This window comes from Stenotrophomonas sp. 57 (assembly GCF_030291075.1).
Lineage (GTDB): Bacteria > Pseudomonadota > Gammaproteobacteria > Xanthomonadales > Xanthomonadaceae > Stenotrophomonas.
In genome coordinates this window covers 227,136-284,081 of record NZ_CP127407.1, presented here as the reverse complement: position 1 = coordinate 284,081, position 56,946 = coordinate 227,136, and the positions used below count along the sequence as shown (strand labels likewise).

Genomic DNA, 56,946 nt, shown 5'->3' with positions numbered 1-56,946 from the left:
GGTTGATGTCACGACCATCGAATGGCACGCGCTCGGCGCCGAGGATGTGGCCGCCGGTAGTGCGCTGCACACGGCGCACGGCATCGGACAGCGAACGCTCGTCGCCACGGTTGCCGCGCTCGCCCCGCTCCAGCATTTCCGCCCGCCCCTGCTCGCCGCGCGGCGGCTGCTGCGCCAGCGCCGACGACAGCGGCACAGCCGACAGCGCCACGCAGGTGGCCAGGGCAATGCGGCGATGGAAGGGAGCGGAAGACATCGATGCGATCCTAGCCGAGCTCGGCGATTCGTTCAAAAGTCGTAAATCCGGGAACCGGGTTCGGGACCCGGCGCTTTACAATTCCTTTGCAAATTCTTGGTTTGGGGCAGTGAATCCGGTCTGAACTTTTCCGGCCTCAACCCTTCTCTGTTCAGCTAAGTGAACATTCGGGACGAATCGACGTCCCTTGTCAAGCCAGGAATGTGACTCAGGTCACGCTGCGGCACGATCCGCTTCGCGTTCGGTAACCGCGAGCGCCTGCTCGACCAGGGCCCAATCGGCGCCTGGGCGGTGTGCGCCCTCGCTAAGCACCTGGCGGAACGCACGGCCCCCCGGCTGGCCGTGGAACAGGCCGAGCAGATGGCGGGTGATGTGCTTCAGTGCCAGGCCTTCGCCCAGCCGCGCTTCCACATAGGGACGCAGCGCGCGCAGCAGGTCGCCGCGGGCCTGCAGCGGGGCGCCGGTGTGCAGCGCCTCCAGCTGATGCAGCAGGTAAGGGTCGTGGTAGGCCGCGCGGCCCAGCATCACGCCATCGACGTGCGCGGCCTGGGCCTGCACCGCCTCGATGCTGGCCAGGCCGCCGTTGATCACCACCGGCAGCGCCGGGCGCTCCTGCTTCAGGCGGTAGGCCCAGTCGTACTTCAGCGGCGGAACCTCGCGGTTCTCCTTCGGCGACAGGCCCTTCAGCCAGGCATTGCGCGCATGCACCACCACCATCGCCGCACCGGCGGCGACCTGGCGGTCGACGAAGGCGGCGAACACGTCGTAGTCGTTGTCCTCGTCCACGCCCAGGCGGCACTTCACCGTCACCGGGATGTCGACGGCGTCGACCATCGCTGCCACGCACTCGGCCACCAGCACCGGCTCGCGCATCAGGCAGGCGCCAAAACGCCCGGCCTGCACGCGGTCGGAGGGGCAGCCGCAGTTGAGGTTGACCTCGTCGTAGCCCCACTCGGCGGCAATGCGCGCGGCCTGCGCAAGCAAGGCCGGATCGCTGCCGCCCAGCTGCAGCGCCAGGGGCTGTTCGCTGGCATCGAAACCGAGCAGGCGCTCGCGATCGCCGTGGATGACCGCGTTGGCGTGCACCATTTCCGTGTACAGGCGTGCGCCCGGCGCCAGCACGCGATGGAACACGCGGCAATGGCGATCAGTCCAATCCATCATGGGGGCAACGGACAGGCGCAGGGAATCGGCGTAACGGGCGGTGGCGGACGTCATCGGGGCAGTAATCGCGGAGACTGGCATTGCCAGTGAGATCAATAGTTTACACCGGCCGGCTGAATGGCGGCGGGCGACCCGGGGCCGGTGCACCGGCCCTGCGGGGAACGCCGCCGGCCCGCCTTACTGCACGCGCCCCTTCACCTGTTCCTGCTGAGCCTCCTGCGCCTGGGCGTTGAACTGGGTCTCCAGTTCCGCGCTCTGCCGGGTACTGGCCTCCACCGACTGCGAGACCGCCTGCTGGCGATCGACGAAGATGCGCTGCGCCGCCGGATCGCCGGGCGTGCCCTGCAATGCGAACAGGCCGGTGCCATCCGGGCGTGCCACCACATGGTCGATCTGGCGCATGCCCGCCACCTTGCTCTCGTAGGCCAGCTGGCCGGCCGCACGTTCGGCTTCCTGCGGGTTGGCGAACAAGGGGGACAGCCCCGCCTGCACGCGCTGCTGTTCCAACCCCTGCAGCTTCTCCAATGCCTGGGTGAAACGCGGGTTTTCGGCATGCCCGGGGTCGCGCATGCTGGCCGGTGCTGCCGGCGCGGCCGGTTCGGTGCGTGCCGGCGCGCTGGCGGTCTGCGCACCGGCCTTCAGCGCAGCCGGATCTGCCAGGCGGGCCAGGGTGAGACGACCCGCCTTGCCGTCATCGTCCAGGCCGTTGTTGGCCTGGAACTGCTTCAGCGCCGCCAGCGTGTCCTTGCCGAAGATGCCATCGGTGCCCAGCGCGGTGCCGTCGGCAGCGGTATAGCCCAGCGCCGCCAGCTTGCCCTGCAGGGCCTTGACCTCATCGCCGCGCTCACCCTTCACCAGCATGCCGTCGGCCATCGGCGCCTGCTGCGCGCTGCGTGCGGCCTGCGCGGCTTCAGGGCCCTGTGCCTGCACCTTGCCGCCCAGGGTGATGCGGTCGTTGAGAATGTCCCCCAGATAGCGCCGATACTGGTCCGGCTCGACTTCGATGTGCGCATGTATCGCGCCCGGCGAACCCACATCCGACTGCCGCACCAGCGGTGCGCCGTATTCGACGAAATCCCCGGTCTTGTACGGAATGGACCCGCGTGCGCCGTGCAGCACCTGGCCCACCAGCTCGCGACGCGCATCGCCAACCGGATGACTGTAGATGCTGATGGAATTGGTGCCGTCGTTGTTGAGCTGGACGTAGCCGGCCACCGGGCTGGGAACCATCAGGCTGCGCCCGCCGGACCGATCAGTCAGGATCAGGTCCTTCTGAACCAGCGGAATGCCGTTGCGGTCATCGCGCCTGCGCACCGCCTCCAACTCACCCTCCACCTTTTCAGCGGTACGGTCGACCCTGCTGGCGTCGCCTGCGCGCACGGCGGCGGCATTGGTGTTGGGGTGGTGGATCTTCAGTTCGCGGAACGCCTCTTCACCGCTGATGCCGTGGCGCAGGGTGCGGTTGCTGCCGCCATTGCCGAAGGGCTCCACCACCGTGATGCGCTCGCCGCCGGGTGCAGCGGCGGCGGCAGGACCGCTGCGGCGCTCGGGCACAGGTGCCGCTGCGGGTGCGGCAGGTGCAGCCGGTGAGGGCGTTGCAGGGCGATGCTGCGCGGCTTCGGCATCGATCGCACGGCGCGTGGATGCGTCGGCCATGCCGGTGGCCGGCAGATGGTGCTGCTGCTGGAACGTGTTGATGGCGTGCTGGCTGCCCGCCCCCAGGTAACCGTCGGGGGTAATCGCCCTGCCCCGCGCATCGGTCAGCCCCAGTGCCGCCATGTCCGCTTGCAGCGCGCGTGCTTCGCGGTCGATCGCGCTCAGTGTGGCCGGCCCGGCCTTGCCATCCACCGGGGTCAGACCATGGTCACGCTGAAAGGCCTCGACGGCCTGGCGGGTAGTGGCATCGAACTGGCGGTCGGGATGGATGGCCTGCGCCCCCGTCCCGCCATAGCCCAGCGCGTGCAGGTTGTGCTCCAGCTTTTCCACCGCGCGGCCGCTGGAGCCTTCCTTCAGCACCTGCGGACCACCGCCACCGTGTCCGTGCGCTCGCGCCTGTTGCAGCGCCACCCGGATGTCCGGGTCGCTGCCTTCGGTGGCAGGTGCGAAATCACGGCGCCCCACCTTCAGGTGCGCCCGGTCCATTTCGGTGGCGTGCTGCGCGTAGGCGTCTTCATACCCGGCAGCGACGTCGGCGGCGGCCAGCCCGGCGTAGAACTTCCTGCTGTGGCGGATCGCGGCGGCCTGGTCGCGCAGGTCCTGGTAATCACCACCGCGCTTGAGCACGGCTTCCAGGTCATCCAGCCGGCCTGGCAGCTGGTTGGCCGTCTTGGCGATCAATGCAATGGCCTCGAAGCGTTTGTCTTCGGCAATGCCGCTGCCATGCTTTTCCAGCATGTTCATGGCGATATGCGTGGCGTTGCGTACCTGCGGGTAGTCGATGTGCGTGTGGATCCACTGCTTGCCTTCCGGCGAGCCGGCCCAGGCATTGATGCTGTCGCGGGTGGGCGCATCGATGAAACGGATGGAGGCCCGTTGCTCCCGTCCATCCCCATGGCTGAGCAGGTCCGCACGCAGATCGGCGCGATCATGGGTGAACGGCAAGCCATGTGCCTTGGCATACGCACTGGCCTGGTCGATCACGGCGTCGACATAGGTCTTCTCGCCCGGCTTCAGCGTGCGGCCCTCTGTCGCGCCCAGCGGCCACGTGCCGCGCTGGCCGAAGTCGACCTGGATGGTGCCCAGCGAATAGCCGCTGTTCTCGGCCACCGCGCCGACGGTGCCCCACTTCGGCTCGTGCAGGCCCTTGGTGATGCCGGCAATGGAAAGATGGTACGACGACCCACCGCCTTCGGTGCCGCGGCCCACGGCAAAGAACACTGCACCGGCGGTGGCATCCAGATTGCGGGTATCGATGTGGGTAGGCATGGCTCAGTTCCTTGTCCTTGGAGATTGACCGGGCGCCGATGGCGCTGGCTCAGCGGGCCAGCACGCGCCCCTGCAGTTCGAAGGCGCGGTTGGCGTACCGGTTGATGCGGCACGACTGCGCATCCAGCATCGCCCCCACGTGGTCGCTGGCAGGCGCGCAGCGCTTGTCGGTGTCTTCAACCCAGTTGGCCTGCTCGTCCATCCAGCGGTCCTTGGCCGGACTGTCCGGGCTCGCCATCAGACGCGCTACCTGCGCCTCCAGCTGTTGCTTGTGATAGGCGAACTCGGCGGCGTCGCAGGCTTCAAGCTGGTCGTCCATGCCACGGGCGTCCTGCACGCAGCGGGTGTATTCATCGCGCAACGGCGCCTTCGCATGCGAGGTGTCCGGCGGAGCGCTCTGTGCCAGCAACGCGTCGGCACGATTGGCCACGCGGAACAGGCGGCATTCCTGCGCCTTCTGCAGCGCATCCACGCCGGCATCGGCCGGTGCCACGCAATGATGGTCGGTGTCGCTGCGCCAGGCCGCCTCGCTGGCGCGGAAGGTAGATATGGCCGCCGCGTCGAGTCCGGCCACGGCCTTGGTGGTGGCCTCCTGCAGGCGCGCCTGCTGGTAGGCCAGTTCATCCTTGCCGCAGGCCTGCAACGTGCCTGCGTCCTCCACGCCATCCACGCACCAGCCGTAAGCGGGGCGCAGCCGGCCCTCGCTGTAGGAGCTGTCGGGGTAGGCGGAGGGCGCGTTGCCTGCCGGCGCCAGCGCGGCCGGCGCTGACGCTGCAGCGACGGATTCGGTCGATGCGGTGGAAGAAGGGGGCTGGCAGGCGACCAGTACCGCACACAGACCCAGCGCCGCCCAATGCCGGCGGCCGGCGATCTTCGTTACCTTGCCCTTGCGGGGTGCCATTGCTTCACTCACGTGCGTCTTCCTGGCGTGCAGCCGGCGAGTGCCGGCCCAGGCGGGGCCGTCCATCGGTCCCCATCACGCGAGCCATCCTAAGGCAGCCTTCTGCCCCGGTACCTGACTGGATTCATCTTGTGCTGATGCGGCGGCTGACGTCCTGGCTATAGGGCAACCGGTCACATTTGTCGTGAATCGTTGACGACGACGAAATACGGGCGCCGCTATAGTCCAGCGCTCGCAATGGATTGGACGTGTGGAGCAGATGATGCAGCACAAGCGTTTGAGCAGGATCCTGGCCACCGCGCTGGCCGTCACCGCCCTTGCCATCGGCACGGCAACCGCAGCACCGGCGGCCGGCGGGCTGAGCCCGACCTTTACTGCCTGCCGTGACAAAGCCCAGGGTGCAATCGAGCAGGCCGCCTGCCTGACCTCGGAAAGTGCCCGCCAGGACCAGCGCCTGAACCAGGCCTACCGCCAGCTGCAGGCCAGGCTGAGTGGCGCGAAGAAGACCAAGCTGGTCAATGCCCAGCGCGCGTGGCTACAGTCGCGCAGCCGCGATGGTGAACTGGATACCGCGCTGTACGACGATTCGCAGCCCGGCAACCTGCAGGGCGAGTTGAACGATGTGATGCGCCTGAGCGCGCGTGCCGACCAGCTGCAGAAGTATCTCCAGCTGCTGGACTGACCCCTGAGGGGCAGACCCTCTGACTGCACAAGGATGTAAGACATGCCAACCAACATCGATACCCACGATCTCGACGCCACCTCCGGCGCGGTGTACTTCGCCGTCGGTCGCGGCACCGAAGGTGGCCCTGCCTCCTACCACCTGGCCATCGCCGGCATCACCCAGGGCGTGACCGAGCCGCACTGGGGTACGGTGAACAAGGTCGCGCAGAACAGCGGTTACAGCCTGGGCGCGATCCAGGTCGATTTCGGCCAGCGTGGAGAGTGGGCGCTGGGCGCCATCGACGGCCGCGCCCTGAAACCAGGCGAGACGACCTATGTCGACGCCGTGATCGAGCAGGCCAGCAGCTATGCCAAGGCACACAACCTGCCCTTCCCCCAGGACCACGCCGACCTGCGCCGCGACCTGCTCAGCCACGGCAATGGCCTTAGCGGGCGCAGCTCGATCCGGTTCATCGATACCGATACGCGCGACAGCATCAACGCCTGGGCCGGTTCGGCCGAAGGCAAGCAGTGGATCCACGCCAACATCGACTACCCGCAGGTGCGCAACGCCACCCGGATCGGCATGGCGATGGTGGATACGCACGGCAGCAACATCGCCGAGGAAAACCGCTTCGAAGCGATCAGCCTGATCGCCAAGACCGCCAACCAGTTGCCCAGCCAGCTGCCCAAGCTGCAGAAGGTGCTGGAAGAAGGTGGTGACTACGAAGCACTGCGCGCGAAGGCCGGGCAGATCCGAGAGACCTACCAGTACTTCGATGCGCCCAAGGCCGGCGATATCGCCGTGCGCTACGAGGACGCGTATGCCAACAACAAGGACGCAATGGATCGCGCCCATGCCAAGGTCAGCAGCCGCGACTACTCGCCCGCCGGGGAGCGCAACGACGCCGATATCCAGGTGGCGTTGGGCCAGATAGGCGCACCGCGCCAGCAGGCCGGTTCGCAGACGTTGAAGGAAGGGTCCAGCGGCCGTGACGTGCTGAAGCTGGAAAGCAACCTGGTCACGCTGGGCTATGCCAGTGCTGACGGCCAGCAGACGCTGAATCCGGACCGGCGCTTCGATGCCACCACCCGCAAGGCGGTGGAAGACTTCCAGCGCGCGCACAATCTCGACCCGGTGGACGGCAAGGCCGGCCCCGCCACGCTGGCCGCCATCGACCGCGACGCGCGCGAACTGCAGGGCAACCTGGCCGCGCTGGGGCTGACCGATGCCAAGGGCCAGCCCATCGGCAGCGACGGCTATCTGGGCGGCGGCAGCCGCCACGCGATCAACACCTTCCAGCAGCAGCATGGCCTGCCTGCGACTGGCATCGCCGATGCGGAAACCCGCCAGGCGCTGGCCAATGAAGTGCAGCAGCGTGCGCAGGAACAGGGCAACACCCCGGAACAGCAGGCGGCGGCCGAGCCGGCGCGCGAGACGGTGTACCCGATGTCCGACCCGCGCAGCCCGCAGAACTGGCTGTACACCGAGACCCTGGTGCAGGTGAAGTTCGCCGAGGAAGCGCGTGGCCTGCCCTCCGGCGAGCACAGCGAGAAGCTGGCCGCTGCGCTTACCGTGGAAGCTGCGCGTGCCGGCCTGTACCGGGTGGATCGCGTTGAGCTGAACCAGGACGGCTCGATGGCGCGCGCGGTGCAGGCCAATGCACTGCACGACGAAAGCGCGTTGAACCGCAATAGCGCGCCGGTATCGACCGCTGACGCGATGCGCCAGAGCGTGCAGGAGAACAGCGAGCGGGCCCTGCAGGTGAGCGATCAGCAGCGCGAGCAGCAGAAGATCGACCAGCAGACCCAGCAGCACGGGCCGCGGGCCATGATGGCGTGAGTGCAGGCCAACGGGCATGCGATTGCCTTCTCGGCGCTTGGGTTGCACCTCATCGTGCAGGCCGGCAAGGCCTGACCGAGACCGCTTCATTCGCCCGGCGTGGCCCGGCGCTACCTGGCCACGTGGCCGCTTCAGTGCACGCTATCCGCGCCACCCACCTGCTCGACGAGCGTCTGGCTGGCCGCATTGAGTTCCACCACCGTCACCTCGGCACCGTGTGCGGCCAGCTTTTCCTGCGCCCGCTCCAGCGCGGCCACGGCAGTCAGATCCCATAGGTCGGCATCGCGCAGACCGATCTGCACCTTCGGCGCGCCACGTGCGGGTAGTCGAACGCCGCACCCACGAGCCATTGCTGGCGCAGGGGGTAGGGCGTTTGCATGGGAAAACTCCGCGCGCAGGCGGGCGTGGCCGCATGGCGCTGTCGATCGGGAGCGGTCACTCACGCGCAGTCGACTGACAGTCGACTCTACCGGCGGACGCCGGCACGTGGGAGGGGCGCAGTCCACGGGAAGCGGCTGCACGAGGGTAGCGCGGCCGGCCGCGAAAGGCCGCGGGGCATGGCTCCGCTCTACAATCGGGGCATGGCTACCGATCGCCCGCAGTTCTTCGACCCCGCCACCGAACAGGGCGTGCTGCGCCTGTCGATTGCCGCCTCGCTGCTGCTGGCCGCTGCGGCCGTGGTGTTCGGTCTGCTGGCCAATTCCTCGCTGATCATCTTCGACGGCATCTACGGCCTGATCGACGTGGTGATGACCTGGCTGTCACTGCTGGTGGCGCGGCTGATCGCGCTGTCCACGCAGACCGATGCACTGCAATCGCGGCTCAACCAGCGCTTCACCATGGGCTTCTGGCACCTGGAGCCGATCGTGCTGGGGGTCAGCGGCACGCTGATGATCGGTGCGGCACTGTATGCCCTGGTCAATGCGGTGGATGCACTGATGTCAGGGGGCCGCCACATTGCGCTGGGCCCGGCCATCGCCTTTGCCGGGCTGTCGATCGTAGGCGAAGGCGCACTGGCGTGGTTCATCCTGCGCGCCAACCGCCGCATCGGTTCGGAATTCATCGCGCTGGATGCGAAGAACTGGGTGATCGCAGCCAGCATGTCGGCCTGCTACCTGCTGGCATTCCTCGGCGGTGTGCTGGTGCAGGGCACGTCGTGGGCCTGGGTCGGGCCGTACATCGACCCGGCCATCCTCGCCTTCGTCTGCGTGCTGGTGATGATCGCCCCACTCGGCACCGTGCGCCGGGCGCTGGCCGGCATCCTGCTGGTGACCCCGCCGGAGCTGCAGGCGCATGTGGATGCGGTGGCGCGCGACATCGTCGCCAGGCATGGCTTCGTCGAACACCGCAGCTACGTGGCGCAGGTGGGGCGTGGCGAGCAGATCGAGCTGTTCTTCGTGGTGCGCGAGGACGACCCGCCGCGGCCGCTGGTGGAATGGGACCAGCTGCGTGATGAGATCGGCGATGCGCTGGGCGAGGCCTCGCCGGACCGCTGGCTGACGATCATGTTTACCACCGACCGCGAATGGACGATCTAGGCTGACAGGACGATCGATCAAGTTTTTCGTACGCAGTGCAACCCAACGTACGCGGAAACCGGGCAAAGTAGGCTCCAACGCAACACCCACCCACTGACCAGGAGCATCCCGATGTCCATCGAAAAGGTTCTGTACACCGCCCAGGCCACCTCCACCGGCGGCCGTGAAGGCCGTTCCGTGTCCTCCGACAACGTGCTGGACATCCAGCTGTCGACCCCGCGCGAGCTGGGCGGCGCTGGCGGTCCGGGCACCAACCCGGAGCAGCTGTTCGCCGCGGGCTACTCGGCCTGCTTCCTGGGCGCGCTGAAGTTCGTGGCCGGCCAGGCCAAGGTCGCGCTGCCGGCCGACACAACCGTCACCGGCAAGGTCGGCATCGGCCAGATCCCGACCGGTTTCGGCATCGAAGCCGAGCTGACCATCAACGTGCCGGGCGTGCCGCGCGAGCAGGTGGAAGAGCTGGTGCAGAAGGCCCACATCGTGTGCCCGTACTCGAATGCCACCCGCGGCAACATCGACGTGACGCTGGTCGTTGCCTGATGCGGCAGGGGTCGGATCCCTTTGCCAACGGCAAAGGGCTCTGACCCCACTGTGCGGGATCCGACCCCGGGCAAAAAAATGGGCGGATGCCGGCCGAAACCGGGCATCCGCCCATCCCACCTCGGGTGGGCCCCGGCGCGCGCCGGGGACGCATTCGCTTCTGTAGAGCCGACCCCATGCTCGGCTGATCCGTCCAGCGCTGGAACAGCCGGCGGAAAAGCAGCCGAGCATGGGCTCGGCGCTACATATCCAAGCTTTACTTCTCGCTCGTGATGAGCTGCACGACGCTGGAGAAATCCAGCTTGCCGCGGCCGGCCTGGTGGTTCATCGAGTACAGGTTGCGGGCCACTTCGCCCAGTGGGATCGAGGCGCCGACACTCATCGCCGCTTCCACCGCCAGGCCCATGTCCTTGAGCATCAGGTCGCTGCCGAAGCCGCCGCTGTAGCCGCGCGACGCCGGCGCGTTTTCCAGCACGCCCGGCCACGGGTTGCACACCTCGGTGGCCCAGCTGCGGCCGGTGCTGACCGCCATCATCTGCGACAGCACCTTCGGGTCCAGCCCGTGCGCCACGCCCAGCGCGATGGCTTCACCAGTCACCGCCATGATCACGCCCAGCGCCATGTTGTTGCACAGCTTGGCAACCTGGCCGGCACCACTGGCGCCGACGTGGAAGATGTTCTTCCCCATCGCCTGCAGCACCGGGCGCGCGCGTTCCAGCGCGTCCTCTTCGCCACCGACGATAAAGGTCAGGGTACCGGCCTGGGCACCGGCGGTACCGCCGGACACCGGTGCGTCGAGCATCTGCAGTCCGCGCGCGGCGGCGGCTTCAGAAACCTTGCGCGCGCTGGCCGGGGCAATGGTGCTGCAGTCGATGACCAGTGCACCGGCCGGAATCGCGGCGAGGATGCCGTCGTCGCCCAGGTACACGCCTTCGACGTGGCGGCTGGCCGGCAGCATCGAGATCACCACTTCGGCGTCGGCCAGGGTGTCGCGTGCCGACGACGCAGCGCTGGCACCGGCATCGACGGCAGCCTGCACCGCGGCCGGCACCAGGTCGAACACGCGCACGGTGTGGCCGTTCTTGACCAGATTGGCGGCCATCGGGCCACCCATGTTGCCCAACCCAATGAATGCAATGCGGCTCATGCCAGGCTCCTTTCAGCGACGGGGGTGCCCAGGTCGGCCAGCGGATGCGCAGCATCGGCCCAGGGCGAAGCGAAGAACGTATCGGCCCACGCAGTGGTGGCCTCGGCCAGGCGGGCCGGGTTCCACTGCGGGTTGCGGTCCTTGTCGATCAGCAGCGCGCGGATGCCTTCGGCGAAATCGCCGTGGGCGGCGCAGTGCAGCGCAGTGATGTACTCCAGACGATAGACACTGGCCAGATCCTGGCCAGCGCTGCGGCGCTGCAGCTCGAACGCCAGACGTGCCGAGCCGGGCGCGCCGGCGGCAAGGGTCTTCTGTGCCGCCTGCAGCCAGGTATCGTCGGTCTGCAGCGCGCTGATGCGGTTGATGATCGCGGGCAGGTCATCGCCTTCGCACAGCGCATCCACCTGCGCAGCATGGGCCAGCAGCGGTCCGGTGGCTGCATCGCTGGCGTGCGACTGCAGCAGATGGCTGAGACGTTCGTGGTTGTGTGCGGCATCGCTGGACCAGGCGACCTGCAGCAGCGCATCGAACACCGCGCTGCGGCGTTCTTCGGCCACGTGCACGTCGGCCAGGCCGGCGTAGATGGCATCGCCCGGGTTGAGCAGTGCGCCGGTCAGGGCAAGGAACAGGCCGCCCTTTCCCGGTACGCGCGGCAGCAGCCAGCTGCCACCGACATCGGGGAACAGGCCGACGGTGATTTCCGGGAAGGCCAGCTTGGAACGCTCGCTGACCACACGATGGCTGGCGCCGGACATCAGGCCGATGCCGCCGCCCATCACGATGCCGTGGCCCCAGCACAGGATCGGCTTGGCGTAGGTGTGGATGAGGTAATCGACGCGGTACTCCACGTCGAAGAACTCAGCGGCGTAGTCGTTTTCGCGGATATCGCTGCGGCCTTCTTCGCGGAAGGCGACCATGGCCTTGTACAGGCTGTGCAGGTCGCCGCCGGCGCAGAACGCCTTTTCACCGGCGCCCTGCAGCACCACCATGGCGATGCCGTTGTCATCGGCCCAGTCATTCAGCTGCTTCAGCAGCAGGTGCGCCATCGGCAGCGAGAAGCCATTGAGCGTGCGCGGCGCGTTGAGCGTGGCGATGCCGATGCGCGCGCCGTTGCCGGCCACGCGCTCTTCGAACAGCACCGGTGCGTTGTCGGCAGCGGTGTCGGTGCTCATGCGTTCTTCCACTGCGCGGCGCGCTTTTCCAGGAAGGCGGTCACGCCCTCGACCTGGTCGGCGGTGTCGAACAGGTCGACGAAGGCTTCGCGCTCGGCCACCAGCGCCGAGGCGTGGGTGCCGGTGCGGGTGGCCTGCACCAGGGTCTTGCAGGCGGCGATGCTGGTCGGGCTCTGCTTGCCGGCCTTCTTCGCCCATTCCAGCGCCAGTGCCTTGGCTTCGCCCTTGCCGACCTTTTCTTCGACCAGGCCAATGCGCAGTGCGGTCTCGGCATTGATGCGCTCGCCCAGCAGGATCATGCGCTTGGCCCAGCCCTCGCCCACCAGGCGCGGCAGGTTCTGGGTGCCACCGGCGCACGGCAGCAGGCCGACGGTGGCCTCCGGCAGCGCCACCTGGGCGTGGTCTTCGATGATGCGCAGGTCACAGGCCAGCGCGCATTCCAGGCCACCGCCCATGGCGTAGCCGTTGATCGCGGCGATCGACACGCCACGGAACCCGGACAGCGCTTCGAAGGCTTCGCCGAAGCGGCGCGCGGCCTCGCGTGCGGCGGCCTTGTCGCCTGAAGCGAACTGGTTGAGGTCGGCACCGGCGGAGAAGAACTTCTCGCCGTCACCGGTGATCACCAGTGCGTAGACGTCACGGTCTGCGTTGAGCGCGCCGACCAGGTCGCGCAGCGCCGACAGGCTGTGCACGGTCCAGGTGTGCGCCGGCGGGTTGTTCAGGGTGACCACGGCGGTGTGGCCGTCAGCCTCCACCTTCAGGCCCACGTGCTCCTGGGTACGCCAATCCTTCATCGCAGTTCCTCTTCGGTGTTGAGCAGGTGACGGGCAACGATCACCCGCATGATCTCGTTGGTGCCTTCCAGGATCTGGTGCACGCGGCAGTCACGCAGCAGGCGCTCGATCGGGTATTCGCGGATGTAGCCGTAGCCACCGTGGATCTGCAGCGCTTCATTGCAGACGTTGAAACCCGCATCGGTGGCAAAACGCTTGGCCATCGCGCACCACACATTGGCGTCGCTGGCACCGGCATCGAGCTTGCGCGCGGCGGTGTGTACCATCTGCCGCGCGGCCACCAGCTGCGTGACCATGTCGGCCAGCTTGAACTGCAGTGCCTGGAACTCGGCCAGCGCCTTGCCGAACTGGCGGCGCTCGCCCATGTAGCGGCGCGCGGCATCCAGTGCGCCCTGCGCAGCACCCAGCGAGCAGGCGGCGATGTTGATGCGGCCACCATCCAGCCCCTTCATCGCCAGCTTGAAGCCACCGCCTTCCTCTCCCAGAAGGTGGCTGACCGGCACGCGGACGTTTTCGAAGGTGATGCCCCGGGTGGGCTGGCTGTTCCAGCCCATCTTCTCTTCCTTGCGGCCGAAGCTGATGCCAGGCAGGTCCGACGGCACGGCAATGGCGCTGACGCCGCCGGCACCGGCACCGCCGGTACGCGCCATCACTACCAGCAGCTCGGTGGCACCGGCGCCGGAAATGAAGGCCTTGGAGCCGTTCAGTACATAGAAGTCACCGTCGCGCACGGCGGTCGTCTTCAGCGAGGCCGCATCGGAACCGGCGCCCGGCTCGGTCAGGCAGTACGAGGCCAGCTTGCTGCCCGAGGACAGATCAGTGCCCCACGCATCGCGCAGTTCGGTCTGGCCCCACGTGGACACCATCCACGAGGCCATGTTGTGGATGCTGATATACGCCGCAGTCGACGGATCGACGTTGGCGAGCTCCTCGATGACGACGGCGGCGTCCAGTCGGCTCAGGCCGCTGCCGCCCACTTCCGGGTCCATGTACAGACCGCAGAAGCCCAGTTCACCAGCCTTGGCGATCGCCTCGCGCGGAAAGATGCCCTCCGCATCCCATCGCGCGGCGTGCGGCGCCAGTTCAGCCTGTGCGAAGTCGCGCGCAGCCTCGCGGTACGCCTGCTGCGCTTCTTCCAGTTCCGTCGTCATCGAGTGGCTCATGGCTGCTCCTGCCGTTACTTCAGGCTGATCGTGGTGTTGACGCCGTGGCTCAGCGTTTCATCATCGAACCAGCGTGCGGTGACCGTCTTGGTCTGGGTGTAGAACAGCACCACCTGCTTGCCGTACGGGCCCAGGTCACCCAGCTTGGACGCGCGCGAACCGGTGAACGAGAACAGCGGCACCGGCACCGGGATCGGCACGTTGATGCCGACCTGGCCGACGTCGATGTCTTCCTGGAACTTGCGCGCGGCCGCGCCGGACTGGGTGAACAGTGCGGTGCCGTTGCCGTTCGGGTTGCTGTTGACCATCGCGATGGCGTCTTCCAGTGTTTCCGCTTCGAGGATGACCAGCACCGGCCCGAAGATTTCTTCCTGGTAGATGCGCATGTCGGTGGTGACACCGGCAAAGATGGTCGGGCCGACGAAGTTGCCCTTCTCGAAGCCATCGACCTGCGGGTTGCGGCCATCGAGCACCAGCTGGGCGCCCTGCTCCACGCCCGAGGCGATCAGGCCTTCGACGCGCTCGCGGGCGCTGCAGGAAATGACCGGGCCGACGTCGGTGCCGGACACGGTGCCGCCGCTGACCTTCAGGGTCTTGGCCTTGGTCACCAGGTCCTGCACCCAGTTGCGCGCTTCACCGACCAGCACCAGGGTGGAGGCCGCCATGCAGCGCTGGCCGGCCGCACCGAAGGCGGCGCCGACCATCGCATTGAGGGTCTGTTCCTTGTTGGCGTCCGGCAGCACCACGGCGTGGTTCTTGGCGCCCATCATGCACTGCACGCGCTTGCCGGCCAGCGAGGCGCGGTTGTAGACGTGGGTGCCGACGCGGGTGGAACCGACGAACGACACGGCCTTGATGTCCGGGTGGTCGCAGATCGCGTTGACCACTTCCTCGCCACCGTGGACGACGTTCAGCACGCCCTTCGGAATGCCGGCTTCCAGCGCCAGCTCGACCAGGCGCATGGTCACCATCGGGTCCTGCTCGGACGGCTTGAGGATGAAAGTGTTGCCGGTGGCGATGGCCATCGGGAACATCCACAGCGGAATCATCGCCGGGAAGTTGAACGGGGTGATGCCGGCGCACACGCCCAGCGGCTGCATGATGGTGTAGGTATCGACGCCATTGGCCACGTTGTTGGCCAGCTCGCCCAGCTGCAGGTTGCCGATGGCGGCGGCGTGCTCGACCACTTCCAGGCCGCGGAACACATCGCCTTCGGCGTCGGGCAGGGTCTTGCCCTGTTCGGCGGTGAGGATGTGGGCCAGCTCGCTCATGTTCTCGCGGATCAGCTGCTGGTACTTCAGGAAGATGCGCGCGCGGGTGCCGATCGGGGTCTTGCGCCAGGTCTTGAAGGCTTCCTTGGCGGCAGCGACGGCGGCATCCACTTCGCCGGTGGTGGCGAACGGCACCTGGGCCAGCACGTCCTGGGTGGCCGGATTGATCACGTCCTGCCAGTGGGAGGTGGCCGATTCGATGAACTGGCCATCGATCAGCATGCGGATACGGGGCGCTGCAACAGTCATGACGACAATCCCACGGGCTCGAAAGATGCTTGGCATTATTCACAGCACCCACCTCGATTTCCGGGCTGAATCCGCTTAATCTGGCCAACACGACAGACGATTCATGTTAATTCTGTGAATTATTCAGCCCCCCAGCGACAACTTGGCCTGCGCCTGCTCCGGCTGCGCGAGCAGCGCGGCTACAGCCAGGTGGACCTGGCCCGCGCCTTGGGCCTGTCGGCTAGTTACCTGAACCAGATCGAGCGCAACAAGCGCCCACTCACCCCGGCCGTGCAGAAGAAGCTGGGCGAGGTACTGGGCGATGTTTCCGCCCTGTTCGACGAAGATGAGCCCGCTGCGTTGCAGGAGTCGCTGGGCGAGACCTTGCGCGACCTGGGTCTGGCCGATGTCAGTGCCACCGAGCTGCGGGCGCTGGCCGGCAATCTGCCGCAGGTCAGCCGCGCCCTGCTGGATCTGCACCGCCGCCACCTGGCGCTGCGTGAGCATGCCGCCGCCCTGGAGTTCCAGCTGGGTGAACCCGGCGCCGGCAGCATCCTGCCCGCCGGTGACCAGGTGCGTGAGTTCTTCAACCGCATGCACAACCACATCCCCGAGCTGGATGAGCTGGCCGAACGCCTGTTCGCCGAGTGGGGGCTGTCGCCCGGCCACGTGGCGCCGCGGCTGCGCCAGCTGCTGGCCGACCGCCACGGCGTACTGGTGGAAGTGGCCGCGCTGCAGGCCGGGCGCGAGAAACGCCAGTACGATGCCGCTGCACGGCGGCTGTGGCTGCCGGACTACCTGGAGCCGGGCCAGCAGGCATTCCAGATGGCCGCCGAACTGGCCCTGCACGGCTACCTGCCGCAGATCGATGCGGTGGTGGCACGTGCTGGCTTCACCGATGACGCACGCATCGCTCAGGCCCGCATCGGTCTGTCGAACTATTTCGCTGGTGCCCTGGTGATGCCGTACATGCGCTTCCTGCGTGCGGCCGAGGCCAGCAGCTACGACATCGAACTGCTGGCGCACCAGTTCGGCGTCGGCTTCGAGGCGGTCTGCCACCGGCTGAGCACGCTGGCACGGCGCAGCGCGCCCGGGCTGCCGTTCTTCTTCATCCGCGTGGACCGCGCGGGCAATGTGTCCAAGCGCCATTCGGCCACCGACTTCCACTTCTCGCAGGTGGGTGGCTCATGCCCGCTGTGGATCGTCTATGAGGCATTCAACCAGCCCGGACGCATCCTCACCCAGACTGCGCGCATGCCCGATGGCCGCCGCCATTTCTGGCTGGCACGGCAGGTCAGCAGCGGCCCGGTCGGGCATGGCCAGCCGCGCAAGACCTTCGCGGTGGCGCTGGGCTGCGACCTGCAGCATGCCGAGCGGCTGGTGTATTCGCTGGGGTTGGACGTGCAGAGCCCGGGCAATTCGGTGTCGATCGGGCCGGGCTGCCGGGTGTGCCCGCGCGAGGACTGCATGCAGCGCGCGTTCGCGCAGTTGCCGGGGAGGTAGGGGGGGGCGGCAGGGCTGCGCCCTGCACCTGCTTCAATCCAAGGCAACAGCAAAAGCAACAGCGGGCTTTCTGTGGGATGGCGGGGTGGGTCCGGTAGCGGGGGACGCCGTAGACCCGTCCTTGGGGCTTGGCCGCGGCATCCATGCCGCGGACACCCCCGCCACCGGACCCACCCCGCCTTCGACAGATCTCCGCGAGCTGTCAACACGGCATCCTTTGCTGCTGTGGGTAGGTGTCGACCTTGGTCGACACGCTTGATCCACGCCACGCGTGGATCTGCTACCCGGTCAGTAGATCGGCGTGACCTTCATCTGCGGCAGCGGGCGCGGTGCGCCGTCGGTGAGGTCGGGGCCGAGGTCCTCCCAGCTGCGACCCTGTTCGACCATCAAGCCCCATAGCTGCTGCGAGGCCAGCCGCTTGTCTTCCGAGCCCAGCTTGTACGAGGGCGGAGACGGTTCACCGCGGGCAACCATCGAGTACGCCGCACGATAGGCCAGCACCTGCTGCGCCGGGTCATCGGTGCGCGATACCTCCAGCGTGTAACGCTGATAGGCCGACGCCAGGTTGCGCCAGCGGATCCAGTAGTGGTTCTCGAACGAGAACGAACAGAAGCGCGCACCAGCCAGGCTGCCCTTGTCAGCGATGCGGGTGAGCACCTCCTGTGGCATGTCCAGGTTCATGCCACCTTCGTCGCCCTGCAGGCTGACGTGCACGATGCGGTCGCGGTAGCCCGGCGCGCGTGCCTGCAGCAGATCGCGCCAGTTCTGCATGGTCGCCACCACCGCGAACAGGAAGCGCCCCAGCTCGGCGGCTGCCAGCGGTGTGGCGATCGACTGGTAGGTGCGCTGCCAGCCGTGGCGGTTCTCCGTGGGCAGGAACACCGCGTGTTCCAGCGACTGGCGGCCACCGCTGCCTTGGCTCACCGCTTCGGCGTGCTGCGGGTAGACCAGATTGATGGCGAAGGTCGGCCAGCGTGGCAGGGCGGCGTCGAACAGATGAATAGGGAAGTTGCTGCTGATGCCTCCATCGGAGAACCAGCAGATGCGGAACGCGGTGATTACCGGGCCGCAGGTCTGCCCGGCGCTGGTCAGCCCTTCCATGCTGTCGGCCACGTTGTGCTCGGGGTCGGCCGCAGGTGCGGTGGGTTCGCAGCGGCGCTCGCGGCGCGAGGGCTCGTGCAGTGGCACCGCGCTGATCAGCAGCGGGAAGCTCAGGCTCATGCGTGTGGCCACCAGCACCGGCAGCTGCGGGCCCGGCGGCAGGTGGTAGTACTGCCGCCCTTCCACCTCCAGCGGCGGCCCGGCCTGTGTCACCAGCCACTGCACCACGCTGGCCGGGAACAGCTGCTCGAATTCCTCGCGCAGGAACCAGAACTGCGCGCCGCCCAGCGGCAGCGTACGCGGCTCGTTGTGCGACACGCAGGTGGTGATCATCTGCAGGCTGATCGCATGCGGGCTGTCCGGCTCGCCGGCATAGCGCGGCGCGTCGTGCAGGTCGGCGAAAGTGAGCGGTGCATCCAGCGGCTTGCCGGACAATTGCTGCAGGCATTCGTGCAGCCACTCGGTCAGTGCCGGCGTGCGTGCATCGCGGCCGAGTCCACTGCACAGGCCCAGCAGATTGCGTCTCGCCACGCGTGCCACACGCAGCGCGGCACCGGCCACACCCGCACCATACGCACACAGCAGCGACGGCAGCAGCGTGGCGGCCACGCCGCTCCAACCACCGCCCCACCAGCCGAGGCCCAGCAGCAGCGCCAGCGACACCAGCACTTCCAGCGGCGCGATCTCGAACACGGCAACGGCCAGGCACAGCAATTTGTGCGGCAGGCTGGCATTGCCGGTCAGCACCACCAGCAGCCGATAGGCCGCGCGTGCGCCGCGTGCGGGCTGGAACAGGCTGTAGATGAAGCCGCGCCGCGACAGCTGCGCCGATACCGCCGACAACCCACCATAGCCGGCATCGCCAGGCAGATGTTCGCCGGCCTGCTGGCGGCGATCACCACACGCTGCCGCAGCCGCCACCGCCGCAGCGATGGCGCCGGCCGAAGTGCCGCCGATGCTCTTGAACCGATACTCGCGCGCCAGCGCCAGTACCGCATTGGGGTACACGATGCCGCTGGTGATGCCGCCTTTCATGACCAGATCGCAGTACTTGTCTGCCACTACCCTGCCCCCGCTGACTGTGCCTGAGATGCCACCCGACGCTACGGATGCAGTATGACGCGAAGGCTTCTCACAGCCTGAGAACCCACCCACGGAAGGGCCACTGGCCGCTCCCGCCGTGCCGGGGCACACTGCACCCAGGACACTCATGCAGGGATTGCCATGACCACCCGTCGCGCGTTCATCGCAGGCTGTGCCGCCGCCACTGCCGCCACTGCCTGTACCCGGCGCGGCACGGCCGTGGCCAACGACATCAGCCAGCTGGAGCCTACCGACGTGGCCGCGGTGCGGGCCGTTGCCGACACGGCCGACCTGCAGGCCGCCCTGCAGCAGCACCGGGGCATGGTCTGCGTGGCCGGCGGCCGCTACAGCATGGGCGGGCAGACCAGTGCGGCCGGCGCCCTGCAGCTGGACCTGACGCCGAGCCACCGCCTGCTGTGGCTGGACGTCGCGCGCAAGGCGGTGCGCGTGCAGGCCGGCATGCGCTGGCGCACGCTGCAGGAATGGCTGGACCCGCACAACCTGTCGGTGAAGGTGATGCAGAGCTTCAGCAATTTCACCGTCGGTGGTTCGGTGTCGGTGAACTGCCATGGCCGCTACGTCGGCAGCGGCAGCATCGCCTCCACCGTGCGTGCGCTGCAGGTGGTGCTGCGGTCCGGCGAGGTGGTCGAGACCTCGCGCACGCAGCACCCGGAGCTGTTCGCCGCCGTCATCGGTGGCTATGGCCTGATCGGCGTGGTCAGCGAAGTCGAGCTGGACCTGGCCGGCAACGACCGCATGGCGCGGCACATGGAGCGGGTGGCGCTGGCCGATTACCCGCAGTGGTTCCGCGAGAACGTGGCGTCGCGCAGCGATGCGTTGATGCACAACGCCGACCTCATTCCGCCGCGTTTCGATGCACCGGTGACCGTGACCTGGCGGCGCAGCACGGCAGCGCTGACCGACACCCGGCGCCTGATACCGGTGGGTGCGAGCTATGCCCACGAGCAGAACATGATCTGGGCCGTCACCGAACTGCCCGGCGGCCCGCAGCTGCGCGAGAGCTCAGTGGTGAAGCAGCAGATTGCCAAAGCGCGCGTGATCCATCGCAACCTGGAAGCGAGCCTGGACGTGGCCGCGCTGGAACCACGCACGCGCGCGATGTCGACCTACCTGCTGCAGGAATACTTCATCCCCGTGCGCAGCTTCCAGGCCTTCGCCACGCGCATGGCCGCGATCCTGCAGCACCATCGCGTGGATGCATTGAACGTATCGATCCGCCACGCGCCGGCGGATACGACCGCCTTGATGACGTGGGCAAACGAAGAAGTGTTCTGCTTCGTGCTGTACCACAAGCAGCGCCGTCACCCGTGGGGCGACACGATGTCCACGCGCTGGACCCGCGCATTGATCGACGCCGCAGTGGAAAGCGGCGGGCGGTACTACCTGCCCTACCGCCCGCACGCCACACGCGACCAGTTCCAGCGCGCGTACCCGCAGTGGAATGCGTTCGTTGAACGAAAGCGCCAGTACGACCCGGAGATGCAGCTGGTGAACCACCTCTGGCAGCGCTACCTCGCAGCGCCCTAGCAATGGGGTCAGAGCCGGTTGCGTTGCAACGGGATCCGACCCCGTGCCGTTCCGACAGACCGCAGAAATCTGTCGAAGGCGGGGTGGGGCCGGTTGAGGGGGCGTGAGCCGCATGGGCCCGAGGCATGCCTCTCTCGGGTTGGGCAGGACGCCCAACCCCGGTCTTGCGGTGCGCGCAGGACAGCGCACACAAGCAAGCGGCGACCGAGCTTACAGGGACGTACTTGCAGCGTCCCCCTCAACCGGACCCACCCCGCCAACCCGCGGAATCCCAGCTTCTGAAGTTGACGTTGACGTGCCTCGGCAGGTGCAGGGCGCAGCCCTGCCGGCAACCCACAACACTTGACCCCCACAACCATCGGCGTAGCATCAGCACCAAGCCAAGGGACAGACCCGCGGCTGCCACAACGACATGAGGGATTCTCATGGAATTCGACTATCTCGTATTCATCGGGCGTTTCGAGCCCTTCCACAACGGCCACGCCGCCGTTGCCCGCCTGGCCCTGAGCCGGACCCGCAAGCTGATCTTCCTGGTCGGTTCTGCCGATACCCCCCGCAGTCTGCGCAATCCCTGGACCGTGGCCGAACGTGCCGTGATGATCCAGGCCGCCCTCGATGGCCACACCGACCGCCTGCTGATCCGCCCGCTGCGCGACCACCTCTACAACGAGGCCCAGTGGATCGCCAACGTGCAGCGCCAGGTGGCCGAGGCCCTGCGCAACGACGGCGCCGCCGCCGATGCCAAGGTCGGCCTGATCGGCATGGACAAGGACGCCTCCAGCTACTACCTGCGCGAATTCCCGCAGTGGCCGCTGGTGGACGTGCAGCACACCGCCACCCTGTCGGCCACCGAGCTACGGCGCTACCTGTTCGAAGCCGGCGACGTCGACTTCCACGGTGCGCTGCTGATGCTGCGTGGCAATGTGCCGGCACCGGTGTACGACATGCTTGAGGCCTTCCGGAAGAGCGCGCCCGCGTATGGCCAGCTGGTGGCCGAGTACCGCTTCATCGAACAGTACAAGGCCGCCTGGAAGGACGCGCCCTACGCGCCCACCTTCGTCACTACCGATGCGGTGGTGGTGCATTCGGGCCACGTGCTGCTGGTGCGTCGCCGCTCGGAGCCCGGCAAGGGGCTGTGGGCGCTGCCCGGTGGCTTCGTCGGCCAGGACCAGAGCCTGCTCGACAGCTGCCTGCGCGAACTGCGCGAAGAGACCCGGCTGAAGATTCCGCTGCCGGTGCTGAAGGGCTCACTGAAGAGCCAGCAGGTGTTCGACCACCCCGACCGCAGCCAGCGCGGCCGCACCATCACCCACGGTTTCCACTTCGAATTCCCGGCCGGTGAACTGCCGGCGGTGCGCGGCGGCGACGACGCCGACAAGGCGCGCTGGATTCCGGTGAGTGAAGCACTGGAGATGGGCCCGCAGCTGTTCGAAGACCACCTGCACATCCTGGAGTATTTCCTCGGCCGCGGCTGACAGGCCCGGCCTCCCCACTGGCGGATAGACCGCTGGTGTCACTCGACGCGAAGGAGCTTCCGTCATGCACTACCTCGATAATCTTCTCCTCAACACCGACAGCTACAAGGCCAGCCACTGGCTGCAGTACCCGCCGGGTACCGATGCCACCTTCTTCTATGTTGAATCGCGTGGCGGCCTGCACGACCGCACGGTGTTCTTCGGCCTGCAGGCGATCCTCAAGGACGCCCTGGCACGGCCGGTCACCCACGCCGACATCGACGACGCCGCTGCGGTATTCGCCGCCCATGGCGAACCCTTCAACGAGGCCGGCTGGCGCGATATCGTCGACCGTCTCGGCGGCCATCTGCCGGTCCGCATCCGCGCCGTGCCCGAGGGCAGCGTGGTGCCTACCCACCAGGCATTGATGACCATTGAATCGACCGATCCCGCCGCGTTCTGGGTCCCGTCGTATCTGGAAACGCTGCTGCTGCGCGTGTGGTACCCGGTCACCGTGGCCACCATCAGCTGGCATGCACGGCAGACCATCGCCGGCTTCCTGCAGCAGACCAGCGACGACCCGCAGGGCCAGCTGCCGTTCAAGCTGCATGACTTCGGTGCGCGCGGTGTCTCGAGCCTGGAATCGGCCGCGCTGGGCGGTGCCGCGCACCTGGTCAACTTCCTCGGCACCGATACGGTCTCGGCGCTGTGCCTGGCGCGCGCGCACTATCACGCGCCGATGGCGGGCTATTCGATTCCCGCCGCCGAGCACAGCACCATCACCAGCTGGGGCCGCGAGCGCGAGGTGGACGCCTACCGCAACATGCTGCGCCAGTTCGGCAAGCCCGGTGCGATCGTCGCGGTGGTGTCGGACAGCTATGACATCTACCGCGCGATCAGCGAGCACTGGGGCACGACGCTGCGTGATGAAGTGATCGCCTCGGGCGCCACCCTGGTCATCCGCCCCGACTCGGGCGACCCGGTGGAGGTGGTTTCCGAAAGCCTGCGCCGGCTGGACGAGGCCTTTGGCCACACGATCAACGGCAAGGGCTACCGCGTGCTCAACCACGTGCGGCTGATCCAGGGCGATGGCATCAACCCGGATACGATCTGCGCCATCCTGCAACGCATCACCGACGACGGCTACGCCGCCGACAACATAGCCTTCGGCATGGGTGGCGCGCTGCTGCAGCGGCTGGACCGCGATACGCAGAAGTTCGCACTGAAGTGCTCGGCAGCGCGGGTCGAGGGTGAGTGGATTGACGTCTACAAGGACCCGGTCACCGACGCCGGCAAGACCAGCAAGCGTGGCCGCATGCGCCTGCTGCGGCGCCTGGATGATGGCAGCCTGCATACGGTGCCACTGCCGGCCAGCGGTGACGAAACGCTGCCGTCGGGATTCGAGGATGCGATGGTGACCGTGTGGGAGAACGGCCGCCTGCTGCACGACCAGCGGCTGGACGACATCCGCGCGCGTGCGGCGGCGGGACGTTGAAGGCATGTCCCGCCCGGGGTCAGAGCCCGCTGCGTGGCAGCGGGATCCGACCCCTTCCTTCCGCCGGGATCGGATCCCGTTGCAGCGCAACGGGCTCTGCCCCCCCTTGACCCTGGCCAGCAACCCGTCCACCGTGGGCGCGCCGAAGGTATCCCTCCAGGCGTTCACGCGCGGGGAGGGATTTAAACGGGAATCCGGTGAAGGCGCCTCACGCGCCCATTCCGGAGCTGCCCCGCAGCGGTGAATGGAAACGAATCCTGCCAACAGCACTGGGCTCGCGCCTGGGAAGCGGCAGGTAGTAGGTGGGCTTCGGCCCGTGTCCATCAGCCCGAATACCGGCCCCGGCCGGGGGACACGACCGTCCCCTGATTCGACCTGGACTCTCCGCGGGGAGGGTGCCGGGGCCGCCGCTGTCCTGCGCGTGCAGGCGAGGCGGCCGCGCGCGTCCTTTTCACGGTATCCGGCCAGACCCGTTTCCCCGCCCGATGCATGGGCCACCGCCGTTGCCGGCGGTCCATGCGGTACCCGACGATGACCGAGCTACAACGCCCCGCCCTCACACTGCCCGCCGACGGCAAGCGCCTGCTGCTGCATTCGTGCTGCGCACCCTGCTCCGGCGAAGTGATGGAGGCGATCACCGCCTCCGGGATCGACTACGCGATCTTCTTCTACAACCCCAACATCCACCCGGTGAAGGAATACGAGCTGCGCAAGCAGGAGAACATCCGCTTCGCCGAGCAGCACGGCATTCCGTTCATCGACTGCGACTACGACACCGACAACTGGTTCAGCCGTGCGCGCGGCATGGAGAACGAACCCGAGCGCGGCATCCGCTGCACGATGTGCTTCGACATGCGCTTCGAGCGCACCGCCCTGTACGCGCACGAACACGGTTACGACACCATCAGTTCTTCGCTGGGCATCTCGCGCTGGAAGAACATGGCGCAGATCAACGACTGCGGCATCCGTGCCGCGTCGCGCTATGAGGGCCTGCAGTACTGGGACTACAACTGGCGCAAGGGCGGCGGTGCCAGCCGCATGATCGAGATCAGCAAGCGCGAGCAGTTCTACCAGCAGGAGTACTGCGGCTGCGTGTATTCGCTGCGCGATGCCAACCGCCATCGCCGCGAGAACGGCCGGGAGCGGATCAAGATCGGCCTGCTGTACTACGGGCAGGACGCTGGGACGCCGCAGGGCGATTGACCTGTGCCGCCGGGGCGGCCACGCTGGTCGCCCCTTTGCGTTGTAGTGGACCTGCCATGACCGCCCTGCCCGCCGACGTCGCCCTGCTGGTGATCGACCTGCAGCCAGACTTCATGCCCGGTGGCGCGCTGGCCTGCGACCAGGGCGATGCCCTGGTGGCACCCATTGCAGGGCTGCTGGCGCAGCGCCGCTATCGCACGGTGGTGGCCACCCAGGACTGGCACCCCGCCGACCACGCCTCATTCGCCAGCCAGCACCCCGGCAAGCGTCCGTTTGAGACCATCCTGCTGCACGCACAGCCACAGACCCTGTGGCCCGACCATTGCGTGCAGGGCAGCGACGGCGCCGCGCTGCACCCGGGCGTGGACTGGACCGCCGCCGACCTGATCCTGCGCAAAGGCACGCGCCCGCAGGTGGATTCATACAGCGCCTTCCGCGAGAACCACGGTCCCGATGGCGAGCGCCCGGCGACCGGCCTGGCCGGCTGGCTGCACGAGCGCCGCATCCGCGAAGTGCACATGTGCGGCCTGGCCCGCGACTACTGCGTGCTGTGGAGCGCGCAGGACGCAGTGAAGTCCGGCTTCCGGGTGAAGTTCCTGTGGGAGCTGACCCGACCGGTGACCGACGCCAACGATGCGATGGTGCGCGAGGCGCTGGGCAAAGCAGGGATCGCGATCATCTGAGTTGCCCTGTAGAGCCGAGCCATGCTCGGCTCATCCGTCAGATGCACGGCCTTGGGCCGAAGTGCAGCCGAGCATGCCTCGGCTCTACAGAAGGGCTCCTACCGGAATACGACGGTGCGGTGCCCGTTGAGCAGGATGCGGTGCTCCACATGGCGGCGAACCGCGCGTGCCAGCACCAGCGATTCGGTATCACTTCCCAGCCGCACCAGTTCGCGCGGTGCCATCGCGTGGTCCACGCGGGCCACGTCCTGTTCGATGATCGGGCCTTCGTCCAGATCCTCGGTGACGTAGTGCGCGGTGGCACCGATGATCTTGACCCCGCGCGCGTGCGCCTGGTGATACGGCTGCGCGCCCTTGAAGCTGGGCAGGAAGCTGTGGTGGATGTTGATCGCACGTCCGGCCAGCGCGCGGCACAGCGTGGGTGACAGGATCTGCATGTAGCGCGCCAGCACCACCAGGTCGATGCGCTCGCGCTCGACGAGGTCGATGATCTGCTGTTCCTGCACCGCGCGCGTTTCGGCGGTCACCGGGAGGTGGTGGAACGGCACCTGGTAGGACGCGGCCAGCGGCGCGAAGTCGGCGTGGTTGGACGCCACTGCCGCGATATCCACCTTCAGCTGGCCGCTGTGGGCGCGGAACAGCAGATCGTTGAGGCAATGCCCCTGCTTGCTGACCAGCACCAGCAGGCGTGCGCGGCGGCGGCCGTCGTGCAGCTGCCAGTCCATGCCGAAGTCGGCCGCCAACGTGGCCATGGCGGTGTGCACCGTGTCCAGCGGCAGCCCGGCATCGCGGTCGAAGTGCACGCGCAGGAAGAAGCGGCCGCTTTCCTCGTCACCGAACTGCTGGGCGTCGAGGATGTTGCAGCCATGGTCGAACAGCAGGCCGGACACGCGGTAGACGATACCGGTACGGTCGGGGCAGGACAGGGTAAGGATGGAATCGGGGCGCATCGCCCCAGTGTAGGCCAGCGCCCTGCCCAGCGGCCGGATGATCACGGATGCAACCGACCTGCTTGGTTCAGTCCCAAGCGATACTTGGGTGTACCCGTGGCAAGCTGGTTGGTCATGAACCTGTTGCAACTGATCCGCAGCTTCACCCGCACCGCAGAGACCGGCAGCATTGCCGCCGCGGCCCGCATCCTTGGCATCAGCGCCACCGCTGTCGGCCAGAACATCAACCGGCTGGAGGCCCATCTGGGCGTGCGGTTGCTGAACCGAAGCACGCGGCAGCTGGCTCTCAGCGAGGCCGGCGCGCTGTACCTGGCCCAGGTGCGCCACATCGACGCCGACCTGGCGCGCGCGCAGGCGATGGTCACGTCCGGTGACATCGAACCGGCCGGGCCATTGCGCATCGCCAGCAGCAGCGCCTTCGGTCGCCACGTGCTTGCCCCTTTGCTGCCGTCGCTGCAGCAGCGCTACCCGCAACTGCAGCTGGAGCTGCGCCTGACCGACCGCGCCGTGCAACATGGGCCGGAAGCGGTGGATGCCAGCATCCGCATCGGTGCACAGCTGGAAGATGGCGTGGTCGCGCGGCAACTGGCGCGCGTACCGTTCGTGTTCTGTGCCTCGCCGGCCTATCTGAACGCGCACGGCACCCCGCGGCAACCCGCCGACCTGGGCGGTCATCGCGGGCTGCTGCACCGCTTCCCCACCGATGGCCGGCCATTGCGCTGGGGCCTGCTGAAGGACGGCCGACGCGTGGACGCCGCGCTGCCACCGAGCATGGTCTGCGATGACATCGATGCGCTGGCGACGCTGGCGGCGGCCGGTGCCGGCATCACTCGATTGGCTGCGTTCGTGGCCGATCCCTACCTGCGCGATGGCCGCCTGCAGGCGGTGTTCGGCGCCGACACCGCGTGGCGTCCGGAACCGATGGAGGTCTACTTCTGCGTCAGCGACCGCCGCGACTTCACCGCCAAGATCCGCGCGCTGTTCGAACACCTGCAGGCCGGCATGGCGCCGGCCTGGCGGGTGTGAGCTTCAGCGTGCCTTGAACACGCCACGCGCGTCGCGCGGCTCGCAGCGCATGTACTGCGGCGCCGGTACCACGCTCTCGCGCAGTGCAGCTGCGGCGTGCCAGGGCCAACGCGGGTCGTAGAGGATGCCGCGCGCCAGCGCCACGGCATCGGCGTGGCGATGGCGCAGGATCGATTCGGCCTGTTCCGGTTCGGTGATCATGCCCACCGCGATGACCGGCATGCGCACCTTGGCCTTGATCGCCGCCGCGAACGGCACCTGGTAACCCGGGCCGACGGTGATCTTCTGGCGCTCGTCCAGGCCGCCGCTGGAGACATGCAGGAAATCGCAGCCGCGCGCGTCCATCACCTGCGCCAGCGCCTCGCTCTGCACCAGATCCCAGCCGCCATCGACCCAGTCGCTGGCGGAAATGCGCACACCCACGGCGACCTTGTCGGACACTGCCGCACGCACCGCGTCGAACACTTCCACCAGCAGGCGCAGGCGGTTGGGCAGCGAGCCACCGTAGCCATCGGTGCGGCGGTTGCTCAGCGGCGACAGGAACTGGTGCAGCAGGTAACCGTGCGCGGCGTGCAGCTCGATCAGTTCGAAGCCCAGGCGCTCGGCACGCACCGCACTGGCGGCGAAGGCGGCGATGACGTCGGCAATACCGGTCTCGTCCAGTTCCTGCGGCGCTGGATCGGCGGCATGGAACGGCAGCGGCGACGGCGCCACCGTGGCCCAGCCACGGGCATCGTCGGCCGGCAGCTGGCCGCCGCCGTCCCAAGGCCGGTTCACCGAGGCCTTGCGGCCGGCGTGGCCGAGCTGGATGCCCAACGGCATCGGCGACCAGCGGCGGACGCTGGCCAGCACCTGTGCCAGCGCGGCTTCGGTGCCATCGTCCCACAGGCCCAGGTCGGCCCAGCTGATGCGGCCGCGCGGTTCGACGGCGGTGGCTTCCAGGATCAGCAGGCCGGCACCGGACTGCGCCAGGTTGCCCAGGTGCATGGCGTGCCAGTCGCTGGCGCGGCCGTCCTCGGCGGAGTACTGGCACATCGGCGAGATGACGATGCGGTTGGACAGGGTCAGGGGGCCGAACGAAATCGGCGAAAACAGCTGGGTCACGGCGATGCGGGGACAGGCGGATGGAGGGGGCGTATTGCACCGCCGCACGGCCTGCGAATCAACCGTCTGGATGGATCGCTGTTTCGCGCGGCCTGCCGAAGCCGAGCGTGGGCTCGGCTCTACAGAAACCAACAACCCCTTGCAGAGCCGAGCCCGCGCTCGGCTCAGCCCGCCACCCAACCGGCCAACGCCTCGGCGCAGTCCCGTTCATCCTTGAACTGCAGCAGGTCGTCGGCACGGGTGCGGCCCCGGTTCAGCGCGGCCACCGGCAACCCTGCCCTGGCCGCGGCCTGCACGAAGCGGAAGCCGGAATACACCATCAGCGAGGAACCCACCACCAGCACGGCGTCGGCCTGCTGCAGGTGGTCGTGCACCGCCGCCACGCGCTCGCGCGGCACGTTTTCGCCGAAGAACACCACGTCCGGCTTCAGCAGGCCGCCGCAGGACGGGCAATCGGGCACCACGAACGCGGAGAAGTCGGTCTCCAGGTCGGCGTCGCCATCGGGGGCGATGCCGGCCTCCAGCGCGTCCCAGCCCGGGTTGGCGTCCAGCAGGCGCTGCTGGAAGTCCTCGCGACCGCTGCGGCGTTCGCAGCCCATGCAGCGCACCTGATCCAGGCGGCCATGCAGGTCGATCACGTTGTGGCTGCCGGCGCGCTGGTGCAGGCCATCCACGTTCTGGGTCAGCAGCACCTGCAGCTTGCCGCGGCTTTCCAGGGCGGCCAGGGCCTGGTGGGTGCCGTTGGGCCGGGCCAGGCCGAAGCGCGGCCAGCCCAGCAGGCTGCGCGCCCAGTAGCGCTGGCGGGTAGCCGCCTCGCCCATGAACGCCTGGTAGGTCACCGGCGGCGTGCGTTTCCACTGGCCGTCGGCATCGCGGTAGTCGGGAATGCCCGAGGCGGTGCTGCAGCCGGCGCCGGTCAGCACGAACAGGCGCTGGGCGCGGTCGATGAAGTCGGTCAGCGGCGGAGTCATGGGTGCCAGATGGGGGCGCGTGGGCGCCCCCGCAAGCGGCGGCTCAGGCGGCCGGCAGCGACGGCACCGCGATCGGGTGGCCTTCCTCGTCCAGCGCGATCATCACGAAGTGGCCGCGGGTGCACAGCTTGCGCTCGCCGCTGTGCAGGTCTTCGGCGACCAGCTCCACCTCGACCTTCATCGAGCTGCGGCCGACTTCGACGATGCGGCCGATGGTCTCGACCATCTGGCCGATGCGGATCGGCAGCTTGAAGTCGACCTGGTCGCTGCGCGCGGTCACCACGGTGCGGCGTGAGTAGCGGGCGGCGGCCAGGAAGGCGGCCTTGTCCATCCACGCCAGCGCCTGGCCACCGAACAGGGTGCCGAGGTGGTTGGTGTGGTTGGGGAAGACGATTTCGGCCATGCGCACTTCGATGGGCGGCACGGTCTCGGGTATCGGGGTCATGGGGGTGCTTCGGTGTGGGGTACGGCAATTTTAAGCCAGGCCCCGTGCAGGCGGCGCTACACTGCGCCACGCCCCCTGCCAGGACCGCCCATGCCCGCGACCTCCGATCTGCTGGCCTTCGCCCTCATCTCGCTGGGCATGGTGCTCACGCCCGGGCCGAACATGATCTACCTGGTGTCGCGCTCGATCTGCCAGGGCCGCCGCGCCGGCCTGATCTCACTGGGCGGGGTGGCGCTGGGCTTCGTGTTCTACATGCTGTGCGCGGCACTGGGCATCACCGCCCTGCTGATGACCGTGCCGTTCGCCTACGACGCGCTGCGCATCGGTGGCGCGCTGTACCTGTTGTACCTGGCCTGGCAGGCAGTGAAGCCGGGCGGCCGCTCGCCGTTCGCGGTGCGCGACCTGCCGCCGGATGGCCCGCGCAGACTGTTCACGATGGGCTTCCTGACCAACCTGCTGAACCCGAAAATCGCGGTGATGTACCTGTCGCTGCTGCCGCAGTTCCTGCACCCGGAAGGGCATGGCAGCGTGCTGATGCAGTCGCTGGTGCTGGGCGTCACCCAGATTGCGGTCAGTGTCAGCGTCAACGCGGTGATCGCGGTGATGGCCGGCAGCATCGCCGGCTTCCTGGCCGCGCGCCCGACCTGGCAGGCGGTCCAGCGCTGGCTGATGGGCACGGTGCTGGCCGGGCTGGCGGTACGCATGGCGGTGGAAGCGCGGCGGTAGCACTTTGTAGAGTCGAGCCATGTTCGACTGATCTTCGCGAACCGCAGTCGCGCATGGATCCACTCCACAGAAACAAAAAACCCCGGCGATGACCGGGGTTTTTCGTTTCGACAGGCCTGACCGGTTCGATCAGAAGTTCATGTCGAAGGCGACTTCGCCCTGCACGCCGACCTGGTAGGCCGAGACGCGGCGTTCGAAGAAGTTGGTCAGCTCCTGCACGTCCTGCAGTTCCATGAACGGCAGCGGGTTGCGCACGTTGTACTTCTTTTCCATGCCCAGCTTGGCGAAGTGCTGGTCGGCGCAGTGCTGCAGGTACTGGCGCATGTCGCGGGTGGAAATGCCAGCCACGCCACCGGACAGCACGTCCTCGGCGAACTGCACTTCGCATTCGATCGCTTCGGCCAGCATGTCGTAGACCTGCTGCTTCATTTCATCGTCGAACAGGTCCGGCTCTTCCTCACGCACCACGCGCACCGACTCGAACGCGAACTCCATGTGCGCGCTCTCGTCGCGGAACACCCAGTTGGTGCCCGAGGCCAGGCCCGGCAGCAGGCCGCGCGAACGGAAGTAGTACACGTAGGCGAACGCAGCGAAGAAGAACAGGCCTTCGATGCAGGCAGCGAAGCAGATCTGGTTGAGCAGGAACTGGCGGCGCTGTTCGCGGGTCTCGATGCGGGTCAGGCTCTGGATCGAGTCGATCCACTTGAAGCAGAAATCGGCCTTCTTCTTGATCGAGTCGATGTTCTCCACCGCCGAGAACGCCTTGGCGCGCTCTTCCGGATCCGGCAGGTAGTTGTCGAGCAGGGTGAGGTAGAACTGCACGTGCAGCGCTTCTTCATACAGCTGGCGCGACAGGTACATGCGCGCTTCCGGCGCATTGAGGTGCTGGTACAGGTTCAGCACCAGGTTGTTGGACACGATCGAGTCGCCGGTGGCGAAGAACGCGACCAGGCGGTGGATCAGGTGGCGCTCACCCGGCGACATCTTGCTGTGCAGGTCGGTGATGTCGATCTGGAAGTTGATCTCTTCCACCGTCCAGGTGTTCTTGATCGCGTTCCGGTACATGTCATAGAACTGCGGGTAGCGCATCGGGCGCAGGGTCAGTTCAAAACCGGGATCGAGCAGCATCTGCTTGGGCTTGTCGGCCATGGGTGTTTCCTTGTCTTCTCGGGTCAAAACGCCGGGCATGGCCCGGCGCTACCTGGGTGTTTCCGTGCGGCAGCCGAGCATGGCTCGGCTCTACAGGTGCGAAGTGCCGGCAAGGCCGGCACGCCGCGTCTTACTGGCAGGCCTCGCAGGCTTCCGGGTTTTCCAGCGAGCAGGCGATGGCTTCGTCCGGGCTGAACACCTTGGCCGGTGCGGCGGCACTCACCGTGGTCTTGGCGATCTTGGTGGCCGGGCGCGAACGCAGGTAGTAGGTGGTCTTGATGCCCTGCTTCCAGGCGTACATGTACATGGAGGACATCGCGCCGATGTTCGGGCTTTCCATGAACAGGTTTAGCGAGGCCGACTGGTCGATGAAGGCGCCGCGCTCGGCGGCCATGTCGATCAGCGAACGCATCGGCAGTTCCCACGCGGTGCGGTAGACCTCGCGCAGCGTTTCCGGAATCTGCGCCACGCCGGCGATGGAACCTTCGGCCAGCTTGATGGCATCGCGCATTTCCGGCGTCCACAGGCCCAGCTTCTTCAGCTCGTTCACCAGGTAGCGGTTGACCTGCAGGAAGTCACCGGACAGGGTCTCGCGCTTGAACAGGTTGGACACCTGTGGCTCGACGCACTCGTAGCAGCCGGCGATCGAGGCGATGGTCGCGGTCGGAGCGATCGCGATCATCAGCGAGTTGCGCAGGCCGTGCTCCTTGATGCGCTCACGCAGGGCATCCCAGCGCGCGGTGTCTTCCGGCACCACGTTCCAGGCGTCGAACTGCAGTTCGCCGCTGGCGGCACGGGTGTCGTTGAACGACGGGTGCTTGCCGCGTTCCTGGGCCAGCTCGCAGGAGGTTTCCAGCGCGTGGAAGTAGATCGCTTCGGCAATCTTCTTCGACAGCGCGCGGGCTTCGGCGCTGTCGAACGGCAGGCGCTTGCGGAAGAACACGTCCTGCAGGCCCATGCAGCCCAGGCCGACCGGACGCCAGCGCAGGTTGGCACGGCGCGCGGTTTCGATCGGGTAGAAGTTCAGGTCGATGACGCGGTCGAGCTGGCGCACGGCCAGGCGCACGGTCTCGGCCAGCTTCTCGAAGTCGAACTCATTGTGCTCGTCGAAGTGGTTGCCCAGGTTGATCGAACCCAGGTTGCACACCGCGGTTTCATCGTTGGAAGTGACTTCCAGGATTTCGGTGCACAGGTTGGACAGGTGGATCACGTTGCCCGGACGCAGGGTCTGGTTGCTGGCGCGGTTGCACTTGTCCTTGAAGGTCATCCAGCCGTTACCGGTCTCGGCCAGCGTACGCATCATGCGGGCGTACAGCTTGCGGGCAGAGATGGTGCGGTTGGCCTTGCCCTGCGCTTCGGCCTGCAGGTAGGCGGCTTCGAAGGCTTCGCCGAACAGGTCGGTGAACTCCGGCACCACGCGCGGATCGAACAGCGACCATTCCTGGTCGGCTTCGACGCGCTTCATGAACAGGTCCGGCACCCAGTTGGCCAGGTTCAGGTTGTGCGCACGGCGGGCTTCGTCACCGGTGTTGTCACGCAGTTCGAGGAAGTCCTCGATATCGGCGTGCCAGGTTTCCAGGTAGACGCAGGCCGCGCCCTTGCGCTTGCCGCCCTGGTTCACCGCGGCCACGGACGAATCCATGGTCTTCAGCCACGGCACGATGCCGTTGGAATGGCCGTTGGTCGACTTGATGAGGGAACCACGCGAGCGCACGCGGGTGTAGCTGACGCCGATGCCGCCGGAGAACTTCGACAGCTGGGCGATGTCGCCGTACTTGGAATAGATCGACTCCAGCGAGTCCTGCGGCGAATCCAGCAGGAAGCACGAGGACAGCTGCTCGTGGGTGGTGCCGGAGTTGAACAGGGTCGGGCTGGACGGCAGGTAGTCCAGGTTGCCCATGCGCTTGTACAGCGCCAGGGTCTCGGACACGTCCTCGCTCAGCGCGCTGGCGATGCGCAGGAAGAACTGCTGCGGGGTCTCGATCACCTTGCGGGTGTGCGGGTGGCGCAGCAGGTAACGGTCGTACAGGGTACGCAGGCCGAAGTAATCGAAGTTCAGGTCCAGCGCGCCGTCGATGGCGTCGTTGAGCTTGCGTGCATTGGTCTGCACGAAGTTCAGCAGGCGGTCGTTGATCAGGCCGACTTCATGGCCACGGCTGACCGACTGCGAGAAGGCGTAGATTTCCTGGCCGGACACTTCCTTGGCGATGTAGTTGGCCAGCAGGCGCGCAGCAAGGCGACCGTACTCCGGCTCTTCACCGATCAGCAGGGCGGCGGTGCGGATGGACAGTTCGTCCAGCTCGCGGGTGGTGGCGCCGTTGTACAGGCCGGAAATGGTGCGGGTGGCCACGCGCATCGGATCAACGGCGTGCAGGCCTTCGGAGGAACGCTGCACCGCGCGCACGATCTTGTTCAGGTCCACCAGCTCGGTGGTCCCGTTGCGCTTGGTCACACTCATCGCGTTGGCCGTCGGCGGCGACGTCAACAGGAACTCGCTTTCCTTCTCGATGGTGGCGCTGGATTCGGTGCTCACGGCGTATGTCCTCTTGGCGTGATTGGGGGTGCTCGATGCATCGGGGTGACGCGGCCCGGGACATGACGGCCCAGGATGGCAGGACGGCGTCGCAGGGAATGAGACCCTGCGCCTGCCACTGCCGTTGACGATCGCGGATCGATGCTGCTGCCACCCCCAGACTTGGGGTTGCTGCGACCGACGGCCACAAGATAGTGGGGGTAATGGGGTCCGTCAACGCCAAATGTAGTGAAATTCGGCAATCCCTTGCGCCGCAAGGATCGTGCCATCGGCGCCCTGATCAGACGCTTCAGACCTGCCGGAACGGGCTGCGCAGTCAAGCCCGAAAGGCGTCATTGCGGTGGCACAACGCACCGCGGAAACGGAACAATGACAGCTTCACATGACAGTGATGAAGCTGGCTAGGGACAACCCTGTGGATAGGTGGTGGGCAGCCGGTGGGAATCCGGTGGACGGGTGACTTCCGGCCGGTGACGCCCGCGCGCGGGCAGCCGATGCTGGTCGTCCGGTTCCGGAGAAGGATGTTCCGATGCGCCTGCGCCTGCCCGCCCTGGCCCTGCTGCCTGCCCTGTTCATCCCCCCGTCGCTGGCCGCCGAGGGGCCGGACCTGCGTTCGGACCAGTGCGGCATCCATACCGACTACGACGTGCTGGTGGACAGCGGCGGCATCTGGCTGCGGCATGGCCCGCAGGCGCCGCATGAAGTGGTGTTCCACGATGGCGAGCTGAGCCTGGACGGCACCATGGTGCCGGTCAGCGCCGCCGACGCCGCCCGCCTTCGGCAGATGGAGGCGGGCGCCCGCCAGCTGATGCCCGCCGCCACCGCGCTGGCCCATGAGGTCTCCGGGGTCACCTTCGATGCGCTGGACGCCGCCTTCGAAGCCATCACTGGCAAGTCCCGCAACCGCCAGATGCGGGCGATGCGCGGCGAGATGCAGGACTGGATCGACGCCAGCCTCGGCCGTGGCTACTGGGAACAGGACAGCTTCGGCGATGGCTTCGACGCGCATATCGAGCAGATGGCCGAGACGATGGCCACGTCGATGACCCGCAGCGTGCTGTGGCAGGTGTTCACCGGCCGCGCCGGGGCCATGGAGCGCCGCGCCGACCGCCTCGATGCCGAGGTTGATCGCCGCATGGAAGCGCGCAGCCAGCAGCTGGAGGCCAAGGCGATGGCGCTATGCCCGCTGGTGCGGTCACTGGCAGAGGCACACGATGCGCTGGAAGTGCGGCACCAGGGCCAGCCGCTGCGGCTGCTGGAGCGCGGTGAGAGCGTGCGGGTGGAGCACGGCACCGGCTCGGGCCTGCATGTGTCGGCCGGGCCGGATGAGCGGCCGCGTGACGACGCCTTGGCGCCCTCCCGATAACCACGCGGCGCTGTTGTAGAGCCGAGCCCATGCTTGGCTGCTTTTCGGCACATCATGCAAAAGCAGCCGAGCGTGGGCTCGGCTCTACAAACGGCGGAATCCCTTACGCCCGGTGCGGGGTGCCCAGGTATTCGGCGCTCTGCATTTCAATCAGGCGCGAGGCGGTGCGCTCGAACGCACCCTGCAGGCGCTGGCCGGTATACAGCTCGATCGGCGAGGTGCTGGCGGTGCACACCAGGTTGACGTGGCGGTCGTACAGCTCGTCGATCAGGTTGACGAAGCGGCGCGCGGCATCTTCGTTCACGCGGTCGAAGGCGGGAATGCCGCCCAGCAGCACCGTGTTGAACTCGTGCGCGATCTCGATGTAATCCGACGGGCCGCGCGGGCCTTCGCACAGGGCGGCGAAATCGAACCAGGCGATGCTCTTGCCGCGGCCGCGGACCGGGATCTTGCGGCCCTCGATCTCGATGTTGCCGGCCTTGGCCGGTTGGCCGCCACTCAGTTCGTTCCAGCGCGTGGCCAGCCAGTCGTCGCTGTCGGCGGCCAACGGCGCGCGGTATACCGGCGAGCGGGTCAGTGCGCGCATGCGGTAATCCTCGGTGCCTTCGGCATACAGCTCGACGCAGAAGCGCTGCAGCAGGCCGATGGCCGGCAGGAAGCTCTCGCGCTGCAGCCCGTTGAGGTACAGGTTCTCCACCGCCGTGTTGGAGGTGGTGACCAGGGTCACGCCCTCGGCGAACAGGCGCTCCAGCAACCGCGCCAGCAGCATCGCATCACCAATGTCGGTGACGAAGAACTCATCCAGCACCAGCACGCGCAGGTTGCTGCGCCATTCCTGGGCGATCTTCGCCAGTGGGTCGCTCTGTCCCTGGTGCTCGCGCAGGCGCTCGTGCACGCTGCGCATGAAGCGGTGGAAGTGCGTGCGGTACTTCTGCTTGATCGGCAGGCCGTCATAGAACAGGTCGACCAGGAAGGTCTTGCCGCGGCCGACGCCGCCCCAGAAGTACAGGCCCTTCACCGGCTCGGGCTTCTTCCAGAACGAGGACAGGCGGTCCAGCCAACCGTCCTCGGCGCTGTCCAGCAGGCCCAGGTGGATGCGGTCCAGCTCGGCCAGCGCCGCATGCTGGGCCGGGTCGTTCTGCCAGTCGCCGCGGGCGACCCCTTCCGCGTACCGCTGCGACGGGGTCAACGCCTGCTCGCTCATGCCGCCGCACCCAGCCAGTGCTTGACGCCGTGGGTCAGCGCGCCGCGCAGGTCGATCAGCTTGCGGTGGAAGAAATGGCTGGTCTCGGGCATGCGCACCAGCTCATGCGGGACATCCAGCGTGTCCAGCCACTGATAGACCGCCTGCGGGTCGACGATCTCGTCCTGCTCGCCCTGGATCACCAGCCAGCGCGCCGGCGGTGCGATGCCATCGAAATCCCAGCGGCCGGCCGGCGGCGCGATCGAGATCAGCGCTTCGGGCTGCAGCGCGGCAGCGGCCTTCAACGAAACGAACGAACCAAAACTGAAACCGGCCAGCCACAGGCGGTCGTCGGGGCGCTGGCTCTGCACCCAGGCGGCGACGGCCTTCAGATCATCCTGCTCGCCCACGCCATGGTCGAACTGACCGGCCGAACCACCGACGCTGCGGAAGTTGAAGCGCACCGTGGCGATGCCCAGTTCGCGCAGGGTGGTGGCGGTCATGGTGACCACCTTGTTGTGCAGGGTGCCGCCTTCGGTGGACAACGGGTGGCAGATGATGGCCACGATCGGCTGCACCGGCACATCGGCCTTGGGCAGGTCGACGACCACTTCCAGCGGGCCGGCCGGGCCATCCAGTTCGAGGCAGGCGGTTTCGCCGGGGGCGACGGGGAACGAGGGCTTGTGCATGGCACCATGATACCGTCCCCCGCCCCTGCCCTGTGCCCGCCCGATGCTCTACCTGTCCTTGGCCGTGATCTGCAGTGTGCTGGTTTCGGTGTTGTTGAAGGTGGTCAACCGCCGCCGGTTGGATGTCGCGCAGATGGTCACCTGGAACTACCTGGTGGCCGCGACAATGACGGCGGTGGTGCTGCAGCCACCGCTGGATGCACTGCGCGCGCCGCATGCGCCGTGGCTGTCATTGCTGGCGCTGGCGGTGATGCTGCCCTCGATCTTCCTGGTGCTGGGCCGCGCAGTGGCGGTGGCCGGCATCGTCCGCAGCGATGTGGCACAGCGCCTGTCGCTGCTGTTGTCACTGACCGCGGCCTTCCTGTTCTTCGGCCAGACCGCCACGCCGTGGAAGCTGGCCGGTCTCGGCCTGGGCCTGCTGGCAATGGTGGCCATCAGCCTGCGCCCTCGAGGCCCGGCGTTGGCGTCCTCACCCGCTGGCTGGGGCTGGCTGCTGGGCGTGTGGGGCGGGTTCGCGGTGGTGGACGTGCTGCTCAAGCAGGTGGCGCTGTCCGGCACCCCGTCGATGGCGGCGGTGCTGGCCAGCTTCAGCGTGGCGTTCGTGCTGATGCTGGCGCTGCAGCTGTGGCGGCACGCCAGCGGCCGCACCCGGCTGGCCTGGCGCAATCTCGGCGCCGGTGCGCTGCTGGGCCTGCTCAACGGCGGCAACATTCTCTTCTACGTGCATGCGCACCAGTCGATGCCGGACAGCCCAGCGACCGTGTTTGCCGGCATGAACATCGGCGTGGTGGTGCTGGGTGCGCTGGTGGGCGTGTTCGCCTTCGGCGAGGCGACCACGAAGTGGAACCGCGCCGGCCTGGCGCTGGCGGTGCTGGCGATCGGGTTGATCGCCTGGGGGTGAGGTATCGGTGGTGCCGGGCCATCCCTGGCAAATTGTTTCCGCAACTCCGGAGAGGTGTCACTTTCTTTGCGCGCAAAGAAAGTAACCAAAGAAACGCTCCGCCAATCGCGAGCCGGTGCTGTGCACCGGTACCCTGCGCTTCTCGGTGAATCAGGGGGCGGCGCCGAACTCGCTACGCTCAGACATCGGCGCCTCTTCGCCCCTGATTCACCTGCGATGCTCGGCTCGCTTGAAGGCGGACTGGAAGATCAAAAGCAACAGCAGGATCAGTGGCGCCCCATGTGTGCGCCACACCCAAGCGGATGCCCAGCCGGTGGGTTATTTGTCGAAGCCCAGCAGCAGCGGGTCGTGGTCGGAACTGCGCCACGGGCCCTGCACGTTGCGGCCCTGGTAGCCGCTGGCGTCCTGCTCGTCGGCGTTGCTGTGCCACTCGGCGGCACCGCGCAGGCGCTTGGCCATGCCCGGGCTCAGCAGCGCGTGGTCAAGGCGGCCGGTGTAGCCGTTGTAGACGTAGCTGTAGGGATGCTCGACCTTGGCGACCTTGAACGCGTCCTGCCAGCCCAGGTCATGCAGGGCGCGGATCGGGTCTTCCATCGCGTAGGCGTTGAAATCACCCAGCAGCACCGCGTCCTTTGCACCGGTGTCGGTGGGGTCGGTCTGCAGCCAGGCATGCAGCTGCTGCGCCGAGGTCACGCGGGTGGCATTCCAGCAGCCCTGGTTGTCGTTGTGGTCGGCGTCGGCACCGGCCGCGTCGCGGCAGCCCTTCGACTTGAAGTGGTTGGCCACCACCACGAACGGCGCGCCCTGCTTGCCCTGGAAGGCCTGCGCCAGCGGCACGCGGCTGTGCTCGACGAACGGGCCGCCGGTCAGCGTTGCTGGCGTGCCCAGCGGCTGCAGGCGGCTGCTGCGGTAGATGATGCCGACCCGGATCGGATTCTCGCCGGGGCCGTTGCCGGCATCGACGAAGCGCCAGTCGCCCTGCGCACCACGGTCGCGATTGAGCGCATCGACCAGCTCGGCGATGGCCGACTGCGGGCCGTAGCCATCGTTTTCCAGCTCCATCAGCGCGGCGACGTCGGCGCCCAGCGCGTTGATCGTGGTGACCAGCTTGGCCACCTGGGCCTTGTGCTCGTCCAGGGTGCGCGCACCACGCAGGGTCGGGAAGCCACCGCCCTGGCCGTCGCCGTTGAAGAAGTTCTCCAGGTTGAAGGCGGCCACGTGCAGGCTGCCCGGCACCGTCGGCACCGCCGGGCGCTTCAGCTCCGGCAGCTTCAGCACACCTTCGACCTGCAGGCGCGGGCGCCCCTGCGCGTCCACGTGCACCACACCCTCCACGTTGCGCAGCTGCATGCCGGTGCGCAGCACCGGGGTGCCCGGCAGGTACGGCACGCTGGCCGGGTCACGGGCATCGCTGCCGTCGTCCAGCACCAGGCGGCGACGCTGGTTGTCGGCCATCACCTGCTCGTAGCCGGCAGTGCCCGGCGCGGCCACTTCGGTGGGCTGCCAGAGGCGGCCATCGAAGGCCACGGTGAGCTGGCCGAAACGCTCCAGGCCATCGGTACCGGCGAGGGTAAGCGGTGCGGCGATACGCACGCGCTGGCCGTCCAATGCGCGCCAGTCGGCCGGTGCGGCGGTCAGCACCACGGTGGCGCCGGTGCGCGCGGCAGGCGCTGCCGGGGCCGGTGCGGCCTGCGGCTGGGCCTGGGCGAAGGCGCTGGCCGGCAGCAGCAGGGACAAGGCAAGGGCAAGGGAACGGCGGCGCATCGACAGGCAATTCCAGGGAAGAGGCCGCACAGACTAACCCTGAAATGCGAAATCCCGCTTGCTGGCGGGGGCATATGAGCGATCAGGCCTTGGTGGGCAAAGCCGGGTAGTGCCGGCCGCTGGCCGGCACTACCTCTACTTCAGGTTGCCCAGCATCCAGTCCACGGTGGCGTGGATCTGCTCTTCGGTCAGCGCCGGGTTGCCGCCCTTGGGCGGCATGATGCCGCCGTCAGGGCCGGTATAGCCCTCGATGGCGTGCTTGTAGAGGGTGTCCTTGCCCTGCGCGATGCGCTTGTCCCAGTGCGCGTGGTCCAGCGTTGGTGCCATGCCCACACCCGTGGTGTGGCAGGCAGTACACAGGTTGTCGAAGATGACCTTGCCGTCCTTGGTGCCGCCGTAGGCGACCTGGGAAGCGGCCTTGGCCAGTGCGGCGGCCTTGGCCGCAGCCTGCGCGGCGGCGCCCGTGCTGCCGGCGTACACCGCGCCGGTGGGCGAAATGCGCTGTTCGGTGCGTTTGACCGCGGTCGGCGATACCTCGGGCGGAATCCGGGTGTGGATGTAGGCGGCAAGGAGGATCAGGCCGAGGGTGATGGTCGCCAGCAGCGCGATCACCATGGAGAAGCGTTTCAGGAACTCCAGATCGTAATTCCGCACTCTTCGTTACCCCTGGCTGATAGTCGTTGGACCACGGCTGAGCGACTGCGTGATGGGCCGAGTATAGAACGCGCTTCGCGTGCGACAACAGGCGTCGATGCTGGTGCGGCGCAGCATGCCGGGGCTGGGGGTCAGATTCCTTTTGCCGTGCAAAAGGGATCCGACCCCGGCAACAGTAGCCGGCCAGCGGCCGGCTCGACCGGATTACCGGGCGCCGATCGCGCGCAGGCAGAAGCTGCAGATCGCGTCGACCAGCGCGTCCTCGTCGCGGTGCGCTTCACGGCTGGGTGCGGTGGGGCCGACCATCGCCTCGGTAAAGGCACCGACCAGGCAGGCGGCGGCGACGTGCGCGTCCTGCGCCGGCAGCTCACCAGCCGCCACGCCCTCTTCCACCAGGCGCAGGAACACATCGCCGAACGCGCGACGACCGCGCATGCGCTCGGCCTCCACGTCCGGGTCGACCGGTTCAACGATGAAGGCATGGGCCAGCCCCGGCCCGGCCAGCGCGCGGCGGACGAAGGCGGTGATCGCCAGCCGCAACCGCTCGCTGGCGACCTCCGGGCCGCTGGCGATGCGCTCCATGATCGCCACTTCGTGGGCCACGGCGGCGTTGAGCACTTCCACGAACAGCTCGGCCTTGGACGGGAAGTGGCGGTAGATCAGGCCGGTGGACACCCCCGCCTGGGTCGCCACCGCGGTCACCGGGGCGTTGCGCCAGCCGCCGGCGGCGACCAGCTCACGGGTGGCCAGCAGGATCCGTTCCCGGGCCCCGGCCAGTCGTTCTTCCATCAGTGCAGAGCGTTTGTAGGCCATGTTTTGATTCTATTTTCAATTTTTGAATTTGTATTCACTTCTTTCCCGAACCCCGCTACGCTGGGGCCATCGCCCGTGTGGGTGGCGGTCCTGGAAACCGTCGCCCACTCCCCCGCCGGGTGCGTCCATTCCCTGCAGTCCCGCCGTGGAGCCACCGCAATGCACGTGCCATCCCTGAACTTCGATCTCGGTGAGGAGATCGACCTGCTGCGCCAGAGCGTGGCCCATTTTGCCGCCGCCGAGGTCGCACCGCTGGCCGCCGAGGCCGATGCCACCAACCAGTTCCCGCTGACCCTGTGGCCCAAGCTGGGCGAACAGGGCCTGCTCGGCCTCACCGTGGAGGAAGCATACGGCGGTACCGGCATGGGCTACCTGGCCCACGTGGTGGCGATGGAAGAAATCTCGCGCGCCTCCGGTGGCATCGGCCTGTCCTATGGCGCGCATTCCAACCTGTGCGTGAACCAGCTGCGCAAGAACGGCAACGAGGAACAGAAGCAGCGCTTCCTGCCCGACCTGTGCAGCGGTGCCAAGGTGGGCGCGCTGGCGATGAGCGAACCGGGCGCCGGTTCGGACGTGGTGTCGATGAAGCTGCGCGCGGACAAGCGCGGCGACCGCTACGTGCTCAACGGCAACAAGATGTGGATCACCAACGGCCCCGATGCCGACGTGCTGGTGGTCTATGCAAAGACCGACATGGACGCCGGTGCCAAGGGCATCACCGCCTTCCTGGTCGAGAAGGGCATGAAGGGCTTCACGACCGCGCAGAAGCTGGACAAGCTGGGCATGCGCTCCTCGCCCACCTGCGAGCTGGTGTTCCAGGACTGCGAAGTGCCCGAAGAGAACGTGCTGGGCCAGGTCGGCGGCGGCGTGCGCGTGCTGATGTCCGGCCTGGACTACGAGCGCGTGGTGCTGTCCGGTGGCCCGCTGGGCCTGATGGCCGCGGCCATGGACGTGGTGATGCCGTACGTGCATGAGCGCCACCAGTTCGGCGAGGCGATCGGCAGCTTCCAGCTGATCCAGGCCAAGATCGCCGACATGTACGTGGGCCTGGGTGCCTGCCGCGCTTATGTCTACGCCGTGGCGCGCGCCTGCGACCAGGGCCGCACCACCCGTCAGGATGCCGCCGGCGCCATCCTCTACGCTGCCGAGAAAGCCACCTGGCTGACCGGCCAGGCGATCCAGATCCTAGGCGGCAACGGCTACATCAACGAGTACCCGACCGGCCGCCTGTGGCGCGACGCCAAGCTGTATGAAATCGGCGCCGGCACCTCGGAGATCCGCCGCATGCTGATCGGCCGCGAACTGTTCCAGCGCACCCTGTAAGGCCACTGCGATGACCGTCCTCAACAGCCAGCTGCAACCGGGCAGCGACACCTTCGAAAGCAACCGCGCCGCCATGCAGGCCGTGGTCGATGACCTGCACGCCACGCTGGCGCGCACCGCGCTGGGCGGCAACGAGGCCGCCCGTGCCAAGCACACCGCGCGCGGCAAACTGCTGGTGCGCGACCGCATCGATGCCCTGCTCGACCCGGGCAGTGCGTTCCTGGAAATCGCGCCGCTGGCCGCGCACGGCATGTATGACGACGCGGTGCCCGCCGCGGGCGTAGTGGCCGGCATCGGCCGCGTGAGCGGCGTGGAGTGCGTGATCGTGGCCAACGATGCCACGGTCAAGGGCGGCACCTACTACCCGATGACGGTGAAGAAGCATCTGCGCGCGCAGGAGATCGCCGAGCAGAACCACCTGCCCTGCATCTACCTGGTCGATTCTGGCGGCGCGTTCCTGCCGCTGCAGGACGAAGTCTTCCCTGACCGCGATCATTTCGGCCGCATCTTCTACAACCAGGCCAACCTGTCGGCGCAGGGCATTCCGCAGATCGCCTGCGTGATGGGCAGCTGCACCGCCGGTGGCGCCTATGTGCCGGCGATGAGCGACGAGACCGTGATCGTGCGCGAACAGGGCACGATCTTCCTCGGCGGCCCGCCGCTGGTGAAGGCGGCCACCGGTGAAGTGGTGACCGCCGAGGAACTGGGGGGCGCCGACGTGCACACCCGCATCTCCGGCGTGGCCGACCACATGGCCGACAACGATCTGCAGGCGCTGGCACGGGTGCGCGCGATCATCGCCCAGCTCAACTGGCGCAAGCCGGAACCGGCGATGGCGGTGCAGGCGCCCGAGGAACCGCTGCTGCCGGCGCATGAACTGTATGGCGTGATTCCCGCCGACACGCGCAAGCCCTACGACGTGCGCGAAGTGATCGCGCGCCTGGTCGATGGCTCGCGTTTCGATGAGTTCAAGCCGCGCTACGGCGCCACGCTGGTCACCGGCTTCGCCCATCTGAACGGCTACCCGATCGGGATCATCGCCAACAACGGCATCCTGTTCTCCGAGTCGGCACTGAAGGGCGCGCACTTCATCGAGCTGTGCACCCAGCGCAACATTCCGCTGGTGTTCCTGCAGAACATCACCGGCTTCATGGTCGGCCGCAAGTACGAACAGGGCGGCATCGCCAAGGACGGCGCCAAGCTGGTGATGGCAGTGGCCTGCGCCAAGGTGCCCAAATTCACCGTGGTGATCGGTGGCTCGTTCGGGGCCGGCAACTACGGCATGTGCGGCCGCGCCTATTCGCCGAACTTCCTGTGGATGTGGCCGAACGCGCGCATCGGCGTGATGGGTGGCGAACAGGCGGCCAGCGTGCTGGCCACGGTCAAGCGCGATGGCATCGAGGCGAAGGGAGGGGAGTGGCCCGCGGCGGAAGAGGACGCCTTCAAGGCGCCGATCCGCGATCAGTTCGAACAGCAGGGCCACCCCTACTACGCCAGCGCGCGCCTGTGGGACGACGGCGTGATCGATCCGGCCGACACCCGCCGCGTGCTGGCCCTGGCCCTGTCAGCCAGCCTCAACGCCGCTCCGCAGCAGACGCGCTTCGGCGTGTTCCGCATGTAACCCGTGCCATGACCGAGCACGCTCCCATGAAGCCCGTTGCCATGTTCACCAAAGTCCTGATCGCCAACCGCGGCGAGATCGCCTGCCGCGTCATCGCCACCTGCCGTCGCCTCGGCATCGCCACCGTGGCGGTGTATTCCGATGCCGACCGCAACGCGCGCCACGTACGCCTTGCCGACGAAGCCATCCACATCGGCCCGGCCGCCGCGCGGGAAAGCTACCTGCGCGGCGATGCCCTGCTCGACGCCGCACGCGCCACCGGCGCGCAGGCCATCCACCCCGGCTACGGCTTCCTGTCCGAGAATGCCGACTTCGCCGACGCCTGCGCCGCCGCAGGCATCACCTTCATCGGGCCGCCGGCCAGCGCCATCCGCGCGATGGGTGACAAGAGCGCGGCCAAGGCATTGATGGCCAAGGCCGGCGTGCCGCTGACCCCGGGCTACCACGGCGACCAGCAGGCACCGGACTTCCTGCGCGCGCAGGCCGATGCCATCGGCTACCCAATGCTGATCAAGGCCAGCGCCGGTGGCGGTGGCAAGGGCATGCGCAAGGTCGAGCGCAGCGAGGACTTCGTCGATGCGCTGGCCAGCTGCCAGCGCGAGGCGGCCTCGGCGTTCGGCAACGATCACGTGCTGGTCGAGAAATACGTCGAGCGCCCGCGCCATATCGAGATCCAGGTGTTCGGCGACAGCCACGGCGAGGCGGTGTACCTGTTCGAGCGCGACTGCTCGGTGCAGCGCCGCCACCAGAAGGTGCTGGAAGAAGCACCTGCGCCGGGCATGAGTGCCGAGCGTCGTGCGGCGATGGGCAAGGCCGCGGTCGATGCCGCGCGCGCGGTGGGCTATGAGGGTGCGGGCACCGTGGAGTTCATCGCCGGCCCGGACGGCGATTTCTACTTCATGGAAATGAACACCCGCCTGCAGGTCGAACACCCGGTGACCGAGTACATCACCGGCACCGACCTGGTGGAGTGGCAGCTGCGCGTGGCTTCGGGCCAGCCGCTGCCGCTGCGCCAGGAGCAGTTGGCGATTCACGGTCATGCCATCGAGGCGCGTCTGTACGCCGAAGATGCCGACCGCGGCTTCCTGCCCTCCACCGGCACCCTGCGCCGTCTGCGCCTGCCCACGCCGTCGGCCCATGTGCGGGTGGATGCCGGCGTGGAGGAAGGCGACAGCATCACCCCGTTCTACGACCCGATGATCGCCAAGCTGATCGTCTGGGACGTGGACCGCGACGCCGCGCTGCGCCGCATGAGCCAGGCCCTGGCCGACTGCCAGGTGGTGGGCGTGACCACCAATGCCGGCTTCCTGCGCCGGCTGGTCAACACCGATTCGTTCGCCCACGCCAAGCTGGACACCGCGCTGATCGAACGCGAACAGGCGGCGTTGAGCGTAGTCGGCGACAGCGACGATGCACTGTGGCTGCTGGCGGCGGTGGCCGCCGTCACCAGCACTGCAGCAGCCACCACCGATGCCCGTGACCCGCATTCGCCATGGCAGTCCCAGGACGGCTGGCGCCTCGGCGCATCCGCGCCGCGCGTGCTGCCGCTGCAGCAGGGAGAGCGCCGGCACACGCTGAAGGTGTGGCCGCAGGCCGATAGCTGGCGCGTGCAGTGCGACGACGCAGCACCGGTGCAGGTGATCGGTACGGCCGATGCACAGCATCTGACCGTGCAGCTGGGCGAGCGCCGTTGGTCACTGCAACTGCTGCGCGGGGGCGACCAGCTGTATCTGTTCGGCGCCGATGGCCAGCACCGCTTCACCCTGCATGATCCGGTGGGCGAATCGGACCACGCCGTGGCCGATGCCGGCAGCCTGCTGGCGCCGATGCCCGGCAGGATCGTCGCCACGCTGGTCGCGGCCGGCACCGAGGTCAAGCGCGGCACGCCGCTGGTGGTGCTGGAAGCGATGAAGATGGAGCACACCCTGCAGGCGCCGGTCGACGGTACGGTGAAGGGCTACCGTGCCAAGGCCGGCGACCAGGTGGGTGATGGCGCGGTGCTGGTGGACTTCGAAGCGGCGTGATGCAGCACGGGCCGCGCGATTCAGACCGCGCGGTCTTCGGGATTCCAGATCACGCCTGCCGGGTCCAGCTCGGTCGTGGTCATGGTCGGGGCGCGCCAGCCGAAACCGCATACGGCAAGGACGCCCTCGGTGACCGGATCCAGCGAAAGGGCGCGCTCGATCGCTTTCTCGTTGATCGCCGCGGTGATGAACGCCCCCAGGCCATCGTCGGTCGCGGCCAGATACAGGGTCTGCGACAGATGCCCGGCCTCGAGGGCAATGACGCGGTAGCTTTTCGCGTGCTGGCGATACTTCCAGAACGTGCGGTCGAAGCGCGGCGCCAGGATCACCAGCACATGGGCGTCGGCGAACCAGTGCTGCTGGCCGACAGCATCCATCACGAAGTCGCGGTCCACCGTGCTTTCCGAGGGCACCGGCTCCAGCACATGGGTATCGCCGCGATAGTGATAGAGACCTGCCGGCAGGCCTTCGACGTTCTGCACGACCAGATAGGCCTCGATGGGATGCAGACCACCGCCGGAAGGCACGTTCTTCTTCAGGAACACCAGGTCCTCGCCGACACGGTGCTCGCCGGTGCTGCCGAAGGTTCGTTGCAGCATCCGCGCCAGCAGCGGCAGCGACAGCGGTCGCTGCCAGTCGAAATTGCGGCAGGTTGCGCGACGGGCCAGCAATGCGTCGAAGGCCGCAGGCTCGGCCCTGGGCAATGCAATGGCACCCTCGCTGCAACGTGACACCGTAGTCGCAGGCGGCGCTCCCAGCGTTTCGCGCATCTGCACGGCCGTCTCGGTCCTGGACGCGCGCATGTTGCCGACGGCATCCACCCCATCCCAGCGCGAGAATGCGTGCAGCACGGCAGCAAGCGGGTGCCAGTAGGTAGAGCGCAACGCCTCGTCGGCAATCGACGCTGCGTCCGTCGCGCTGCCCCGGACAAACACCAGTCCTGCCTGCTGCAACGCCGGGATCATTCCCGCCTCCTCACTGTCCACGGCGATGTCCTGCCATACGCTGGGGCTGAGCCTGCCCAGCCAGGCCTGGTGCGCGGCGCTGAGCTCGATCGGCTCAGGCAGGTGCGGTGCCAGCGCCAGCCAGACCTGGCTGCGACGGAGGCCATTTCCTCCCTGCACCAGGTCCTGAAGATCGAACGTCGTTGTCTCCCGCGGCTCCATCATCAGTACCGCACAGCGCCTGACCTGCATGCTCGTTCCTTTCAACATTCCTGCCACGTTATCGAGCGATGAGGCGATTCCTTGATGGCAACGCGATGACTACTCAAGAAGCGTCCCCCGGTGCCGACATCAAGGTTCCACACCGACTCTTCCGGACTCCACCATGCCCACCCTGCAGCTGGAACCTGCCGTCGCGCAGAATCTTGTCAACCTGCTCGCCACCGACGATGCCTTCCGTGGCCGCTTCACCCAGTCGCCGGAAGCAGCGCTGCTGGAAGCGGGTCACGTTCCGGAAGACCCGGCCGAACTGAGCCAGTTCGTCGCCATGTGCTGTGCTTCCATCGAGCTGGCCGACAAGGCCGTCATCGCGCAGGCACTGCCGCAGATCGTCGCCATGCTTACATCCGGCGCGGCCTTCAACGTACCGATGCTGGAGAACGGCCACACCGGCGACGCACCGCGTACGCTGCGCTGACCCGTTTCAGCCCGCGGTGCCGGGCATGACCGGAGCCTTCACCGGTCCGCGGGTATCCGTAGCGCCTTCCACGCTGCGGATATCGAGGATGTTCAATCCCTGCAGGCAGAACGCACACTCAAGTTCGGCGTAGGCCAGCCCTTGCCTGGATTGCAGCCAGCGCAACTGCTGGCCGGCGAGCGATTCGTCTCCCGCTGCGCGCGCCGCCTGCAGCGCTGCCACCCGGGTCTGGACGCGCGAGCGCTCCCCCAGGAACGGCTGCAGGATCTCCAGCGCCTCTGCGGGCCTGTTTTCGCCACGCAGGCGCTCGGCGCGGATCACCGCGTCGAATTCCTTGATCATCACGCTGTCAGGAAGCGACCTGATCGCTGCGATGCGCGCCTGAACCTGCGCGGCCACCTTCGTGTTTCCCAGCCGCAGCCCGACCAGCGCTGCTGCCTGCGCCGTCACCACGCGGTCGACGATATCCACTGCGGGTCTGCCCTCGATATCCACGAAGGCCACGCGACCGACCTCCTCCACCAGCGCGATCGCTGACTGGCCCTGGCCCGATTGGAGATGTGCAACGGCAAGCGGCAGGTAGTAGACATAGCGATCGATGCCTGACTTGCCAAGGCTACGCTGCATGCCACGCTCGGCACTGGCCAGTGCCACGTCGATCCTGCCGCTGTCCAGGGCGATGGCCGTGCGGAAGATATCGGCGTGGTAGTTGCCTGGATCAATACGCTGCAGCAACTGTTCGGCTTTGCGGTAGTCCGCGCGCGCAGCGGCGACCGTGGCCTGGCGCATCAATGCACCTTCCCAGCCCGTGGAGGCCGCCAGTGCCAAAGCGCGGTCCGCATCATCGTATCGCCCAAGGGCAAGCAGGATGCGGCCATACTGGTCCTGGCCAATGGCAAGCAGATCAACGCGGCTGCTTGCCACCCGCTGCGCCAAGGGCAGTGCTTCGGCAAATCGATTCTCGTTGTAGAGATTCATCGCAGCGTTGTTGGTCGCAGCCAGATAATCCGGATACATCTCGGCCATGCGCAACCAGCTGTCGGTCGCCTGGTCCGGATCGTCGATCTGCAGGGACCAGGCACGCACGTACAGCGCCTCGCGTGTTGGTAGATGCGCTGCCCACTCTCGCGCCTTGGCCAATGAGGTCGCGGCGGCGGCAAAATCCGTTCCGGCAAAGTGGCTGCGGGTCTGTCCCAACCATGCCAATGCGAACTCGGGATCGATCTCCGTGGCCTGCTGGTAGAACGCCAAGGCCCCCTTGTAGTCGCCGCGCACATAGCGCTTCTGGCCCAGCGCGAACGCACGCAGCGCATCCATGCTGCCCGTGGTCACCTCCGGCAGGGTCTGGCTGTCACGCTGGATGAGCGCTTGTTCTTCACCCAGGCGATCGCGCAACTGGTGGGAAACATCGTCCACCGCAGCCAGCACCGCTCCGGCCTTCGCATCGGCCGATACCACGGCCAGCGTGCGCAGCGTCGACGGCTCGACCACTTCCACGCTGAAGCGGGTACGGCCTCCCACATCGGTGGCCGAAGGCACGAACAGCAGGCGTGCACCCGTGCGCACCGCCACGGCGGCGGCATCACCACGTTCGCGGATGCCGCCATCCAGGGGTTTGCGCATCATTTCGAGGGTGCGGCCGACGCGGTCGTCACTGACGACGTTGACGTAGCGGGACTGCTCGAGGCTGATCCGGAACGCCTGGTCCAGTGCGTCATCCAGCAGGGGATTGCCGGTGAGGTTGTGCAGGCCACCGAGCACGACCCAGTCACGTTCGGCGAAGGCGATGGCCGGCTGTGGCCGGGTCAGCAACCAAACGCCAAGTACGGCAGCGAGCAGCACAGCCGCCTGTGCCGCCATGGCCAGCGGACGGCGCCACGTCGGCAGATCACGCCGTGCCTTGGCCGTGTGCCGCAACCGTCCAGGCGTGGGCATCCCCGCTGCCTGTACGCCGAAGACCTCGGCAGGTTGGCTGATGCCCTTGAATCGCCAGCGCCCGAACGACCGCCACTGCAGGCCGTCGGCTGTAGCACCCAGCGACGCGCTGGAACGACGCACGATGGATTCGGCCACCGCCGAAAGCAGGATCTGCCCCGGCCGTGCCAGCTGCATCAACCGCGCCGCCATCGGTTTGGCCAGCCCTTCGACCTCGATCGCCTTGGCACCGGCACGCACTGCCTCGGCACTGTTCTCCCAGGTGAGCACATCGCCCACATGCAGCCCCGCCCGCGCCTGCAGGCGGATGTCGCGCGCCTGCCCGAGCGGCTGCAGGCCACGCTGGTAGTCCAGGGCGAAGCCGAGCGCATCGATCGGACGCTCGAACAGCATGAACAGCCCGTCGGAGCGATCGATCAGCTGGCCGTTCCAGCGCTGCTGCAGCGCCAGCACCAGCCGGTCGTGTTCCTGGAACAGTTCGGCGGCGGCGACATCGCCGATGCGTTCGACCAGCAGCAGTGAGTCACACAGATCGGTGAACAGCAGGGCGCGCAGTTGCTGGTTGTGCGGCGCCGACGTTCCGTTGTCGCCATTCATCGCCTCTGTCTCCGGATCTAAGGTGAGTCCACTGCATCCACCCAACGCAGGCAGTTGCCGCCATCGCGCTTGGCCTGGTACAGCGCGCGGTCCGCATTGGCATACCACTCGCTCCAGCCTGCATCCGGGTCCAGCAGGCTGGCGCCGATGCTGACCAGGCTGACGTGCGGCGTACCGTGGCTGCGTTCCAGCAGGCCGTGTACCGCGCTGAGGATGAACTCGGCCGCATGCTGCACGATCTCGTGGTTGCCACGGCGCAGGATCAGGCAGAACTCGTCACCGCCGAGGCGGCAGGCCAGGTCCTGCTCGCCGGCCATCGAGCGCAGGATGTTGCCCATGCTCTGCAGTACGCGATCGCCCGCCTGGTGGCCATGGCGGTCATTGATCTGCTTGAAGCGGTCGCAGTCGATCAGCAGCAGCGCCTGCGGCAGCCCGCTGCCATCGGCACGGCATTCCTGCAGGTACAGGGTGAGGCCGCGGCGGTTGTGCAGTCCGGTCAGTTCATCGGTACGCACCAGCTCGCGGGTGTGGGTCAGCTGGTGGGTGGTGATGTACAGGTTGTCCAGCGCGGTTTCCAGGTCATGGTTGCGCCGGCGCAGCTGGCTGATCAGGGCCTGTTCGTTGGTCAGCACGCGCATGATCGTGCGGCGCAGGAAGTAGGCGACCAGGCCCGGATCGGATTCGACCAGGCGATGGAAGTCGGCAGGCCCCAGCTCAAGCACCTGGCAGTCGACCAGGGCACGGGCGCTGGCGCTGCGTGGGTGATCGCCCACCAGCAGCCCCAGCTCACCGAAGAACTCGTGCTGGCCAAGCGTCTTGATCACCAGGTCCTCGCCGAAGTCCAGTTCGATCTGGCCTTCCAGGATCACGTACATGCGCTCGCCACGATGTCCGCGCTGGAACAACCACTGTCCGGCATGAAGCTTGCATGGGCGGGCGAATCTGGCGAACAATGCGACCTCGGCATCGGACAGCAGCGCGTGCACGATCTCGGCCATCGCCACCCGGGCGATACCTGACGTCACATCACTGTTCTCGGCCGCACCCCTGCCGGTCATTCCCTGCACCCGCCGCCAGCGTCCCCTGGTGAGCCGCGGAGCATAGCACCGCTTTAAAATGTGCGCCCTATCTCATTTTGAGCCCTGTGGCCCGCTTTCCCGATATGAGGGCCCGCGGTGGCCGTTCTGCCCGCCACCGCCCGGGGGAAAATCGTTCCGGATCAATCTCATGGCCGCCTTCACAGGGTTTCGGCCAAGTTGTCGGGCAATGGGGTGCGCCGGATTGACGCTGCCTGCGTTCATCGCGTTTCCATCGATACAACAACGCCGGCAGGTCCCCCGACCGGCCGGCGTTGTCTGGCCCTTCCCTGGCCACCCTGATCGCTCCGAGGCCCGGTAGTGCCGGCCGCTGGCCGGGAACCACCTGGACCTCGGGAACATCGACGGGTTGCCGGCCAGAGGCCGGCGCTACCGCGTCACGCAGCGCGTTCGCTGCGGCCGCCGTGGAACTGCTCTTCCTCGGTGGAGCCGGTCAGTGCGGTGGTCGAGGACTGGCCCTGCTGGATCGCCTGGGTGACCGCATCGAAGTAGCCGGTGCCGACCTCGCGCTGGTGCTTGACCGCAGTGAAGCCACGCTCGGCCGCTTCGAACTCGGCTTCCTGCAGTTCCACGAACGCGCTCATCTGGCGGCGTGCATAGCCGTGGGCCAGGTTGAACATGCCGTAGTTCAGCGCATGGAAGCCGGCCAGGGTGATGAACTGGAACTTGTAGCCGTAGCTGCCCAGCTCGCGCTGGAACCTGGCGATGGTGGCGTCGTCCAGGTTCTTCTTCCAGTTGAAGCTGGGCGAACAGTTATAGGCCAGCAGCTTGCCCGGGAACTTCGCATGGATCGCCTCGGCGAACTTGCGCGCGAATTCCAGGTCCGGCTTGCCGGTCTCGCACCACACCAGGTCGGCGTAGGGCGCGTAGGCCAGGCCGCGGCTGATCGCCTGGTCCAGGCCATTGCGGGTCTTGTAGAAGCCTTCCACGGTGCGCTCGCCGGTGGCGAACGGCTTGTCGTTGCCGTCGATGTCGCTGGTCAGCAGGTCGGCCGCCTCGGCATCGGTGCGCGCCACCAGCAGGGTCGGCACGCCCAGCACGTCGGCGGCCAGGCGCGCGGCATTGAGCTTCTCGATCGCCTCGCGGGTCGGCACCAGCACCTTGCCGCCCATGTGGCCGCACTTCTTCACCGAGGCCAGCTGATCCTCGAAGTGCACGCCGGCGGCCCCGGCCTCGATCATCGCCTTCATCAGCTCGAACGCGTTGAGCACGCCGCCGAAACCGGCCTCGGCATCGGCCACGATCGGCTGCAGGAAGTCGATGTCATCCTTGCCTTCAGCGTGATGCAGCTGGTCGGCGCGCAGCAGCGTGTTGTTGATGCGCTTGACCACCGCCGGCACCGAATCGGCCGGGTACAGCGACTGGTCCGGATACATCTGGCCGGCCAGGTTGGCATCGGCCGCCACCTGCCAACCGGACAGGTAGATCGCCTTCAGCCCGGCCTTGACCTGCTGCATGGCCTGATTGCCGGTCAGCGCACCCAGCGCGTTGACGAACTCGCGCTCGTGCAGCGACGCCCACAGCTTCTCCGCACCCAGGCGGGCCAGCGAATGCTCGATGTGCACGGTGCCGCGCAGGCGCACCACGTCGGCGGCGCTGTAGTTGCGCTGGATGCCTTCCCAGCGCGGGTTGGTATCCCAGTCGTGCTGGATCTGTTCGGCAGTGGGCAGCTTGCTCATGTCTTTCTCCAGTTCGGTTCGTGCGTGCAGCGGGGAAGGAAGCGACGGCGTTACGCGAGCGGGCGGTCAGTCGATGCGTGCGTAGGCCGGCAAGGTCAGGAAATCGGTCAGTTCGTTGCTGCGGCTCAGTTCGCCCAGCAGGGCGATGGCTTCGCCGATACGGGCGCCACCGGGCAGTGCGCTGGTGTTGCCCAACCGCGCTGGCAGCTGCGCCAGCGTGGAATCCAGCAGGGCCAGGTCGATCGCGGTGCCGTCATCCAGCTGCTGGCCGGGCGTGTGCAGCCACTGCCACAGCTGGCTGCGGCTGATCTCGGCGGTGGCCGCGTCCTCCATCAGGTGGTGGATCGGCACGCAGCCATTGCCATCCAGCCAGGCGGCCAGGTAGCGCACGCAGACTTCCACGTTGCCGTCGAAGCCGGCGCGGGTGATGGTGCCCGGCGGCCGTGCGATCAGCTCGTCGCGACCGACGCGCACGTCCTGGCGCAGCACGCTGTGCTGGTTCGCGCTAGGCATGTGCTCATCGAAGATGGCCATCGCCACCGGAATCAGTGCCGGGTGCGCGACCCAGGTGCCGTCATGGCCGGCAGTGACTTCGCGCAGCTTGTCGGCGCGCACGCGGGCCATCGCCTGTTCGTTGGCGGCGGCGTCGTTGTTGATCGGGATCTGCGCGGCCATGCCCCCCATCGCATGCGCACCACGGCGATGGCAGGTCTGGATCAGCAGTTCCGAGTACGCCTTCAAGAACGGCTGGGTCATGGTCACTTGGCCGCGCTCGGGCAGCACGCGGTCGGCGTGGCGACGGAAGGTCTTCAGGTACGAGAAGATGTAGTCCCAGCGCCCGCAGTTAAGGCCGACGATGCGGTCACGCAGTGCGTACAGGATCTCGTCCATCTCGAACACTGCCGGCAGCGTTTCGATCAGCACGGTCACCTTGATCTGGCCGTGCGGCAGGCCGAGCATGCCTTCGATGTGCGACAGCGCGGTCTCCCACAGCGCGGCCTCTTCCATGCTCTGCAGCTTGGGCAGGTAGAAATACGGGCCGCGATCCTTGCCCTGCAGGGTGCGAGCGTTGTGGAAGGCGAAAACGGCCGCGTCGAACAGGCCGCCGGCCAGCGGCTGGCCGTCGATGGCCACGTGCTTTTCATCCAGGTGCCAGCCACGTGGGCGCACGATCAGCACCGCCTGCTCGTCGTAGGGGCGCAGGCGGTAGTGCTTGCCATTGGGGGCGGTGTACTGCAGATCACCGCGCACCGCCGCCGCCAGCGACTGCTGCCCGGCCAGCAGGTTGCGCCAGGTCGGCGAGGTCGAATCCTCGAAGTCGGCCATGAACACCTTGGCGCCGGAGTTCAGCGCGTTGATGACCATCTTCGGGTCGGTCGGCCCGGTGATCTCGACGCGGCGGTCCTGCAGCGCGGCCGGCAGCGGCGCAACGGTCCAGTCGCCGCTGCGGATGGCGGCAGTGTCTTCGCGGAAATCCGGCAGGCCACCCTGGTCGAAGAACACCTGGCGCTCGCGGCGGGCCTGCAGCCGTGCCTGCCGGCCCGGTTCCACCGCACGGTGCAGCGACACCAGCAGGGCCAGCAGCGGCGCCGGCAACACGGTGTCCTGGCCGGCCACGCGGGTCGCCAGGGCGATGCCGGGGGTGGCCTTGCTGGCAGGGGTGGGAACAGCGGAAGCGACGGCGGACATGGGGCGACTCCAGCGGTGGGGAACGCCTCCACGGTGCCGCCCGGGCCGATTATTTGGCAAAACAGTTTTTGCAATGCTTTACATAAATCGTGCTAATACTTGTGACACCATGACCACGCGCCCCTTGCCAAGCCCGCGTTTTTCCTACAAATCCGACCGGTTGAAACCACTGCGCGCGTTCTGCCAAACCGTGCGCCTGGGCTCGGTCTCACGGGCTGCTGAGGCACTGTTCGTCAGCCAGCCGGCCATCAGCCTGCAGCTGCAGGCGCTGGAGCGTGAGCTGGGGGTACCCTTGTTCGAGCGCAGCGGGCGGCGCCTGGTGCCCAGCCGCGAGGGCCAGCTGCTGTATGAAATGGCGCAGCCACTGGTGGAAAACCTGGACGGGCTGGAGGCGCGCTTCCGCGACAAGGTGCGCGGCTTGGACGCGGGCGAGCTGAACATCGCTGCCAACAGTTCCACCATCCTGTACCTGTTGCCGAAGATCGTGGAGCGCTTCCGGACGCACCATCCGGACGTGCGGCTGACCCTGCACAACGCGATCAGCGCCGACGGTACCGATCTCCTGCGCGAGGACGCCGCGGACCTGGCCATTGGTTCGATGACCGATGTGCCGGCCGACCTGACCTATGCCCCGGCCTACCGCTTCGAGCAGGTGCTGATCGCCCCGCACGATCATCCGCTGGCCAATGGCGGCGAGCTGGAACTGGCCGACATCGCGCGCTATCCCTTGGTGCTGCCACCGAAACGGCAGATCACCTATCGGCTGGTCGACCAGGTGTTCCAGCGCCACCGCATCGCCTACACCGTGGCGCTGGAGGTGGGCGGCTGGGAGGTGATCAAGCAGTACGTGGCGATGGGCATGGGTATCTCCATCGTGCCGGCGCTGTGCCTGAACGAGGCCGACCACGAGCGGCTGGCGGCGCGGTCGATGAAGCGCTGGTTTCCGGAACGCAGTTACGGGGTGATCGTGCGACGCGGCAAGGCGTTGTCGGCGCAGGCAAGGGCGTTCATCGAGCTGATCCAGCCGGAACTGTTCAGCCCGCGCGATTACGACCAGAGCGGGCATTCCGAGCGGTAGGCGCTGTTGGGTAGGGCTGCCGCCCTGCACCTGGGATGGCGGGGTGGCATCGTCTGATTTTGGCAGGTGTCGACCTTGGTCGACACGGGGTCGGATCCCGTTGCTACGCAACGGGATCCGACCCCATCTCTGATTCATTTCCGGCTGGCGATGCATAGACTGGGCGCATGTCCATCGAACTCCGCCACCTACGTTACTTTCTTGCCGTTGCCGATACGCTGCACTTCGGCCAGGCGGCCGAGCGGCTGGGGATGTCGCAGCCACCGCTCAGCCAGCAGATCCGCCAGCTGGAAGAGCTGATCGGTGCGCGCCTGTT

General features: G+C 67.4%; 46 protein-coding genes, 1 pseudogene and 1 riboswitch (2 of these 48 running past the window's edge). Of the genes and pseudogenes, 20 read left to right on the top strand and 27 right to left on the bottom strand.

Translation table 11 applies throughout. The features are described from left to right. From QP512_RS01215 to QP512_RS01200, 4 genes are all read right to left on the bottom strand, one after another. Positions 1–256, bottom strand: the 5' portion of a protein-coding gene (locus tag QP512_RS01215) for a hypothetical protein (RefSeq protein ID WP_286070644.1). Its footprint begins 119 nt before the window's first position; 256 of the gene's 375 nt are visible here — the first part of the coding sequence; it begins with the start codon at positions 254–256; its stop codon lies off the left edge, out of view. Between the two features lie 213 nt (positions 257–469). Next, positions 470–1,501: a tRNA dihydrouridine(20/20a) synthase DusA gene (gene dusA, locus QP512_RS01210; protein ID WP_286070643.1), complete on the bottom strand. Its 1,032-nt coding sequence runs from the start codon at positions 1,499–1,501 to the stop codon at positions 470–472. Between the two features lie 96 nt (positions 1,502–1,597). Next, the gene (locus QP512_RS01205; protein ID WP_286070642.1) at positions 1,598–4,345 is read right to left on the bottom strand and encodes a peptidoglycan-binding protein; all 2,748 of its coding nucleotides are present in this window, start codon (positions 4,343–4,345) and stop codon (positions 1,598–1,600) included. Between the two features lie 49 nt (positions 4,346–4,394). Then, positions 4,395–5,258 carry a lysozyme inhibitor LprI family protein gene (locus tag QP512_RS01200; protein WP_286070641.1) on the bottom strand — a complete coding sequence of 288 codons (864 nt, stop codon included), beginning with the start codon at positions 5,256–5,258 and terminating at the stop codon, positions 4,395–4,397. A 250-nt stretch (positions 5,259–5,508) separates the two neighbouring features. On the opposite strand from QP512_RS01200, the gene QP512_RS01195 reads away from it, so the two are divergent. Continuing rightward, the gene (locus QP512_RS01195) at positions 5,509–5,928 is read left to right on the top strand and encodes a lysozyme inhibitor LprI family protein (RefSeq protein ID WP_286070640.1); all 420 of its coding nucleotides are present in this window, start codon (positions 5,509–5,511) and stop codon (positions 5,926–5,928) included. A 42-nt stretch (positions 5,929–5,970) separates the two neighbouring features. Beyond that, complete coding sequence (locus tag QP512_RS01190) at positions 5,971–7,752, top strand: peptidoglycan-binding protein (RefSeq protein WP_286070639.1); 1,782 nt, start codon at positions 5,971–5,973, stop codon at positions 7,750–7,752. Positions 7,753–7,883: 131 nt separating this feature from the next. On the opposite strand, the pseudogene QP512_RS01185 reads toward QP512_RS01190, so the two are convergent. Continuing rightward, positions 7,884–8,089: pseudogene (locus tag QP512_RS01185) on the bottom strand (sodium-independent anion transporter); the annotation flags it as partial. Between the two features lie 220 nt (positions 8,090–8,309). Between QP512_RS01185 and QP512_RS01180 the strand changes: the two are divergent. Continuing rightward, positions 8,310–9,290 carry a cation transporter gene (locus QP512_RS01180; protein WP_286070638.1) on the top strand — a complete coding sequence of 327 codons (981 nt, stop codon included), beginning with the start codon at positions 8,310–8,312 and terminating at the stop codon, positions 9,288–9,290. A 111-nt stretch (positions 9,291–9,401) separates the two neighbouring features. Continuing rightward, positions 9,402–9,827, top strand: a complete 426-nt coding sequence (locus tag QP512_RS01175) for an organic hydroperoxide resistance protein (protein WP_005411948.1) — start codon at positions 9,402–9,404, stop codon at positions 9,825–9,827. 256 nt (positions 9,828–10,083) lie between these two features. Here the strand turns inward: QP512_RS01175 and mmsB are convergent, their stop codons facing one another. Genes mmsB through QP512_RS01150 form a run of 5 tightly spaced genes read right to left on the bottom strand, consistent with a single transcriptional unit; the run spans position 10,084 to position 15,623 of the window. Then, positions 10,084–10,974, bottom strand: a complete 891-nt coding sequence (mmsB, locus tag QP512_RS01170; RefSeq protein WP_197578918.1) for a 3-hydroxyisobutyrate dehydrogenase — start codon at positions 10,972–10,974, stop codon at positions 10,084–10,086. Further along, positions 10,971–12,146: an enoyl-CoA hydratase/isomerase family protein gene (locus tag QP512_RS01165; RefSeq protein ID WP_286070637.1), complete on the bottom strand. Its 1,176-nt coding sequence runs from the start codon at positions 12,144–12,146 to the stop codon at positions 10,971–10,973. The genes mmsB and QP512_RS01165 overlap by 4 nt, the downstream gene beginning before the upstream one ends. Next, on the bottom strand, positions 12,143–12,940 hold the full coding sequence (locus tag QP512_RS01160; RefSeq protein WP_286070636.1) for an enoyl-CoA hydratase: 798 nt from the start codon (positions 12,938–12,940) through the stop codon (positions 12,143–12,145). The genes QP512_RS01165 and QP512_RS01160 overlap by 4 nt, the downstream gene beginning before the upstream one ends. Next, positions 12,937–14,103: an acyl-CoA dehydrogenase family protein gene (locus tag QP512_RS01155; protein WP_286070635.1), complete on the bottom strand. Its 1,167-nt coding sequence runs from the start codon at positions 14,101–14,103 to the stop codon at positions 12,937–12,939. Before QP512_RS01155 ends, QP512_RS01160 begins: the two co-directional genes overlap by 4 nt. A gap of 14 nt (positions 14,104–14,117) precedes the next feature. After that, entirely contained in the window at positions 14,118–15,623 is a 1,506-nt protein-coding gene (locus tag QP512_RS01150) for a CoA-acylating methylmalonate-semialdehyde dehydrogenase (protein WP_286070634.1), read from the bottom strand. A gap of 114 nt (positions 15,624–15,737) precedes the next feature. On the opposite strand from QP512_RS01150, the gene QP512_RS01145 reads away from it, so the two are divergent. Further along, complete coding sequence (locus QP512_RS01145; protein ID WP_286070633.1) at positions 15,738–17,105, top strand: short-chain fatty acyl-CoA regulator family protein; 1,368 nt, start codon at positions 15,738–15,740, stop codon at positions 17,103–17,105. 288 nt (positions 17,106–17,393) lie between these two features. Here the strand turns inward: QP512_RS01145 and QP512_RS01140 are convergent, their stop codons facing one another. Then, entirely contained in the window at positions 17,394–19,241 is a 1,848-nt protein-coding gene (locus tag QP512_RS01140) for a patatin-like phospholipase family protein (protein WP_286070632.1), read from the bottom strand. A 189-nt stretch (positions 19,242–19,430) separates the two neighbouring features. On the opposite strand from QP512_RS01140, the gene QP512_RS01135 reads away from it, so the two are divergent. From QP512_RS01135 to pncA, 5 genes are all read left to right on the top strand, one after another. Continuing rightward, positions 19,431–20,837 (top strand): FAD-binding oxidoreductase, encoded by a 1,407-nt coding sequence (locus QP512_RS01135; protein ID WP_286070631.1) that lies wholly within the window; start codon positions 19,431–19,433, stop codon positions 20,835–20,837. 419 nt (positions 20,838–21,256) lie between these two features. Beyond that, positions 21,257–22,312 (top strand): bifunctional nicotinamide-nucleotide adenylyltransferase/Nudix hydroxylase, encoded by a 1,056-nt coding sequence (locus QP512_RS01130; RefSeq protein ID WP_286071977.1) that lies wholly within the window; start codon positions 21,257–21,259, stop codon positions 22,310–22,312. Positions 22,313–22,376: 64 nt separating this feature from the next. Then, positions 22,377–23,786, top strand: a complete 1,410-nt coding sequence (locus QP512_RS01125) for a nicotinate phosphoribosyltransferase (RefSeq protein WP_286070630.1) — start codon at positions 22,377–22,379, stop codon at positions 23,784–23,786. Positions 23,787–23,927: 141 nt separating this feature from the next. Further along, a riboswitch (cobalamin riboswitch) is annotated at positions 23,928–24,145 on the top strand. A 172-nt stretch (positions 24,146–24,317) separates the two neighbouring features. Next, positions 24,318–24,989, top strand: a complete 672-nt coding sequence (locus QP512_RS01120; protein WP_286070629.1) for an epoxyqueuosine reductase QueH — start codon at positions 24,318–24,320, stop codon at positions 24,987–24,989. 56 nt (positions 24,990–25,045) lie between these two features. After that, positions 25,046–25,672, top strand: coding sequence for a bifunctional nicotinamidase/pyrazinamidase (gene pncA, locus QP512_RS01115; RefSeq protein WP_286070628.1), 627 nt, complete (start codon positions 25,046–25,048; stop codon positions 25,670–25,672). Positions 25,673–25,770: 98 nt separating this feature from the next. Here pncA and purU read toward each other — a convergent pair whose 3' ends face one another. Beyond that, positions 25,771–26,622: a formyltetrahydrofolate deformylase gene (gene purU, locus QP512_RS01110; protein ID WP_286070627.1), complete on the bottom strand. Its 852-nt coding sequence runs from the start codon at positions 26,620–26,622 to the stop codon at positions 25,771–25,773. Positions 26,623–26,736: 114 nt separating this feature from the next. Here purU and QP512_RS01105 point away from each other — a divergent pair, with 114 nt between their 5' ends. Then, positions 26,737–27,648: a LysR family transcriptional regulator gene (locus QP512_RS01105; RefSeq protein WP_286070626.1), complete on the top strand. Its 912-nt coding sequence runs from the start codon at positions 26,737–26,739 to the stop codon at positions 27,646–27,648. A 3-nt stretch (positions 27,649–27,651) separates the two neighbouring features. On the opposite strand, the gene QP512_RS01100 is transcribed toward QP512_RS01105, so the two are convergent. From QP512_RS01100 to QP512_RS01090, 3 genes are all read right to left on the bottom strand, one after another. Further along, positions 27,652–28,752, bottom strand: a complete 1,101-nt coding sequence (locus tag QP512_RS01100; protein WP_286070625.1) for an NADH:flavin oxidoreductase/NADH oxidase — start codon at positions 28,750–28,752, stop codon at positions 27,652–27,654. A 164-nt stretch (positions 28,753–28,916) separates the two neighbouring features. Further along, positions 28,917–29,723 carry an NAD-dependent protein deacetylase gene (locus QP512_RS01095; RefSeq protein WP_286070624.1) on the bottom strand — a complete coding sequence of 269 codons (807 nt, stop codon included), beginning with the start codon at positions 29,721–29,723 and terminating at the stop codon, positions 28,917–28,919. A gap of 43 nt (positions 29,724–29,766) precedes the next feature. Beyond that, positions 29,767–30,168, bottom strand: a complete 402-nt coding sequence (locus QP512_RS01090; RefSeq protein ID WP_286070623.1) for an acyl-CoA thioesterase — start codon at positions 30,166–30,168, stop codon at positions 29,767–29,769. A 90-nt stretch (positions 30,169–30,258) separates the two neighbouring features. Between QP512_RS01090 and QP512_RS01085 the strand changes: the two genes are divergently transcribed. Beyond that, positions 30,259–30,894, top strand: a complete 636-nt coding sequence (locus QP512_RS01085; RefSeq protein WP_286070622.1) for a LysE family translocator — start codon at positions 30,259–30,261, stop codon at positions 30,892–30,894. Positions 30,895–31,023: 129 nt separating this feature from the next. On the opposite strand, the gene QP512_RS01080 is transcribed toward QP512_RS01085, so the two are convergent. Then, complete coding sequence (locus QP512_RS01080) at positions 31,024–32,043, bottom strand: ribonucleotide-diphosphate reductase subunit beta (protein ID WP_049429771.1); 1,020 nt, start codon at positions 32,041–32,043, stop codon at positions 31,024–31,026. A 130-nt stretch (positions 32,044–32,173) separates the two neighbouring features. After that, entirely contained in the window at positions 32,174–34,576 is a 2,403-nt protein-coding gene (locus tag QP512_RS01075) for a ribonucleoside-diphosphate reductase subunit alpha (protein WP_197594488.1), read from the bottom strand. 529 nt (positions 34,577–35,105) lie between these two features. Between QP512_RS01075 and QP512_RS01070 the strand changes: the two genes are divergently transcribed. Beyond that, on the top strand, positions 35,106–35,942 hold the full coding sequence (locus tag QP512_RS01070; RefSeq protein ID WP_286070621.1) for a DUF2884 family protein: 837 nt from the start codon (positions 35,106–35,108) through the stop codon (positions 35,940–35,942). 103 nt (positions 35,943–36,045) lie between these two features. Here the strand turns inward: QP512_RS01070 and zapE are convergent, their stop codons facing one another. Further along, positions 36,046–37,146, bottom strand: a complete 1,101-nt coding sequence (gene zapE, locus QP512_RS01065; protein ID WP_286070620.1) for a cell division protein ZapE — start codon at positions 37,144–37,146, stop codon at positions 36,046–36,048. After that, positions 37,143–37,814, bottom strand: coding sequence for a CocE/NonD family hydrolase (locus QP512_RS01060; protein WP_286070619.1), 672 nt, complete (start codon positions 37,812–37,814; stop codon positions 37,143–37,145). Before QP512_RS01060 ends, zapE begins: the two co-directional genes overlap by 4 nt. A 43-nt stretch (positions 37,815–37,857) precedes the next feature. Here QP512_RS01060 and QP512_RS01055 point away from each other — a divergent pair, with 43 nt between their 5' ends. Beyond that, positions 37,858–38,715 (top strand): EamA/RhaT family transporter, encoded by an 858-nt coding sequence (locus QP512_RS01055; RefSeq protein ID WP_286070618.1) that lies wholly within the window; start codon positions 37,858–37,860, stop codon positions 38,713–38,715. Between the two features lie 318 nt (positions 38,716–39,033). Here QP512_RS01055 and QP512_RS01050 read toward each other — a convergent pair whose 3' ends face one another. The 3 genes from QP512_RS01050 to QP512_RS01040 all read right to left on the bottom strand — a co-directional run bounded on the left by QP512_RS01050 (position 39,034) and on the right by QP512_RS01040 (position 41,946). After that, entirely contained in the window at positions 39,034–40,479 is a 1,446-nt protein-coding gene (locus tag QP512_RS01050) for an ExeM/NucH family extracellular endonuclease (RefSeq protein ID WP_286070617.1), read from the bottom strand. A 135-nt stretch (positions 40,480–40,614) separates the two neighbouring features. Then, the gene (locus tag QP512_RS01045; RefSeq protein ID WP_286070616.1) at positions 40,615–41,133 is read right to left on the bottom strand and encodes a c-type cytochrome; all 519 of its coding nucleotides are present in this window, start codon (positions 41,131–41,133) and stop codon (positions 40,615–40,617) included. 204 nt (positions 41,134–41,337) lie between these two features. Further along, positions 41,338–41,946 (bottom strand): TetR/AcrR family transcriptional regulator, encoded by a 609-nt coding sequence (locus tag QP512_RS01040; protein ID WP_286070615.1) that lies wholly within the window; start codon positions 41,944–41,946, stop codon positions 41,338–41,340. A gap of 159 nt (positions 41,947–42,105) precedes the next feature. Here QP512_RS01040 and QP512_RS01035 point away from each other — a divergent pair, with 159 nt between their 5' ends. The 3 genes from QP512_RS01035 to QP512_RS01025 are packed head-to-tail and all read left to right on the top strand — an operon-like array spanning position 42,106 to position 46,914. Further along, a complete protein-coding gene (locus QP512_RS01035; RefSeq protein ID WP_286070614.1) occupies positions 42,106–43,269 on the top strand; it encodes an isovaleryl-CoA dehydrogenase in 1,164 nt (387 codons plus the stop codon). A gap of 10 nt (positions 43,270–43,279) precedes the next feature. After that, positions 43,280–44,890: a carboxyl transferase domain-containing protein gene (locus QP512_RS01030; protein ID WP_286070613.1), complete on the top strand. Its 1,611-nt coding sequence runs from the start codon at positions 43,280–43,282 to the stop codon at positions 44,888–44,890. A 41-nt stretch (positions 44,891–44,931) separates the two neighbouring features. Beyond that, positions 44,932–46,914: an acetyl/propionyl/methylcrotonyl-CoA carboxylase subunit alpha gene (locus QP512_RS01025; RefSeq protein WP_286070612.1), complete on the top strand. Its 1,983-nt coding sequence runs from the start codon at positions 44,932–44,934 to the stop codon at positions 46,912–46,914. Positions 46,915–46,934: 20 nt separating this feature from the next. Here the strand turns inward: QP512_RS01025 and QP512_RS01020 are convergent, their stop codons facing one another. Next, complete coding sequence (locus QP512_RS01020; protein WP_286070611.1) at positions 46,935–48,110, bottom strand: putative peptide maturation dehydrogenase; 1,176 nt, start codon at positions 48,108–48,110, stop codon at positions 46,935–46,937. Positions 48,111–48,243: 133 nt separating this feature from the next. On the opposite strand from QP512_RS01020, the gene QP512_RS01015 reads away from it, so the two are divergent. Beyond that, positions 48,244–48,555: an NHLP-related RiPP peptide gene (locus QP512_RS01015; protein WP_286070610.1), complete on the top strand. Its 312-nt coding sequence runs from the start codon at positions 48,244–48,246 to the stop codon at positions 48,553–48,555. Between the two features lie 6 nt (positions 48,556–48,561). Here QP512_RS01015 and QP512_RS01010 read toward each other — a convergent pair whose 3' ends face one another. The 4 genes from QP512_RS01010 to aceB all read right to left on the bottom strand — a co-directional run bounded on the left by QP512_RS01010 (position 48,562) and on the right by aceB (position 55,552). After that, on the bottom strand, positions 48,562–51,087 hold the full coding sequence (locus QP512_RS01010) for a putative peptide modification system cyclase (protein ID WP_345783115.1): 2,526 nt from the start codon (positions 51,085–51,087) through the stop codon (positions 48,562–48,564). Positions 51,088–51,104: 17 nt separating this feature from the next. After that, positions 51,105–52,145, bottom strand: coding sequence for a GGDEF domain-containing protein (locus QP512_RS01005; protein ID WP_286070608.1), 1,041 nt, complete (start codon positions 52,143–52,145; stop codon positions 51,105–51,107). A 416-nt stretch (positions 52,146–52,561) separates the two neighbouring features. Further along, positions 52,562–53,863, bottom strand: coding sequence for an isocitrate lyase (gene aceA, locus QP512_RS01000; protein ID WP_069118153.1), 1,302 nt, complete (start codon positions 53,861–53,863; stop codon positions 52,562–52,564). Between the two features lie 66 nt (positions 53,864–53,929). After that, positions 53,930–55,552: a malate synthase A gene (gene aceB / locus QP512_RS00995; RefSeq protein ID WP_286070607.1), complete on the bottom strand. Its 1,623-nt coding sequence runs from the start codon at positions 55,550–55,552 to the stop codon at positions 53,930–53,932. A 109-nt stretch (positions 55,553–55,661) separates the two neighbouring features. On the opposite strand from aceB, the gene QP512_RS00990 reads away from it, so the two are divergent. Both QP512_RS00990 and QP512_RS00985 read left to right on the top strand, forming a co-directional pair. Then, positions 55,662–56,630, top strand: a complete 969-nt coding sequence (locus tag QP512_RS00990) for a LysR family transcriptional regulator (protein ID WP_286070606.1) — start codon at positions 55,662–55,664, stop codon at positions 56,628–56,630. 167 nt (positions 56,631–56,797) lie between these two features. Next, a protein-coding gene (locus QP512_RS00985; RefSeq protein ID WP_286070605.1) for a LysR family transcriptional regulator crosses the window boundary here: on the top strand, positions 56,798–56,946 show its start. Its footprint extends 769 nt past the window's final position; only the first 149 of its 918 coding nucleotides appear in the window; its start codon is at positions 56,798–56,800; the stop codon falls past the right edge of the window.

Excerpts from the sequence above, each read along its gene's own strand:
- dusA (WP_286070643.1), bottom strand. The coding sequence starts at position 1,501 with ATGCCAGTCTCCGCGATTACTGCCCCGATGACGTCCGCCACCGCCCGT.
- QP512_RS01205 (WP_286070642.1), bottom strand. The coding sequence starts at position 4,345 with ATGCCTACCCACATCGATACCCGCAATCTGGATGCCACCGCCGGTGCA.
- QP512_RS01195 (WP_286070640.1), top strand. The coding sequence starts at position 5,509 with ATGCAGCACAAGCGTTTGAGCAGGATCCTGGCCACCGCGCTGGCCGTC.
- QP512_RS01190 (WP_286070639.1), top strand. The coding sequence starts at position 5,971 with ATGCCAACCAACATCGATACCCACGATCTCGACGCCACCTCCGGCGCG.
- QP512_RS01180 (WP_286070638.1), top strand. The coding sequence starts at position 8,310 with ATGGCTCCGCTCTACAATCGGGGCATGGCTACCGATCGCCCGCAGTTC.
- QP512_RS01175 (WP_005411948.1), top strand. The coding sequence starts at position 9,402 with ATGTCCATCGAAAAGGTTCTGTACACCGCCCAGGCCACCTCCACCGGC.
- mmsB (WP_197578918.1), bottom strand. The coding sequence starts at position 10,974 with ATGAGCCGCATTGCATTCATTGGGTTGGGCAACATGGGTGGCCCGATG.
- QP512_RS01165 (WP_286070637.1), bottom strand. The coding sequence starts at position 12,146 with ATGAGCACCGACACCGCTGCCGACAACGCACCGGTGCTGTTCGAAGAG.
- QP512_RS01160 (WP_286070636.1), bottom strand. The coding sequence starts at position 12,940 with ATGAAGGATTGGCGTACCCAGGAGCACGTGGGCCTGAAGGTGGAGGCT.
- QP512_RS01155 (WP_286070635.1), bottom strand. The coding sequence starts at position 14,103 with ATGAGCCACTCGATGACGACGGAACTGGAAGAAGCGCAGCAGGCGTAC.
- QP512_RS01150 (WP_286070634.1), bottom strand. The coding sequence starts at position 15,623 with ATGACTGTTGCAGCGCCCCGTATCCGCATGCTGATCGATGGCCAGTTC.
- QP512_RS01140 (WP_286070632.1), bottom strand. The coding sequence starts at position 19,241 with ATGAAAGGCGGCATCACCAGCGGCATCGTGTACCCCAATGCGGTACTG.
- QP512_RS01135 (WP_286070631.1), top strand. The coding sequence starts at position 19,431 with ATGACCACCCGTCGCGCGTTCATCGCAGGCTGTGCCGCCGCCACTGCC.
- QP512_RS01125 (WP_286070630.1), top strand. The coding sequence starts at position 22,377 with ATGCACTACCTCGATAATCTTCTCCTCAACACCGACAGCTACAAGGCC.
- QP512_RS01120 (WP_286070629.1), top strand. The coding sequence starts at position 24,318 with ATGACCGAGCTACAACGCCCCGCCCTCACACTGCCCGCCGACGGCAAG.
- pncA (WP_286070628.1), top strand. The coding sequence starts at position 25,046 with ATGACCGCCCTGCCCGCCGACGTCGCCCTGCTGGTGATCGACCTGCAG.
- purU (WP_286070627.1), bottom strand. The coding sequence starts at position 26,622 with ATGCGCCCCGATTCCATCCTTACCCTGTCCTGCCCCGACCGTACCGGT.
- QP512_RS01105 (WP_286070626.1), top strand. The coding sequence starts at position 26,737 with ATGAACCTGTTGCAACTGATCCGCAGCTTCACCCGCACCGCAGAGACC.
- QP512_RS01095 (WP_286070624.1), bottom strand. The coding sequence starts at position 29,723 with ATGACTCCGCCGCTGACCGACTTCATCGACCGCGCCCAGCGCCTGTTC.
- QP512_RS01090 (WP_286070623.1), bottom strand. The coding sequence starts at position 30,168 with ATGACCCCGATACCCGAGACCGTGCCGCCCATCGAAGTGCGCATGGCC.
- QP512_RS01085 (WP_286070622.1), top strand. The coding sequence starts at position 30,259 with ATGCCCGCGACCTCCGATCTGCTGGCCTTCGCCCTCATCTCGCTGGGC.
- QP512_RS01080 (WP_049429771.1), bottom strand. The coding sequence starts at position 32,043 with ATGGCCGACAAGCCCAAGCAGATGCTGCTCGATCCCGGTTTTGAACTG.
- QP512_RS01070 (WP_286070621.1), top strand. The coding sequence starts at position 35,106 with ATGCGCCTGCGCCTGCCCGCCCTGGCCCTGCTGCCTGCCCTGTTCATC.
- zapE (WP_286070620.1), bottom strand. The coding sequence starts at position 37,146 with ATGAGCGAGCAGGCGTTGACCCCGTCGCAGCGGTACGCGGAAGGGGTC.
- QP512_RS01060 (WP_286070619.1), bottom strand. The coding sequence starts at position 37,814 with ATGCACAAGCCCTCGTTCCCCGTCGCCCCCGGCGAAACCGCCTGCCTC.
- QP512_RS01055 (WP_286070618.1), top strand. The coding sequence starts at position 37,858 with ATGCTCTACCTGTCCTTGGCCGTGATCTGCAGTGTGCTGGTTTCGGTG.
- QP512_RS01050 (WP_286070617.1), bottom strand. The coding sequence starts at position 40,479 with ATGCGCCGCCGTTCCCTTGCCCTTGCCTTGTCCCTGCTGCTGCCGGCC.
- QP512_RS01040 (WP_286070615.1), bottom strand. The coding sequence starts at position 41,946 with ATGGCCTACAAACGCTCTGCACTGATGGAAGAACGACTGGCCGGGGCC.
- QP512_RS01035 (WP_286070614.1), top strand. The coding sequence starts at position 42,106 with ATGCACGTGCCATCCCTGAACTTCGATCTCGGTGAGGAGATCGACCTG.
- QP512_RS01030 (WP_286070613.1), top strand. The coding sequence starts at position 43,280 with ATGACCGTCCTCAACAGCCAGCTGCAACCGGGCAGCGACACCTTCGAA.
- QP512_RS01025 (WP_286070612.1), top strand. The coding sequence starts at position 44,932 with ATGTTCACCAAAGTCCTGATCGCCAACCGCGGCGAGATCGCCTGCCGC.
- QP512_RS01020 (WP_286070611.1), bottom strand. The coding sequence starts at position 48,110 with ATGCAGGTCAGGCGCTGTGCGGTACTGATGATGGAGCCGCGGGAGACA.
- QP512_RS01015 (WP_286070610.1), top strand. The coding sequence starts at position 48,244 with ATGCCCACCCTGCAGCTGGAACCTGCCGTCGCGCAGAATCTTGTCAAC.
- QP512_RS01010 (WP_345783115.1), bottom strand. The coding sequence starts at position 51,087 with ATGAATGGCGACAACGGAACGTCGGCGCCGCACAACCAGCAACTGCGC.
- QP512_RS01005 (WP_286070608.1), bottom strand. The coding sequence starts at position 52,145 with ATGACCGGCAGGGGTGCGGCCGAGAACAGTGATGTGACGTCAGGTATC.
- aceA (WP_069118153.1), bottom strand. The coding sequence starts at position 53,863 with ATGAGCAAGCTGCCCACTGCCGAACAGATCCAGCACGACTGGGATACC.
- aceB (WP_286070607.1), bottom strand. The coding sequence starts at position 55,552 with ATGTCCGCCGTCGCTTCCGCTGTTCCCACCCCTGCCAGCAAGGCCACC.
- QP512_RS00990 (WP_286070606.1), top strand. The coding sequence starts at position 55,662 with ATGACCACGCGCCCCTTGCCAAGCCCGCGTTTTTCCTACAAATCCGAC.